This window comes from Ruegeria sp. CL6 (assembly GCF_056536465.1).
This window is the reverse complement of sequence record NZ_JBQFPR010000007.1, coordinates 57,672-115,342: the sequence shown is the minus strand read 5'-3', so window position 1 is coordinate 115,342 and position 57,671 is coordinate 57,672. Positions and strand designations below refer to the sequence as shown.

General features: G+C 54.6%; 48 protein-coding genes, 1 tRNA gene and 1 pseudogene (1 of these 50 only partly in view). 27 read left to right on the top strand and 23 right to left on the bottom strand.

Annotated features, from left to right (window positions below; genetic code table 11):
- Positions 1-35: 35 nt before the first annotated feature.
- From ACR0LH_RS17745 to pyk, 3 genes are all read right to left on the bottom strand, one after another.
- Positions 36-1,586 carry an alanine/glycine:cation symporter family protein gene (locus ACR0LH_RS17745; protein ID WP_170388115.1) on the bottom strand — a complete coding sequence of 517 codons (1,551 nt, stop codon included), beginning with the start codon at positions 1,584-1,586 and terminating at the stop codon, positions 36-38.
- 14 nt (positions 1,587-1,600) lie between these two features.
- Positions 1,601-2,038, bottom strand: coding sequence for a universal stress protein (locus ACR0LH_RS17740; protein WP_480721914.1), 438 nt, complete (start codon positions 2,036-2,038; stop codon positions 1,601-1,603).
- Positions 2,039-2,272: 234 nt separating this feature from the next.
- Complete coding sequence (pyk, locus tag ACR0LH_RS17735) at positions 2,273-3,718, bottom strand: pyruvate kinase (RefSeq protein WP_170418219.1); 1,446 nt, start codon at positions 3,716-3,718, stop codon at positions 2,273-2,275.
- Positions 3,719-3,849: 131 nt separating this feature from the next.
- Between pyk and ACR0LH_RS17730 the strand changes: the two genes are divergently transcribed.
- The 3 genes from ACR0LH_RS17730 to ACR0LH_RS17720 all read left to right on the top strand — a co-directional run bounded on the left by ACR0LH_RS17730 (position 3,850) and on the right by ACR0LH_RS17720 (position 5,274).
- Complete coding sequence (locus ACR0LH_RS17730; RefSeq protein WP_480721912.1) at positions 3,850-4,587, top strand: N-formylglutamate amidohydrolase; 738 nt, start codon at positions 3,850-3,852, stop codon at positions 4,585-4,587.
- Between the two features lie 59 nt (positions 4,588-4,646).
- A complete protein-coding gene (locus ACR0LH_RS17725; protein WP_170699147.1) occupies positions 4,647-4,886 on the top strand; it encodes a DUF6868 family protein in 240 nt (79 codons plus the stop codon).
- Between the two features lie 73 nt (positions 4,887-4,959).
- Positions 4,960-5,274, top strand: coding sequence for a DUF1244 domain-containing protein (locus tag ACR0LH_RS17720; RefSeq protein WP_170567844.1), 315 nt, complete (start codon positions 4,960-4,962; stop codon positions 5,272-5,274).
- A gap of 42 nt (positions 5,275-5,316) precedes the next feature.
- Here ACR0LH_RS17720 and ACR0LH_RS17715 read toward each other — a convergent pair whose 3' ends face one another.
- The 3 genes from ACR0LH_RS17715 to dgcN all read right to left on the bottom strand — a co-directional run bounded on the left by ACR0LH_RS17715 (position 5,317) and on the right by dgcN (position 8,220).
- Positions 5,317-6,177 (bottom strand): D-amino-acid transaminase, encoded by an 861-nt coding sequence (locus ACR0LH_RS17715; protein ID WP_170388103.1) that lies wholly within the window; start codon positions 6,175-6,177, stop codon positions 5,317-5,319.
- Between the two features lie 10 nt (positions 6,178-6,187).
- Positions 6,188-7,153, bottom strand: coding sequence for an N-acetyl-D-Glu racemase DgcA (gene dgcA, locus ACR0LH_RS17710; protein ID WP_480721911.1), 966 nt, complete (start codon positions 7,151-7,153; stop codon positions 6,188-6,190).
- A 65-nt stretch (positions 7,154-7,218) separates the two neighbouring features.
- The gene (gene dgcN, locus ACR0LH_RS17705; protein ID WP_170388100.1) at positions 7,219-8,220 is read right to left on the bottom strand and encodes an N-acetyltransferase DgcN; all 1,002 of its coding nucleotides are present in this window, start codon (positions 8,218-8,220) and stop codon (positions 7,219-7,221) included.
- 295 nt (positions 8,221-8,515) lie between these two features.
- Here dgcN and ACR0LH_RS17700 point away from each other — a divergent pair, with 295 nt between their 5' ends.
- Positions 8,516-9,478 (top strand): L-malyl-CoA/beta-methylmalyl-CoA lyase, encoded by a 963-nt coding sequence (locus tag ACR0LH_RS17700; protein WP_480721909.1) that lies wholly within the window; start codon positions 8,516-8,518, stop codon positions 9,476-9,478.
- Between the two features lie 281 nt (positions 9,479-9,759).
- On the top strand, positions 9,760-11,400 hold the full coding sequence (locus ACR0LH_RS17695) for a transposase (protein WP_480721908.1): 1,641 nt from the start codon (positions 9,760-9,762) through the stop codon (positions 11,398-11,400).
- 95 nt (positions 11,401-11,495) lie between these two features.
- On the opposite strand, the gene ACR0LH_RS17690 is transcribed toward ACR0LH_RS17695, so the two are convergent.
- The 5 genes from ACR0LH_RS17690 to ACR0LH_RS17670 all read right to left on the bottom strand — a co-directional run bounded on the left by ACR0LH_RS17690 (position 11,496) and on the right by ACR0LH_RS17670 (position 15,911).
- Positions 11,496-12,353, bottom strand: coding sequence for a DUF302 domain-containing protein (locus ACR0LH_RS17690; RefSeq protein WP_170650313.1), 858 nt, complete (start codon positions 12,351-12,353; stop codon positions 11,496-11,498).
- Between the two features lie 9 nt (positions 12,354-12,362).
- On the bottom strand, positions 12,363-12,746 hold the full coding sequence (locus ACR0LH_RS17685; protein ID WP_170650310.1) for a DUF4345 domain-containing protein: 384 nt from the start codon (positions 12,744-12,746) through the stop codon (positions 12,363-12,365).
- A gap of 135 nt (positions 12,747-12,881) precedes the next feature.
- Entirely contained in the window at positions 12,882-14,444 is a 1,563-nt protein-coding gene (locus tag ACR0LH_RS17680) for an arylsulfatase (protein WP_480721907.1), read from the bottom strand.
- A 318-nt stretch (positions 14,445-14,762) separates the two neighbouring features.
- A complete protein-coding gene (locus ACR0LH_RS17675; RefSeq protein ID WP_170567852.1) occupies positions 14,763-15,341 on the bottom strand; it encodes a PA14 domain-containing protein in 579 nt (192 codons plus the stop codon).
- Positions 15,342-15,458: 117 nt separating this feature from the next.
- The gene (locus ACR0LH_RS17670; RefSeq protein ID WP_170418241.1) at positions 15,459-15,911 is read right to left on the bottom strand and encodes an Lrp/AsnC family transcriptional regulator; all 453 of its coding nucleotides are present in this window, start codon (positions 15,909-15,911) and stop codon (positions 15,459-15,461) included.
- 73 nt (positions 15,912-15,984) lie between these two features.
- Between ACR0LH_RS17670 and ACR0LH_RS17665 the strand changes: the two genes are divergently transcribed.
- Together ACR0LH_RS17665 and ACR0LH_RS17660 are read left to right on the top strand one after the other, a co-directional pair.
- The gene (locus ACR0LH_RS17665) at positions 15,985-16,581 is read left to right on the top strand and encodes a LysE family translocator (protein ID WP_170418243.1); all 597 of its coding nucleotides are present in this window, start codon (positions 15,985-15,987) and stop codon (positions 16,579-16,581) included.
- Positions 16,582-16,693: 112 nt separating this feature from the next.
- Positions 16,694-17,656: an acetyl-CoA carboxylase carboxyltransferase subunit alpha gene (locus ACR0LH_RS17660; protein WP_480721906.1), complete on the top strand. Its 963-nt coding sequence runs from the start codon at positions 16,694-16,696 to the stop codon at positions 17,654-17,656.
- Between the two features lie 5 nt (positions 17,657-17,661).
- On the opposite strand, the gene ACR0LH_RS17655 is transcribed toward ACR0LH_RS17660, so the two are convergent.
- The 3 genes from ACR0LH_RS17655 to ACR0LH_RS17645 form a co-directional block, all read right to left on the bottom strand.
- Positions 17,662-18,789, bottom strand: a complete 1,128-nt coding sequence (locus ACR0LH_RS17655; protein ID WP_480721905.1) for a lytic murein transglycosylase — start codon at positions 18,787-18,789, stop codon at positions 17,662-17,664.
- 111 nt (positions 18,790-18,900) lie between these two features.
- A complete protein-coding gene (locus ACR0LH_RS17650; protein WP_480721903.1) occupies positions 18,901-19,548 on the bottom strand; it encodes a GntR family transcriptional regulator in 648 nt (215 codons plus the stop codon).
- A gap of 30 nt (positions 19,549-19,578) precedes the next feature.
- Positions 19,579-20,274, bottom strand: coding sequence for a M48 family metallopeptidase (locus ACR0LH_RS17645; protein ID WP_480721902.1), 696 nt, complete (start codon positions 20,272-20,274; stop codon positions 19,579-19,581).
- Positions 20,275-20,374: 100 nt separating this feature from the next.
- Here ACR0LH_RS17645 and ACR0LH_RS17640 point away from each other — a divergent pair, with 100 nt between their 5' ends.
- From ACR0LH_RS17640 to ACR0LH_RS17610, 7 genes are all read left to right on the top strand, one after another.
- Positions 20,375-20,701 (top strand): TIGR02300 family protein, encoded by a 327-nt coding sequence (locus ACR0LH_RS17640; protein WP_170418257.1) that lies wholly within the window; start codon positions 20,375-20,377, stop codon positions 20,699-20,701.
- 143 nt (positions 20,702-20,844) lie between these two features.
- A tRNA-Ala gene (locus tag ACR0LH_RS17635) sits at positions 20,845-20,920 on the top strand.
- Between the two features lie 152 nt (positions 20,921-21,072).
- Positions 21,073-22,290 (top strand): integrase arm-type DNA-binding domain-containing protein, encoded by a 1,218-nt coding sequence (locus tag ACR0LH_RS17630; protein WP_170554781.1) that lies wholly within the window; start codon positions 21,073-21,075, stop codon positions 22,288-22,290.
- Entirely contained in the window at positions 22,287-22,802 is a 516-nt protein-coding gene (locus ACR0LH_RS17625; protein ID WP_170486021.1) for a hypothetical protein, read from the top strand. Before ACR0LH_RS17630 ends, ACR0LH_RS17625 begins: the two co-directional genes overlap by 4 nt.
- An 84-nt stretch (positions 22,803-22,886) precedes the next feature.
- Positions 22,887-23,252: a hypothetical protein gene (locus ACR0LH_RS17620; protein WP_170486022.1), complete on the top strand. Its 366-nt coding sequence runs from the start codon at positions 22,887-22,889 to the stop codon at positions 23,250-23,252.
- Positions 23,249-23,518 (top strand): hypothetical protein, encoded by a 270-nt coding sequence (locus ACR0LH_RS17615; protein ID WP_170554784.1) that lies wholly within the window; start codon positions 23,249-23,251, stop codon positions 23,516-23,518. Before ACR0LH_RS17620 ends, ACR0LH_RS17615 begins: the two co-directional genes overlap by 4 nt.
- A gap of 44 nt (positions 23,519-23,562) precedes the next feature.
- Positions 23,563-26,205, top strand: coding sequence for a phage/plasmid primase, P4 family (locus ACR0LH_RS17610; RefSeq protein ID WP_170757117.1), 2,643 nt, complete (start codon positions 23,563-23,565; stop codon positions 26,203-26,205).
- Between the two features lie 193 nt (positions 26,206-26,398).
- On the opposite strand, the gene ACR0LH_RS17605 is transcribed toward ACR0LH_RS17610, so the two are convergent.
- Positions 26,399-26,779, bottom strand: coding sequence for a hypothetical protein (locus ACR0LH_RS17605; protein ID WP_170554788.1), 381 nt, complete (start codon positions 26,777-26,779; stop codon positions 26,399-26,401).
- Between the two features lie 1,870 nt (positions 26,780-28,649).
- Between ACR0LH_RS17605 and ACR0LH_RS17600 the strand changes: the two genes are divergently transcribed.
- Positions 28,650-29,177 carry a hypothetical protein gene (locus ACR0LH_RS17600; RefSeq protein ID WP_170555646.1) on the top strand — a complete coding sequence of 176 codons (528 nt, stop codon included), beginning with the start codon at positions 28,650-28,652 and terminating at the stop codon, positions 29,175-29,177.
- A 530-nt stretch (positions 29,178-29,707) separates the two neighbouring features.
- On the opposite strand, the gene ACR0LH_RS17595 is transcribed toward ACR0LH_RS17600, so the two are convergent.
- The 3 genes from ACR0LH_RS17595 to ACR0LH_RS17585 are packed head-to-tail and all read right to left on the bottom strand — an operon-like array spanning position 29,708 to position 34,928.
- Positions 29,708-30,964 (bottom strand): response regulator, encoded by a 1,257-nt coding sequence (locus ACR0LH_RS17595; protein ID WP_170559182.1) that lies wholly within the window; start codon positions 30,962-30,964, stop codon positions 29,708-29,710.
- Positions 30,961-31,329 carry a response regulator gene (locus tag ACR0LH_RS17590; RefSeq protein WP_480721901.1) on the bottom strand — a complete coding sequence of 123 codons (369 nt, stop codon included), beginning with the start codon at positions 31,327-31,329 and terminating at the stop codon, positions 30,961-30,963. The genes ACR0LH_RS17595 and ACR0LH_RS17590 overlap by 4 nt, the downstream gene beginning before the upstream one ends.
- A 14-nt stretch (positions 31,330-31,343) precedes the next feature.
- On the bottom strand, positions 31,344-34,928 hold the full coding sequence (locus ACR0LH_RS17585) for a PAS-domain containing protein (protein ID WP_170385087.1): 3,585 nt from the start codon (positions 34,926-34,928) through the stop codon (positions 31,344-31,346).
- A 487-nt stretch (positions 34,929-35,415) separates the two neighbouring features.
- Here ACR0LH_RS17585 and ACR0LH_RS17580 point away from each other — a divergent pair, with 487 nt between their 5' ends.
- Positions 35,416-35,751: a YegP family protein gene (locus ACR0LH_RS17580; protein WP_170385070.1), complete on the top strand. Its 336-nt coding sequence runs from the start codon at positions 35,416-35,418 to the stop codon at positions 35,749-35,751.
- Between the two features lie 676 nt (positions 35,752-36,427).
- Here the strand turns inward: ACR0LH_RS17580 and ACR0LH_RS17575 are convergent.
- Entirely contained in the window at positions 36,428-36,685 is a 258-nt protein-coding gene (locus tag ACR0LH_RS17575; RefSeq protein WP_170385067.1) for a hypothetical protein, read from the bottom strand.
- Between the two features lie 300 nt (positions 36,686-36,985).
- On the opposite strand from ACR0LH_RS17575, the gene ACR0LH_RS17570 reads away from it, so the two are divergent.
- The gene (locus tag ACR0LH_RS17570; RefSeq protein WP_170385064.1) at positions 36,986-37,279 is read left to right on the top strand and encodes a hypothetical protein; all 294 of its coding nucleotides are present in this window, start codon (positions 36,986-36,988) and stop codon (positions 37,277-37,279) included.
- Positions 37,280-38,660: 1,381 nt separating this feature from the next.
- Positions 38,661-39,503: a cytochrome c family protein gene (locus ACR0LH_RS17565; RefSeq protein ID WP_170382254.1), complete on the top strand. Its 843-nt coding sequence runs from the start codon at positions 38,661-38,663 to the stop codon at positions 39,501-39,503.
- Positions 39,504-39,716: 213 nt separating this feature from the next.
- Here ACR0LH_RS17565 and ACR0LH_RS17560 read toward each other — a convergent pair whose 3' ends face one another.
- Positions 39,717-40,214 carry a lactoylglutathione lyase family protein gene (locus ACR0LH_RS17560; RefSeq protein ID WP_170383240.1) on the bottom strand — a complete coding sequence of 166 codons (498 nt, stop codon included), beginning with the start codon at positions 40,212-40,214 and terminating at the stop codon, positions 39,717-39,719.
- A 777-nt stretch (positions 40,215-40,991) separates the two neighbouring features.
- Between ACR0LH_RS17560 and ACR0LH_RS17555 the strand changes: the two are divergent.
- Both ACR0LH_RS17555 and ACR0LH_RS17550 read left to right on the top strand, forming a co-directional pair.
- Positions 40,992-41,312 (top strand): annotated as a pseudogene (locus tag ACR0LH_RS17555) (glutathione peroxidase); the annotation flags it as partial.
- 138 nt (positions 41,313-41,450) lie between these two features.
- A complete protein-coding gene (locus tag ACR0LH_RS17550; RefSeq protein WP_480721898.1) occupies positions 41,451-42,350 on the top strand; it encodes a hypothetical protein in 900 nt (299 codons plus the stop codon).
- A 132-nt stretch (positions 42,351-42,482) separates the two neighbouring features.
- Here ACR0LH_RS17550 and ACR0LH_RS17545 read toward each other — a convergent pair whose 3' ends face one another.
- From ACR0LH_RS17545 to ACR0LH_RS17535, 3 genes are all read right to left on the bottom strand, one after another.
- Positions 42,483-44,219, bottom strand: coding sequence for a PGN_0703 family putative restriction endonuclease (locus ACR0LH_RS17545; protein ID WP_170382256.1), 1,737 nt, complete (start codon positions 44,217-44,219; stop codon positions 42,483-42,485).
- Between the two features lie 226 nt (positions 44,220-44,445).
- On the bottom strand, positions 44,446-45,078 hold the full coding sequence (locus tag ACR0LH_RS17540) for a tyrosine-type recombinase/integrase (protein WP_480721994.1): 633 nt from the start codon (positions 45,076-45,078) through the stop codon (positions 44,446-44,448).
- Between the two features lie 316 nt (positions 45,079-45,394).
- Positions 45,395-47,125, bottom strand: coding sequence for a sulfatase-like hydrolase/transferase (locus ACR0LH_RS17535; protein ID WP_480721897.1), 1,731 nt, complete (start codon positions 47,123-47,125; stop codon positions 45,395-45,397).
- Positions 47,126-47,554: 429 nt separating this feature from the next.
- Between ACR0LH_RS17535 and ACR0LH_RS17530 the strand changes: the two genes are divergently transcribed.
- The 7 genes from ACR0LH_RS17530 to ACR0LH_RS17500 form a co-directional block, all read left to right on the top strand.
- Positions 47,555-48,871 carry a tetratricopeptide repeat protein gene (locus ACR0LH_RS17530; RefSeq protein WP_480721895.1) on the top strand — a complete coding sequence of 439 codons (1,317 nt, stop codon included), beginning with the start codon at positions 47,555-47,557 and terminating at the stop codon, positions 48,869-48,871.
- A 288-nt stretch (positions 48,872-49,159) separates the two neighbouring features.
- Entirely contained in the window at positions 49,160-50,104 is a 945-nt protein-coding gene (locus ACR0LH_RS17525) for an aldo/keto reductase (protein ID WP_480721894.1), read from the top strand.
- A gap of 510 nt (positions 50,105-50,614) precedes the next feature.
- Positions 50,615-51,100 (top strand): transglutaminase-like cysteine peptidase, encoded by a 486-nt coding sequence (locus tag ACR0LH_RS17520; protein WP_170560174.1) that lies wholly within the window; start codon positions 50,615-50,617, stop codon positions 51,098-51,100.
- 949 nt (positions 51,101-52,049) lie between these two features.
- A complete protein-coding gene (locus tag ACR0LH_RS17515) occupies positions 52,050-53,468 on the top strand; it encodes an ABC transporter family protein (protein ID WP_170699619.1) in 1,419 nt (472 codons plus the stop codon).
- Positions 53,468-55,405 (top strand): ATP-binding cassette domain-containing protein, encoded by a 1,938-nt coding sequence (locus ACR0LH_RS17510; RefSeq protein WP_170382241.1) that lies wholly within the window; start codon positions 53,468-53,470, stop codon positions 55,403-55,405. The genes ACR0LH_RS17515 and ACR0LH_RS17510 overlap by 1 nt, the downstream gene beginning before the upstream one ends.
- On the top strand, positions 55,398-56,699 hold the full coding sequence (locus ACR0LH_RS17505; RefSeq protein ID WP_170382239.1) for an HlyD family type I secretion periplasmic adaptor subunit: 1,302 nt from the start codon (positions 55,398-55,400) through the stop codon (positions 56,697-56,699). The genes ACR0LH_RS17510 and ACR0LH_RS17505 overlap by 8 nt, the downstream gene beginning before the upstream one ends.
- An 11-nt stretch (positions 56,700-56,710) precedes the next feature.
- A protein-coding gene (locus ACR0LH_RS17500) for a VCBS domain-containing protein (RefSeq protein ID WP_480721892.1) crosses the window boundary here: on the top strand, positions 56,711-57,671 show its 5' portion. 5,909 nt of this gene lie beyond the right edge of the window; 961 of the gene's 6,870 nt are visible here — the first part of the coding sequence; the start codon lies at positions 56,711-56,713; its stop codon lies off the right edge, out of view.

Below are 57,671 nucleotides of genomic sequence, written 5' to 3'. Positions count from 1 at the left end.
CACCGGGGCGACATGCGCCGCCCCGGTGATGTGGTTTAGTGGCCGAACTTGCGGATCTCGCCGCTTTTCAGTCGGGCTGCGTAGCTGGCGAGTTCCTCACGCACCACTTTCATCAGGAAGTAGAGCGCAAAGACGTTCACAACCGCCATCGCAAAGATCGCCGCATCCGAGAAGTCGATGACCGGGCCAAGGTTGGCCGCCGCACCGATCACCACGAAGACGCAGAAGATGATCTTGAAGATCAGCTCTTTGGTGTGGCCTTCGCCAAACAGGTAGGTCCAGGCTTTCAGGCCGTAGTAGGACCAGCTGATCATGGTCGAGAAGGCAAACAGAACCACCGCGATGGCAAGCACATAGGGGAACCACCCAAAGGCGCTGGCAAAGGCTGCCGAGGTCAGGCTGACGCCCGAGTTTCCATCGACCGTGGCAATGGCATTGCCCGCTTCGTTCAGCATGTAGTTGCCGGTTGCCGGATCAACGATCAACTGCTGCGTGATGATGATCACCAGCGCGGTCATGGTACAGATCACGACGGTGTCGATGAACGGCTCGAGCAGGGAAACAAAGCCCTCGGTGATCGGCTCTTTCGTCCGCACCGCCGAGTGCGCAATCGCCGCAGAACCAACGCCCGCTTCGTTCGAGAACGCCGCACGACGGAAGCCCTGAATCAGCGCGCCGACCATGCCGCCAGCAACGCCAAGGCCAGTAAAGGCACCCGCGAAGATCTGGCCAAAGGCCCAACCGATCTGATCTGCGTGCATGAGGATAATGACCAGCGCGGCCAATACATACATGACACCCATGAACGGAACGACTTTTTCCGTGACACGCGCGATGGACTTCAGGCCACCAACGATCACGGCGAACACGATGCCCGCAAAAACCAGACCGGTGATCCAGCCCGGATAGTCGCCAACGATGCCCGCGATCTGCTGATGCGCTTGGTTCGCCTGGAACATGTTGCCACCGCCCAGCGCGCCAAGGATACAGAAGATCGAGAACAGAACCGCAAGGATTTTGCCTCCGGGCAGACCCAGTTCGGCAAAGCCTTTGGACATATAGTACATCGGACCACCCGAGACCGTGCCGTCCTCGTACTCATTGCGGTATTTGACGCCCAGCGTACATTCGGTGAATTTCGACGCCATACCCAGAAGGCCCGCGACGATCATCCAGAATGTGGCACCCGGCCCACCGATCCCGACAGCCACTGCCACACCAGCGATGTTACCAAGGCCAACCGTCCCGGACAGGGCCGTGGCCAGCGCCTGAAAGTGGCTGACCTCACCGGCGTCGTTGGGATCGGAATAGTCGCCTTTGACCAAGCTGATCGAATGGCCAAAGAACCGAAGTTGCACAAAGGCAAAATACAGCGTGAAAACCGTAGCCGCGACAACCAGCCATCCCACGATCCAGGGGAACCCAGTGCCCGGGAAGGGCGCGAAGATAAAGCTGACAAACGGCCCGGTGAAATCGGCGAAAGCCTGGTTGATTTTGTCGTCCAGTCCCACCGCCTCTTGCGCCAGAGCGGGGCTTGCTAAGAAGGTGGCGGCCGAGGCCAGACCCAAGTGTTTCGGCATGTTCATAATCGTCGCCCCTCTCAATTCACTACTGTGACAGGCACATCGGCATGCATCACAAGGTTTTGCGTCGAACTGCCAAACAGCCGCTTTTTGAAGCCATCTGCCGACGCGCGGCCTACGATGATCTGCGTCCCGCCGTTTTCGACCGTAATCGCGTTGAGAGTCTCGGCCACGTCGCCATGACGCACGATACCATGCGCCGAAAACCCGGCAGCGGACAGAGCTTCCACAGCTGGCTTGACGATCCGCGACGTCGCCAATTCGACCTCTTCTTCGCGCCGCTTGTGTCGCAACGCGTTTTCTTCAGGTGTTTGAAAAGTGAAAGGGGACCATTCGATAACATAAACCACTAGCAATTCACACGTTCCGATCCGTTCGGCCAAATCCTTGGCGAAGGCGATCGCGCGCGCTCCAGTTTCTGTCCCGTCCAGTCCAATGACAATTTTGGTTGTCATGACGTTCCTCCGATTTTGTTGATTATACCGAGGCCCGTGCCCCCGGCCGGGCAGCCGGAACCTGGAACTTAATGAGTAGACCGCCCATGCAGATCAGTATCCAAGAAAAACACCGAAAAATAGAGGGGAATCTTTAGGATTCGCCCTCTATTTGGATACTGTATTGTTTTATATGTACTTTTTGTGCTTATTTTTTAAGCTATCACCACTGTCCGAGAGTTGAAGCACTACAGCTCAACCCGGGTCGGTGTTGTAAATCAACCGCTCGTCGCAGGGCGCGATGCGCAGGATGTTGGTCGTACCCGGCACGTTGAAGGGCACACCCGCCGTGACAACGATCTGGTCGGCTTCGGCGGCAAATCCACCGGCGCGGGCGGCGCGGGCTGCATTCACCACTGCGCCTTTGAACCGTTCAAGCTCGGGCGTCATCACGCAATGGCATCCCCAGGTCAGGCACAGGCGGCGGGCCGTGCCGGTGGCCGGTGTCAACGCGATGATCGGAACACCCGGACGCTCGCGCGCTGTCAGCAGGGCAGTTGTTCCGCTTTGCGTAAAGCAGCAGATCGCCTTGATTTCGGTTTTTTCAGCGATCTCACGCGCGGCGGCAACGATGCCATCTGCCACAGACGTGCCTTTGGCCGACCGTGACGACGCGATGATTTGAGAATAGGTCGGGTCTGCTTCGACCTCGATGGCGACCTTGTTCATCGTCTGCACTGCCTCGATCGGGTAAGATCCCGCGGCGGATTCAGCGCTGAGCATGATGGCGTCCGTGCCTTCGTAAATGGCGGTGGCCACATCCGAGACCTCGGCGCGGGTCGGCATGGGGCTTTCGATCATGCTCTCCAACATCTGCGTCGCCACAATCACCGGCTTGGCTGCACCACGGCATTTCCGAACAAGGCGTTTCTGGATAGGCGGAACAGCGGACACGGGCAGCTCCACGCCCAGATCACCTCGCGCGACCATGATCCCGTCGGACGCATCAAGGATGTCGTCAAATGCCTCAACCGCTGCCGGTTTTTCGATCTTGGACAGGATCGACGCGCGGCCATCGGCCAATGCGCGGGCCTCAAACACATCCTTGGCGCGCTGCACAAAGCTCAGCGCCAGCCAATCGACACCCAACTGACAGACAAATTCCAGATCGTCGCGATCCTTGGCGGACAGAGCTGCCAGCGGCAGCACAACGTCCGGCACGTTTACACCCTTGCGGTTGGAAATCGTGCCGCCCACCTCAACTGTGCAGTTGGCGTAGTCCTGGCCACAGTCCTGAACGATCAGGCGGATTTTGCCATCATTGACCAACAGTCGCGCGCCTGGTTCCAACGCCGCGAAAATCTCGGGGTGAGGCAGGCAAACACGGTTGACGTCCCCGGCTTCGGAATCGAGATCCAGTCGGAAAGACGCGCCCTCGACCAGTTCTTCGGCATCATTGGCAAAGACACCCACACGCAGTTTCGGCCCCTGAAGATCGGCAAGGATTGCAATCGGGCTGTCGAGGTCTTTTTCCACCTGCCGGATAATACGGTGGCGTTCGCGAATTTCGTCGTGGCTGCCGTGGCTCATGTTCAGGCGGAACACATCTGCCCCGGCCTCGTGCAAGGCGCGGATGGTGTCATAGTCATTGGACGCCGGTCCCAGCGTCGCCACGATTTTTACATTTCTCAGGCGTCGCATTGGTCTTGCTCTCCTCAGGTATTCTCTGGTTTCGCGAATTTGTTACCGCAAACATTGCTTAGGCTGCTTATTGCGCAATTCCCTTTTGGAAGCAACTGTCCTACACCTGCGGCAAACTAGATGACAGGCTTATGACGTATTCTCCGTTTTTTATCCACGGCGCGGATCGCCCGTCCCGCTGGCTGATCACATGCGACCATGCAACCAACACCGTGCCGCCCGAAATCAACGGTGGAGACCTCGGCCTGCCGCGCGAGGATATGGAGCGTCACATCGCATATGACGTGGGCGCTTATGAGGTTTCCAAGCATCTGGGTGAAATTCTGAACGCGCCCGTCATTGCTGCCAATTTCTCACGCCTCGTGATCGACCCCAACCGGGGGGAAGATGACCCGACCCTACTGATGAAGCTGTATGACGGCTCGATCATCCCCGGCAACCGCCACGCAGACGCCGCCGAACGCGAACGCCGCCTGAACATGTGCTATCGCCCTTATCACAATGCGCTAGCTGAATTGGCCGCCCTGCCCCACGCGGTGATCGTATCGATGCACTCGTTCACCCGGCAACTTCGCGGCCGCGACCCGCGCCCGTGGCATGTGGGTGTCCTGCACACACCGGACAAACGCTTTGCGCGCCCGTTGGTCAACCGACTGGAAGCAGAAGGCGACCTGTGCGTTGGTGTCAATGAACCCTATACCGGAGTGCTGCCCGGTGACGCGATTGACAAACATTGCACGGCATTTGGCCGCCCCAATGCGTTGATCGAGCTGCGCAACGATCTGATTGCCGATCATGCCGGGCAACGCGCATGGGCCGAGCGGTTGGCGGTCATTCTAGAGGATGCTCTGAAGGGCAGCGACCTTTAAGCGCATGACATTGTGAGGTTCGCCGCCAACCCATATATATTGCGGGAAAGGGGGCGACTATGACACAGGAATTTATAACCTCCGTTTTTGGCTGGATGGCCGTTCTCAACATCGGGGTTTTGCTGTTCACGACAGCAATGGTTTTGCTGTTGCAGGACTGGATCGCGGGCATCCACGGCAGGATGTTCCAGATGGAACGCCCAGACGTGAAACGGGCCTATTTCAGGTATCTCGCCAACTACAAAATTCTGACGTTGATCTTCTGCATCGTACCGTGGCTGGCGTTGAAACTGGCCTGATAGGCCGATTGTTGAAACATCGCCACCGGACCGCTAGGTCAGATACAACGATACTGTCACCCGGAGTCAGACCATGGACAAGCAAACCGAAATCGAACTTCAGGCCGCCGCGTTCCGTCGGCTGCAAAAGCACCTGATGGAAGACCGCACCGACGTACAGAACATCGACATGATGAATCTGGCCGGGTTCTGCCGCAACTGCCTGTCGCGCTGGTATCAGGAAGCGGCCAATGAAAAAGGCATCGAGATGGGCAAGGACGAAGCCCGTCAGATTTTCTACGGCATGACAATGGACGACTGGAAAGCCAATTATCAGACCGAAGCCAGCCCCGAGAAACAGGCCGCCTTCGAGGTCGCGTTTGAAGAAAACGTCGGCAAGAAAGGCTGACGCATCAAAAGAAAGGCCCGCCAATTCAGCGGGCCTTTTTGCTCAGATCGCCGCTTTGCGGCTTTCATCCAAATAGATCTCGCGCAGACGCTTGGCGATCGGACCCGGTGTTCCCTCGCCCAGCGCGACCCCGTCGATCTCAACCACCGGCATCACGAAAGCACTGGCCGAGGTGGTGAAAGCCTCATCCGCCTCTTTCGCCTCATCGATGGTGAACAGACGTTCCTCGACTTCCATCTGGGCCTCAGCCGCCATGCGCAGGACGGCTTTGCGGGTGATGCCGTGCAGGATGTCATTGGACAACGGGCGGGTGACGATCTTACCGTCTTTCACGAAATAGGCGTTGTTGCTGGTGCCTTCGGTGACATAGCCATCCTCGACCATCCACGCGTCATCGCAACCGGCGGCCTTTGCCATCATCTTGCCCAAGGACGGATACAGCAACTGCACGGTCTTGATGTCGCGACGTCCCCAGCGGATATCGTCGATCGAGATGATCTTGGCCCCCTTCTGCGCCGCGGGACTGTCGGCCAGACCCGGCTTGTTCTGGGTGAACAGGACGAGCGTCGGCTTGGTGTCAGCCGCAGGGAACACAAAATCCCGGTCTCCATCGCTGCCGCGTGTGACCTGCAAATAGATCAAGCCCTCAACGATCCCGTTCAGTTCGACCAGCTTGCGGTGAATTTCCAAAAGCTCATCCTTGCTGCAGGGCTCGGCCATCTGCAGCTCGTCCAGCGAGCGTTTCAGGCGCACCGCGTGGCCTTCAAAGTCGATCAGCTTGCCGTCCAGAACGCTGGTCACTTCGTAAACAGCGTCGGCCATCAGGAATCCACGATCAAAGATCGAGACTTTGGCCTCGGTCTCGGGCAGGTATTCTCCGTTCACGTAAACGGTGCGGGTCATGTTGTTCTCCTCAGCCCCAGAGCGCGCTTGAAGGCGGATGCACTCCGGCGTCATCAAAAATCAGCGGGTTGGTGCGGTCTTCGGCCAGAAGAAGCGGGCCGTCAAGGTCCGTTACCATCGCACCCTGCGCCAATAAGGTCGCAGGAGCCATCGCAAGCGAGCTGCCGACCATGCAGCCGACCATCACTTGATACCCCTCGGCCAGCGCCTGCTTTCGCAGTTCCAGCGCCTCGGTCAGGCCGCCGGTTTTGTCGAGCTTGATGTTGACCACGTCATATTTACCCTTCAGCGCAGGAAGGCTGGCGCGGTCATGACAGGATTCGTCGGCGCAGACTGGAACCGGACGCTCCATCCCGATCAATGCCTCGTCGTCTCCGGCGGGCAGAGGCTGTTCGACCAGAGCCACCCCCAGGCGCACCAGATGTGGCGCAAGATCGGCGTAGACGGCGGCTGACCAGCCCTCATTCGCGTCGACGATGATCTTGGCATTCGGCGCACCTGCGCGGACGGCCTCAAGCCGAGGCATGTCGTCCGGTGTGCCCAGCTTGATCTTCAGCAGCGGGCGATGCGCATTCTGCGCCGCCTGCGCCTGCATTGCCTCGGGTGTATCCAGCGAAAGGGTATATGCCGTGATCTCCGGCCCCGGAACCGGCAAGCCAGCCAAGTCCCAGGCCCGTTTACCTGCGCGTTTGCACTCCAGATCCCAAAGCGCACAGTCCACGGCATTACGCGCAGCCCCCGCGGGCAGCAGGTCCATCAGCGACTGACGTGTGAATTCTGCGGGCAGGCCAGCGATCTCAGCCTCGACCGAATCGAGCGTCTCGTCGTAGCGCGCGTAAGGAACACATTCCCCACAACCCTGATGCGCCCCATCCGAAATCCGAACTGTCAGAACCTTCGCCTCGGTCCGCGACCCGCGCGAAATGGTGAACACCTGCGCCAGCCGAAACACATCACGAGAGACTTCTACCTGCACGCGCCTACCCTTTCAGTTTAGTGTCGAAAAGGCCGGCAACGAACGCCACCGGCCCAGCGCTTAGATCACAGCGCGGCCAGCGCATCCACCAGTTTACCCGCACCAAACCGGTACGGATCGGTGGCGGGCAGACCCATCTCGGCCTCAACCTCGGCGATATAGGCCAAGGCGTCCTCTTCACTCAGGTTCTGAGTGTTGATCGACACCCCGACAACCTGACAGGCCGGGTTCGCAATCCGTGCCATCGGAAGCGCGGCGTCGCGCAATTCTTGCAGCGTGGGCAGAGAATATTCCGGCAGGCCGCGCATATGAGTCCGGGTGGGTTCGTGGCACAGGATCAGCGCATCCGGCTGGCCGCCATGGATCAGCGCCATGGTCACGCCAGAATAGGACACATGATAAAGCGAGCCCTGCCCTTCGATGTGATCCCAGTGATCCGCGTCATTCTCGGGCGTCAGGTATTCAACCGCACCCGCCATGAAGTCGGCGACGACCGCGTCCAATGGAACGCCCTGCCCGGTGATCAGAATACCCGTCTGACCGGTGGCGCGGAAGGTGGACTTCAACCCGCGCTTGCGCATCTCGGCGTCCATCGACATGGCAGTATACATCTTGCCCGCCGAACAATCGGTGCCCACGGCCAGACACCGCTTGCCCGCGCGTTTTCGGCCATTGGCGATCGGATAGCCAACGGTCGGCACCCGCACATCATGCAAAGTGCAGCCATGGGTCTGAGCTGCGGCCACCAGATCACCTTCATCGCGCAGCAGGTTGTGTAGGCCGGACGCCAGATCATAGCCCATCTCCAACGCTTCGATCAGCACCTTTTTCCACGCCGCGCTGATCACACCGCCCCGGTTGGCTACACCGATAACCAAGGTCTTTGCTCCGGCGGCTTTGGCTTCGGCAAGTGTCATGTCCGTCATGCCCAAATCGGCCTTGCAGCCGTCCATGCGGTACTGACCCACGGCGTTTTCCGGCCGCCAGTCGCGGATTCCGATGGCAACCTTGGCCGCCAACTGGTCGGGCGCATCGCCCAAAAACAATAGATACGGTGTCTCGATCATTGCGGTGCACTCCTTTGATTCCGACGCAGATTATTGAACCACTCAAACGAGTGTTTCGCGTTTTCCTGCAGCGACGCAGGGTCGAGAGGGAGAATCTTGCGCAGTTTTGATCAAAGGCGCAAAAACATCCCAAGTTTTCAAAGCGATTAAACTTTAACCGCCAGCGACGCAGCGTATTGCGGCGAATGCTGCGATTGCATTGCCGCATCTGCACAAAGACGCTTGCGAAGCAACGCGCAATTTAATACCCCAAGAGGCAAGAAAATCGTAATTTCCTTTCTCGCACGAGGTCCAGATGAGCTTTCGCATCCAACCCGCCGCCCCCGCGCGCCCGAACCGTTGCCAACTGTTCGGGCCGGGATCAAATACCAAACTGTTCCCGAAAATGGCTGCCTCTGCAGCGGATGTGATCAATCTGGACCTTGAGGACTCGGTCGCACCCACCGACAAGGACGTGGCCCGCGCCAATGTGATCGAGGCACTGAACACCATCGACTGGGGCAGCAAATACATGTCCGTCCGCATCAACGGGTTGGACACGCCTTATTGGTACCGCGACGTGGTTGATCTGCTGGAACAGGCTGGCGACCGTCTGGACCAGATCATGATCCCCAAAGTCGGTTGTGCGGCAGATGTCTACGCCGTGGACGCGCTGGTCACGGCGATCGAGCGCGCCAAGGGCCGCACCAAGCCGATCAGCTTTGAGGTCATCATCGAATCCGCCGCAGGCATCGCCCGTGTCGAGGAAATCGCCGCCTCCTCGCCCCGCATGCAGGCCATGAGCCTTGGTGCTGCGGACTTTGCGGCCTCGATGGGGATGCAGACCACCGGCATCGGCGGCACGCAGGAAAACTACTACATGCTGCGTGAGGGCGAAAAGCACTGGTCCGATCCGTGGCACTGGGCGCAGGCCGCCATTGTCGCTGCCTGCCGCACCCATGGGGTGCTGCCGGTTGACGGGCCGTTCGGCGACTTCTCGGATGACGAAGGATATATCGCGCAGGCCAAACGCTCGGCCACGCTGGGCATGGTCGGCAAATGGGCGATCCATCCCAAGCAGATCGCGCTGGCCAATCAGGTCTTCACCCCGTCAGACGAAGCCGTATCCGAGGCACGCGAAATCCTTGCCGCGATGGAACAGGCAAAGGCCAATGGCGAAGGCGCAACGGTCTACAAGGGGCGTCTGGTGGACATCGCGTCGATCAAACAGGCCGAGGTGATCGTGGCACAGGCTGAATTGATCGCCGCAAACGGTTGAGACTGAAAAGGCGCCCTTCGGGCAAGCCACTATAGGTAAATGTTGACGAGCTATCGACCAGCAGCTAGGCTACTGGTCGTTTTCGTTTAGAAATAAGAGCTTGTGACGTGCCGGAACCCACGAAGGCTTCGCAGAAATCTGCGAACAAAATGAGAACTCGTCTTCCTCGCCTGCCTGGAGGTTTCTCAGTCAATTTTTGCCGCAATCCACTTTGTGACCTTTACGGCGTATTACCTGACCCACGAGATGGGCGCGGCCGACCAGCTACTCTTGGTTCGAACATGGCGCGGGGCAAGGTCTCCGGTTCTGGAGATGAACGCACCTATGTTTGCCCAAGTTGCGGACGGTCTAGCATCCTCAAGTCCAACAAGGCTTTGGCGGAAGAATACGCAAGGCTCTCCCGCCTGAATAGAAGAACAAAACGTGAAAGTTGTCCGAGTGTTGCATGTATCAATCATGGAGCGACCGTTGGGCTCATGCCGAGCCAGTATCGAAAGTTCGGTAAAACGGCCAAAGGAGATCCAAGATATCAGTGCAAAGCCTGTAAGAAGACCTTCTCGATTGGTCGCTCAACGAGGCGACATAAGCGTAGCGACCTAAATGGTAAAGTCTTTAGATCGCTGGTTAATGGCGTGACGCTTTCAGCTATCTCACGGTTACTGGATACATCACTTCCGGAAGTCTATTCGAAGATCGACTTCATCCACGAGCAATGCCAAGCGTTTGCAGCAGATCGGGAAAAGCGACTGCCCGAAGTATTTGAAGGGGATAGTCCTCACTTCGCCACGGACACACAAATCCTTCAGGTGAACTGGCCCGACAGAGGTATTCGTAAACTTGTAGAAGTGCGCCACATGTGCACCGTCCACAGCGACAGCAAGTATGTCATTGCGTCTACAACAGATGTTGATCCTGACGTTCACCCGCTTGCCGTCGAAAAGGCGATGGAAATTATCGGAGACAAAGAAAAACCTCGTTCTATGCGGGAGAACGCTCGGATTTGGTTTGCCAGTGAGTACATCGAGTACATTTGCAAACGACACGAGGCGACCAACCCAAAATCAAGTCGGTGGCACCGTAACAAAAAGCCAAGAGAACTTGATGACGATATCAGGCTCCTTGAGATGGCCGCCAGGGTTCGACAAGACGCGGCCGAGTTTGCACATATCATGCTGCTCAAGAAGAAGATCGGTCGGAAGTATCGACTGCTGAACTTTTCAGTTGACCGCGATACGGGTGTCTCTTCAGCCTTTTTGGCTGTGTTCAAAAATGAAGTGCAGAAGAGAGTGGTGCGGATTGCAGACGTCACCATGGCAAAGAACGAAAGCCATCCGCGACGCCTGGGGTTTGTGGCTGATGGTAACAAGGAATTAGAGCGCGTGGAGTATTTGCTGCGTCAGGCAGGGTACTTGCCTGGAGACGGTGATCAGGCTGTCCCCAGACCACAGGACGGCGCCATGGAGTACCTTTTGGAAGCTTCCTTTGGCAATATGGCACTCTCCGATATCAGGGCACTCCTAATGGATCATACCGGTCAGTCTGAAACGGCCGGCATTCACTATCCGTTCCACTTCATCAACGAGCCGCATAAGCGGGTGATTTTCCGCACTGACCCAACACGATTAGATTTTGCCCAGATGGCCCAGTTCGCAGTTCGGGCGGGAACACATCCGGTGGACATGTATCACGCTCGGGCACGGACCAAGGTCATGGGATTTGAGCGTGGCTTGTCAACCTCGGGCCGCAAAAGCCTGTGGTACTACAAGCAGTACTACAATCCGGTCATGGTCATGAAGCTGGTGGATATCCTGAGGTTTGCCCATAACTACACCGACCTCATGGTAAAAGAACACAAGAGCCCAGCTATGAAGCTCGGTATTGCGAAGGGCTTTGTGTATGATCGGGATCTCTTCAGTTTTTGAATTCGGCAAGCAAAAAAACGCCGTTCGTTTTGCGTTAACCTAAGGTTGTTCTGCGGGGACAAAGCTGCCTTAGACCCCGCATTTGACGAAAGCGCCTAAATCGCGTTTCTGAATGTTTCTGTCAATCGCTCGTTAAGCATGTGATGCGGTTTAGCACTTTTGCCATAGTGAAGCTCAGCCAATGCTGCGATGTCATTGAACAGAATGACGGACCCATCGTTGCCATCCGAGATAACAAGCAATTTTTGACAGAAGGCATCTAACCCGATGGCGGGAAAGTCTGCCATCGCTACGCCTCCTGGTGCAGGGCCACCAAACAAAAGCAGCACGGCTTCATCAATTTCCACACCAAGCTCTGCGGCTTCCATACCGAAATTGACTTCTCCGAACCAAATTGTATCGCTCTGCGATTTTACGGTCTCGGTCAGGCTAGCAACCGCCTCTGATACGTTCAGCTTTGAATGAAGCTCAATAATTCCAAAGTTCGAACTCAGGTTGGCGACAGGGGCTGGTTGAGCGGGGACTTCATCCAAAATTCTTGCTTGAAGATCCGCAAAGGCCCCCAAAGCGTTTGAATCTTCTAACCCATGTCGCACCTTCAGAAATTCGGCATCGGTAAAGGAGACTTGTGCTTCCCCGCCTGCATCGTACGACAGCACTCGGAAAGGTAAATCCAAACCTGCCCGAAGATTTTCTGAGAGTATCGCAGAGTTGACCGCCGGGTCCGAGTAAATCAGCACTCGGGAAGCGGGCATCTCCACGCCTTCAGCCAATGCGAGACGAGAATGATCAATAGAAGCAATTTCGTTCAAGCTGGCTGTTTTAACCGCCCCTGCCACAAGCGCAAAATTTGAATCGACCTCTTGCTGCACGGTTTGAGTCTGAGCAGCTTCAGCATTCACCACAAAAATGAACAGGGCAGAGAAAACAGTTGAGATTGATCGTCTAAGCATGGCTTCAGCTCATCCCGCGTCCGATTTTCTAAAAAGCAAGAGAGCTGCCATGGCACCAAATGCAAGTTCGGCCAAAAGGTAGAGCACCAGAACAGTATTGGGCATGCCGTCTACAAGAATGCTCAAGATGCGGCCCGCCGCTAACCCAACCATGAACAGGAACAGGACCCACAGCGCTGTGTTTTGCAGTTCCGGTCTGTTGGCTGCGATGAGCCAAAATGCTGCATTTGCGAGGTAAAGGCCCATTATCGCCCGAAAAACATGTGTTTGGCTGGTCCCCTCAACGGGAAAGCCAAGCAGGAATGAAATAGACGCACTTGGTACGACGCCATAAGACAGAGCAATTGGAACAAGACCAAAAGCAGCAAGCAGAAGCAGTAGTCTGGCGGTCATCTTAATTCCTCACAAAAGAAATGGCCTTACCAATCGGCCCGCGTGCATTGAAACCTGATAGATGGACCACCCGACCCTAAAGGCCGGATATCCATTGTCATATTGAGGTTTGCGAAAGTGTTCTCGCAGTGATCTCTACTGGGAGAGGCCGCCCTCGGTCGAAGTCTGTTCCTCGACATGTGCTTGATTTGAAACAGAAGCGCCACGCGATGGATAGGCCTCAAACGTCGCAAGATGTTCGCGTACCAAGTTGAATGCCGGGCCGAATGCCCACATTTTTTGCCCCATCCAACGAACATACATGCCGCTTTCATGAGCCGCTTTCTCATAAGGATCGCGACGCAGGTTGATCAGCAGTGGGGCAGTGCGTTCTTCCTTAGCCCCAGCCCATCCATGGTTTTGCACAACGAAATGCGCCTTCCAGTCCCTATACCGAACTGCTTGCAGATCTGTGCCCTCATAGTAGATGATTTCGTCACGGTTACTCTCATCCGTTTCGCCAACAAGGTAAGGAAGTTGGTTGTAACCATCCAAGTGCACATTGAAGCCTTGGTAACCCTCCAGCAACTCGGCGGGAAGATCATCTGGCCCGCCGGCTGCTGCAACAATCGTAGGCATCCAATCCATGCCACTGAAAATTCCGTTCAGAACTTGGCCCTCAGGAATTTTTCCGGGCCAACGAATGATTGCCGGAACTCGGAAACCACCTTCCCAAGTGGTTCCCTTTTCCCCATAGAAAGGCGTCGTTCCCCCATCCGGCCAAGTTATGGTTTCCGGCCCATTGTCAGCAGTGAAGACTACGATTGTGTTGTCTGATACGCCAAGCTCATCAAGGTGGTTGAGTACCTTGCCGACATTGTCATCTAGCTCTTTCATAACGACATCTTGCAAACCGCGCCCGTCGCCTAACATCGCCTCATACTCCGGGCTGAGATGGGTCCACACATGAGCTCTGGCTGGGGCCATCCACACAAAGAACGGTGTATCCGCTTCGACTGCCCTTGAGATAAAGTCCTTGGTGTGAGCTGTTACTTCGTCATCAAGCGTTTTCTGACGTTCAGGCGGAGCCGGACCATCATCGACAATGCGCTGTTTGCCAACTTTACCAAACCGTGGGTCCACGGTCTCGTCGTCTACGTCTGTCGCAAACGAATGTATGATGTTGCGCGGCCCGTATTGCGCGTCGAATTCCGGGTCATCTGGCCAATCAGGGTCATCGCGGTACTCCATCGCGTTTAGGTGATACAGCCACCCCCAATACTCATCAAAGCCTTTAATGGTTGGGAGGAACTTGTTCAGGTCGCCCAGATGGTTTTTTCCAAACTGGCCCGTGGTATAACCCAGTTCTTTTAAGAACATTGGCAGGGTTGGGTCTTCAGGGTGCAGACCGATGGGACCGCCAGGAAGCCCGACCGTATGCATCCCTGTTCGGATCGGCATTTGGCCGGTAATGAATGCAGATCTACCGGCTGTACAACTCGGCTCGGCGTAATAGTCGGTCAACCTGGCGCCGTCGGCTGCCAACTGATCCAAGTTTGGGGTTTCGATGCTCTTTACTCCACCGTGATACGCACCAAGGCTGGCCCAGCCAACATCATCCGCCATGATGACGAGAATGTTGGGCCGTTCATTGGCATCGGCGAAAGCTGCACTGGCCGTTAGGCCTATCGCAGCAATAAAGTTATATGCAAATTTCATATGGCAGCCCCTTCAGAACGGTAATCTATCTCTGGAAATGAGAGTAGATCTTCCGAAATCTGCGTGTCAATATTTTACCCACCCATGCTAACGCATTAATAATACTCGAAATTTTAGGCGCAATGCGTCAGAAAAAACCGCAATCAACCAAAGTCTATCTTATGGCTCAAAGCGGTCATTTGCTGTACCAAAATCGAACATCCGATAATTGGCGCCAATTTTCGAACTTCTCAATCTGAATACATATGGAAGGAGGCTGAATTCTCAGCCTCCTTCAACATTTACCTATAGGGCCTTGCCCTTCGGGGCGCCTTTTTCTTAACGGCCAAATACGTCGTTTGGCGTCCAGGTGAACCGTTCACCTTTCTTGCCCCATTTCATCATCAGGCAAGACGTTCCGTATTTCTGAAAATACTTGATCTTCAGGGGGTACCATCCCGCCTGCGGGACTTCGACCTCGGTCCTCTGGTTCGCATCGCACCCCTGACGACCGTTGAAGTATCCGATCTGTTGCCCACCGACCCAAGCGTCGATCCCATCATTGGACCAAGTCTCAAGCTCGTAGACACCGGGTGAATTGAACTTGATGTAACCGGTGATCTCAGCCGCGACGTTGAACGCTTCGTTGAATGTCATCACCGGATCGCCTTCGGTCGTATCGCGGTAGTCCAATCCACGCAGCGGCTGACCCGGTTTGGCCTTTTTCAGCAGAAAATCAACCTTGGACAGGTTCTGGATCTTACGCGGAGGGTTACCCTCCCATGCGTATTTTACATTCAAACCGGCTTTTGGGCTGGGCTGAGGGCTGGCAGGTTGCAGCTTGAGCGGCGCTGACATGGCCGCACCTGCAATCATCGCGAAGACTGCGACAAGCGCCCCTGTTCTGAAGAGTTTCATAATCTCCTCCCTGAGAGTCATCCTGCGGGGGCTCGATCCCCATATGATTAGGTCATTAACTGACACTAGGGTGTGAATTTTGCCCCCGCAAGACGGTTAAACATCACAATCGCGGCGCTAGGCACGCATATCTTTGGGAGAATCCATGACAACATAAGACGTAATCGAAGTGACATGCGGCAGTGTTCCCAGCACATCTGTATGGAAGGTCTTATAGGCCGGAAGGTCCGCGCATTCGACGCGCAGCAGGTATTCTATGGTGCCGGTGATGTTGTGACACTCGACCACTTCGGGGGCACGCTGAAGGGCACGCTCAAACCCTTCCTGTGCGGCCTTGGTGTGTTCGCCCAGACCCACGCCGATATAGGCCACGAACCCCACGCCAACCGCCGCCGGGTTCAAGACCGCGCGGTATCCGGCGATCACGCCTGAACGCTCCAGTTCTTGCACGCGGCGCAGGCAGGCGGATGGGGAAAGCCCAACACGTTCGGCCAGATCCAGATTGCTGATCCGTCCGTCGCGCGAAAGCTCGTGCAATATTTGCTGATTTATTCGATCAATCTTGGTCATTTATTGCAGAAGTATGACAGCCACGCACAAAAACGCAATTTCATTTGTCCTGTGCACAGCAATTATGCCGTTCATGACATACGAGATTCTTCTAGCCCTGATCACATTTGCCTTTGTTTCGTCCATTACACCCGGACCAAACAACCTGATGCTGATGGCGTCCGGCGCGAATTTTGGCTTTCGCCGGACGGTCCCGCACATGTTGGGGATCGGACTGGGCTTTACGGTGATGGTTCTGTTGGTCGGGGCTGGTTTGGTGCAGGTCTTTGATCGGTTTCCTATCAGCTATACGATCCTGAAAACGGCCTCGGTCCTTTATCTGCTGTTTCTCGCCTGGAAAATCGCACATGCAGCGCCGGCAAAGGCAGGAGCGACCTCGGGCACGCCAATGACCTTTCTTCAGGCGGCAGCGTTTCAATGGGTCAACCCCAAAGCATGGGTCATGGCCTTGACAGCCACAACCGCCTACACGCCCGAGCAGACTCTGAACGCCATCGTCATCGTTGCGCTTGTGTTTGGTGCCGTGAACCTGCCCTCGGTCAGTACGTGGACGGTTCTGGGGCAACAGATGGCGCGCGTGTTGACCAATCCCAAACGCTTGTCCGCGTTCAACTGGTCTATGGCGATATTGCTGGTGGCCTCGCTGTACCCCGTTCTCTGGCCAGCATAACCGGCTTCTTGGCGAAGAAATCTGACTGCACCAAACGCCGATCGCATTGCCCGAGTTGCATCCGGCGCGACGTCAGGTCATATAGCAGGGAAATTCTGCGTTGAGAGGCGTCATGACCCAGTATCTGGATTTTGAAAAACCCCTGGCCGAGATTGAAGGCAAGGCCGAGGAACTGCGTGCTTTGGCCCGCGCCAACGAAGAAATGGACGTGGCCGAAGAAGCCGCCGCACTTGACGCCAAGGCCGCCAAGCTGCTGGACGAGCTTTACGCGGACCTGACCCCGTGGCGCAAATGTCAAGTGGCCCGGCACCCTGAACGCCCGCATTGTCAGGACTATGTCAAGGAACTGTTCACCGAATTCACGCCGCTGGCGGGGGACAGAAACTTTGCCGACGACCTGGCCGTGATCGGTGGGCTTGCACGTTTCAATGACCAGCCCGTCATGGTGATCGGGCACGAAAAAGGCTCGGACACCAAGTCGCGGATCGAACGGAACTTCGGCATGGCCCGGCCCGAAGGATACCGCAAAGCCGTCCGCCTGATGGAAATGGCGGGGCGGTTTGGGCTGCCGGTCATCACGCTCATCGACACCGCTGGTGCTTATCCCGGCAAGGGGGCTGAAGAACGCGGCCAGTCCGAGGCGATCGCCCGCTCAACCGAGATGTGCCTGAAAATCGGCGTGCCCTTGGTTTCGGTCATCATTGGCGAAGGCGGCTCGGGCGGCGCGGTGGCATTTGCCACGGCAAACCGCGTGGCGATGCTGGAGCATTCTGTGTACTCGGTCATCTCGCCCGAGGGCTGCGCGTCGATTCTGTGGAAAGACTCGGAAAAGATGCGCGAAGCGGCTGAGGCTCTGCGTCTAACCGCGCAAGACCTCTACAAACTGGGCGTCTGCGACAGTATCATTACTGAACCCAAAGGCGGCGCACATCGCGATCGCGCGGCTGCGGTTGACTCGGTTCGCGCCGCGATTGCCGCTATGCTGAACGAGCTTGAAGGCAAAGACGCGGCGGCCCTGATCCGCGACCGCCGTCAGAAATTCCTGGATATCGGTTCAAAAGGGCTGGCCGCGTAACGCGCCTAGCCCCCCAACTGCCGCAATAGCGCCACCGAAGGCTCGCCCGTCACCGGCAGACCCTTGGCGCTTTGATAGGCGCTGATGGCGGATTTCGTGTTGTTGCCGATCACACCGTCTGCGCCCTGCGTATCATACCCGGCCGCAGTCAGTCGGCGTTGCAGTTCCTTGCGATCCTCCAGCGTCAGGCCGGTGGCATCCGGTCCGAATGAGGCCTGGAACGGTGCGCCACCCGCGATCCGGTCGGACAAATGTCCGACGCCAATCGCATAGCTGTCCGAGTTGTTGTACCGCTTGATCACCTGAAAATTTCGGAACACGGCAATACGCGGCCCCGGCGTTTGCGGCTGCAGAACCGCGACCGGCGTGCCCGAGACCGTTCCGACCTCACCACCCCAAGGCTGTCCGCGCACCCAACCTGCGCGGGCCAGATATGCCGCGGTTGAAGCCAGCGAATCCGTCGGATCGTCGGACCAGATATCGCGGCGACCATCGCCGGTGAAGTCCACCGCATAGGCAAGGTACGACGTCGGAATGAACTGCGTGTGGCCCATTGCCCCCGCCCAACTTCCGGTCATCTTGTCGGGGGTCGTGTCGCCCTCCTGAATGATCTTCAGGGCCGCGATCAGTTGCTTTTCAAAAAATGCCCCCCGCCGCCCGTCATAAGCCAGCGTCGAGACCGCCGAAACCACGGGCACATCACCTCGGCGGGCACCATAGCGGCTTTCAAGCCCCCAGACCGCAACGATGACCTCTTTGTCGACACCGTATTGCGCCTCGATCTTGGACAAGGTGCCGGCATGGCGCACCATCATCTGCTGGCCCGTCTCGATCCGCTCGTCCGAGGCAGCGATGGCCAAATAGTCTTCAAGCGAACGTTTGAATTCAACCTGATTGCGATCACGCTCGATCACGTCCGGCAAATACCCGGCACCCTGAAAGGCACGATTGATCGTTGACTGCGAAATACCCTGCGCGGCAGCGCGACCTTTGAAACCGGCAACCCAGGCATCCCAACCCGAGTTTGGAACGGCGCGCATACGCGACGCAGGCGCGGTGGTCCGCGTCCCGGCGGAACACGCAGTCAGAAGGGCGGACCCGAGGCCGACAGAAAATACTCGACGATTGATCATGGCTGAAATCTGCTCTTGTTGTGATTTGGTCCAGAGTACAACAGAGCGTCGCCCCAAACCAGAACGACGAATCCAGTCCGAGCAGACTCAAGACGTTCGGCAACAAGTCGCCTAGCTGACCAGCATCCTCAGACCCTGCGTTACATCCGAGCGCACAGCCAAACGCAAACCGGGTTCGTCCCCGGCCTTGAGTGCAGCAATGATCAGCTTGTGATAATGCGGCGGCTCGGTCCGGCGCAGACGGCCATACAACGCACGCATGGTCGGCCCCAATTGCAGCCAAACGGTTTCGGCAATGGCCAGCATCGCAGGTGCCTGCGCCCTCAGGTAAAGGGTTCGGTGAAACTCAAGATTGGTCCGAATATAGCCGACGGCGTCGCGCTTGGTGACCATTTCAGCCACGTTCATGTTGATGCTTTGAAGCCGGTCGATCAAAGCCATATGTGCCCGGGGCAAAGCACGGCTTGCCAGCTCAACCTCAAGCAAGGCGCGCAGGGCCGCCAGCTCCTCGATCCGGTCGTTTGTCAGCTCGGGCGTCGAGACGCGGCCGGACGTGGATAAGAACAATGCCCCTTCAGCCGCCAGACGTCGCACAGCCTCGCGCGCCGGAGTCATCGAAACACCAAATTCCTTGCCGATACCGCGCAGGGTCAGTGCCTGCCCCGGGGAAATTTCGCCATGCATGATACGAGCCCGCAAAGCCCGGTAGACCCGGTCATGCGTGGCCGTTTGTGATTCAGAAGGACGAGCGTTTAACATGCCCCCATGTGATCACAAAATGACCTGTGGTCAACTCATGGCGGCGTCGAATCTGTACTGATGAAGCTGTGCCCCGTTGTCGCGCAGCCACCGCCTTTGGTCCTTGTAATCTCCGAAAATGCGTTCGACCTGCGCCCAGAACGCGGCTGAGTGGTTCATTTCCGCCAGATGCGCCACCTCATGCGCAGCCACGTAATGCAGGATGTCGGACGGGGCCAGAATCAGCCGCCATGAAAACATCAAGCCACCGGTCGAACTGCACGACCCCCAGCGAGACCGCGTATCCCGGATCGTCAGGCTGGAATACGGACGCCCCAGAATGGCCGCGTAGTCATCGCACGCCCCGGTAAGGCGATCCCGCGCCAGTTCCTTGAGAAATCTGGCCAGCCGTCGTGCCTCAGCGCCCTTGGGGACAGCGATCTCATCGTTGCCCAACTGCACACGACGCCCACTGGCAGGAACGATTCGCCGAGCGACGCCCTCAACCGGGATGCTCTGGCCGAACTGAACAACCGCCGGGTCGGGCCTGTCTTCTAGGTGCTGACGAATCCAGTCTTCTTTCATACGCGCAAAGTTCAGCGCCTCGGCCTCTGGCACGCCTTGCGGGTATGTCAGTGTAACGCGCCCATCCAACTGGGAAATTCGCAGGCTGATCCGTCGCGCCCGCGCTGATTTGCGCAACGTCAGCGGCACCGGAGGCGTCCCGGGCAGTGCGTGATCTCCCATATGCCTGTTTCTCCTGCTCAAAGGCTTTGACAGTGCCAGCTGCATGTGGCACGTGACCTGAATCGTTGATACGACTCACCTGATATCAAGGGGATTTGACATGCCCAAGGAAGAATGGGGCGTAAAGCGCGTTTGCCCGACAACCGGCAAGCGGTTTTATGACCTGAACAAGGACCCGATCGTTAGCCCCTACACCGGCGAGATCGTGGAGCTTGAAACCGGCAAAAGCCGGATGATCGCCGCGGATGCAGAAGATGCAGCATCGGCCAAAGCGCGTGAGAACGCGTCAAGTGAAGATCTGGTTCTGGATGATGACGACAATGTCGACGTCGAACTGGATGACGACCTGCTGGACGATGACGATGACGGCAATGATAACGTCTCTTTGGACGACATCACTGACATGTCGTCCGAGGACGAAAACTAATATTGGTCAGAGGCGGCCCCGCGCCGCCTCGAACCACCCCGGTCTTTGGCCGGAAAGTTTTTGACGGATTTGCCTGTTTTTGGACTTGCGCTAACCGCCGCTGTCTCATAAACGTCCGTCCACTGCTTCGGCAGTACCTGCATGGGGCCTTAGCTCAGTTGGGAGAGCGCTTGCATGGCATGCAAGAGGTCAGGGGTTCGACTCCCCTAGGCTCCACCATCTTTATCCTCACTTCGAATTCACTCGCAGTCATACGGCTTTGAAAGTAAGGCCTTTGACGTGCCAGTCTTTCTCACCCCCAAGGAAACTTGGGCTCTGCCAGAAGTCCCATTGTGGGGGTCTGTGTGGGGTTCGCCAGTGAGAACGTATGCATGATGACCAAACTAACGGACAGACAAATCAAAGCTGCGAAGCCGGGCGATAAGAAGATCAAGCTGGCAGATGGCGGTGGCCTCGCTCTAATCGTTCACCCGAAAGGCAGCAAGACGTGGGTCTGGCGTTACAGGGTCGATGGCAAGCAGCGTGAGATGACCTTGGGCTCCTATCCCTCTGTCGGCCTCAAGGACGCGCGACAGCGCGTCGAGGTGCAGAGAAACCTGCTAGACACCAATATCACCCCCGACGTGGCGGAGATGCGCGCAGGGGTACAGGCTCGGTCAGGTCTGACGGACACCACATTCGCCGGTGTCGCACGCGCATGGCTGGCAGAGGAGCGTCCACACTGGGCAGAGAAGACTTATGTCCGCGCCCGCAACCGGATCGAAAAGGATGCCATCCCTCTGTTGGGGACTGTAGTGGTCGCGGATATCACGGCAGTCGATATCAAGGCCGTTGCGCTCAAGATCGCGGATCGTGGATCGCATGAGACTGCACGCCGGGTCATTCGCATCCTGCGGCAGGTTCTAGGCTATGCTGAGGCCGAAGGCTTGATCTCTGTCGTGCCGGGAGCAAACGTGATCGACAGGTTCAAGCCCCAGCCGAAGAAGCACCACCCAGCCATCGTTGAGCCAGAACGTCTGGCGCTGTTTCTGCAGGCGCTGGACGCTTGGCCGCATCAAACTTTGGGTAAACCTCTGGTGCAGATTATCGCACATACAGGTCAGAGGGCCGGTGAGGTGCGCAAAATGCGATGGGCGGACATCAACATGGGCGAGCGGGTCTGGAACAACCCTATCACCAAGACAGGTATCACGCTTGCCATACCCCTGACGGATCCGGTGATCAAAATCCTCAACGAGATGTACAAGCTCAATGGCCACCGCGAGTATGTATTCGCCAGCGAGAACGGACCTGTTTCTGAACCGGCCACAATGAACATGATCCGCAGGATCGGGTTTGATGGAGAGACCGACGCACATGGCCTGCGGGCTACGCTGCGCACATTGGTGACCGAGCATCTCGGGTTCGACGAGAAACTGGCAGAGGCACAGTTATCCCACGCATCGAAGGAACAGCATGGCCGCGCATATGACCGCACATCGTTTCTCGCCCAGCGCCGCGTTATGATGGAAGCTTATTCGCAGTTTCTGGTTCAGCTTCAGGAGGGCGGTGCTATCGTGGTGCCGTTGATTGCGGGGGCAAAGGTGTGAGTGACACGGTAACAAAAGATTTCGACTGGTTGCGTGGACGTTTAAACGAGCGCGTGAAATCTGGCGAATGGTCCCACGTTCTTGACTTGCATGACATTCTGGATGTTTTGCGCGAGCAGGAAGGAATAGTGTCATCAGCGCTGGACAAGCACCTGACAGATCTCACAACTGCAATGCACAAAGCGAATGCTGGCAATGCCGCGAAAGACCCGAGGGAAATCCTTTTTCAAGGCGGCGCTGCGGGTGGCGTCATGTACCTGATCAATCAGCAAGGCTATAACGTGGAAAACGCGCGAACTCTGATTGCAAATGTAATGCAGATTGGTCGTGACGATGTAGTCAAGTGGCATAAAGCCACGCTGAAAGCTCCAGATATCAGTGATCAGAACTACCGCCTCAATCTGAACTTTGCCGCGCAGGAAATGATCCGGAAACTCACTGAAAGAGTGTCTCGAATGCACAACCAAATGACGGTTGAAGAGGTCATTCTTGAGGTGTTCTCACCCACCTGATCAGGGGGGTAAATTAGAACGTTTGTTTTTACCCCCCTGCTTTCATTATCTGAATTGCCAGTATCTTTTTGTAGGAGGCTGGCAATGTCAGATCACATCGAAGTCCCCGTTCCACACCGTCTCTATGATGAGCGGTATCTGGCGGCGCTGTTCGGTCTCAGCGAGGACGAGTTCTATCTGTTGGACCACTGGCGCGAGTACCATCTCGGCCCGAAATTCATGAACCTTCCCACGGGACAAATCCGGTATCTCGGCAGCGACATCACCAATTGGATAGAAGCTGGTGGCGATCACGATCCCCGTGACATCATTCGTAGCTACGAAGGCCTTGAAGCCAAGAAGGCAGAGAAGCTGGGCCAGGAAATGATGGAGAAAGGTTTTTTCAAGCGGTCACGGGCTGCGATTGAAAAAGCCAATGGCGAAGAACCTCAGACGGAGGCGTATGCATGAGTGTCGCCCGTATGCCTATCCACCCCGACAGCTTCCCGAAAACAGGGAACGTCACACTGAAACAGCTTTCCACCCACAGCGGTGCGTTGGGCATGTTCCCCGGATCGCCAAGCAAGTGGTTGCGTATGGTGGACAGCGGCGATGCGCCGGAACCCATCCAGATTGGTCGCCAGCATTTTTGGCGCGCTGAACATGTCCGCGCAATTGCGGCGGGTATCGACTGGCGGCTTGTGAAGATCGACACGCCCGATCTGGCAGCGGAATAGGAATAGAGAAACCCCGCCGCACGGAGAGCGCAACGGGGCCAGTGATGATTGTTGCTCTCCCAAGACCAAAGAAAGGAACAAAGCATGCAGGCAAAATCTGCAGCATACCGGACCGAAACACAGCGGTGGCGGGCATGAGGGGACCAATGAAAAATTTGACCGAGCGTCTCCGCATCGTCGAGGAATCACACGCGGACAAAATTCTCGCCGCCATTGGTGCCAAACCACAAACTGGAAAAAAGCATCAGCGCTGCCCGTTTCCTGACCATGAAGATAAGAACCCTTCATTTCGCTACGATGCAGACGCTAATCGTATTTTTTGCACGTGCCTGCCCGAAACAGGGGTTTCGCTGACCGATGCGCTAATGAAGGTACGAGGCCTTGCCGACTTCAACGCTGCTGTACGCGAGATTGAAGCCATAACTGGCGAAAGGGTTCTTGAAGGACGGCGGAAGCAGAAGCAATCGGAACCGGGAGAACAGGCGGCCTCGGAGAACCGTGAAGAAACTGATGAACAAGCCGAGCAGCGAGAAGCGGAGGAAAGAGCACGCTCCGACGCGGCATCTGATGAAAAGGCTGCTAAGATCGCATGGGTGCAGAAGCAGGTTGCGAAGACACGTCCTTTAGCCGGCTCACCCGGCGAAGAATACTTGCGCAACATCCGTGGATTGGTTGGGATCGATCTTGAACACGACGCTTTGCGATATGCTCCAGATTTCCAATGCAAACCGGGTGGTAAGAAAAGCCCGGCTCTAGTTGCGGTGGTTACGGACAACGATGGAAATATTGTTGGCATGCAGGGCACAATCCTGAACCCCAATGGGCAACCGATACGCGACGAGAACGGCAAGAAGACCAAACTGAGCGCAGGCTACATCGGGGATGGTTCAGTTCGGATCAAAAACAAACTGGGTACAGGCACAATTGCGATCGCCGAAGGTATCGAAACCGGATTGACCCGATTGTTTGCTGGGCCAGCAGAGATCAGGGTGTGCCTCGGGTCTATCCGCCCCGAAACGATAGGAGCAAACGCCGGTCGGATTGAGATCATTGCCGACAGCGACAAAGCGCAGGACTGCCGCCAGATCGCGCGTGAATTGGCGGCAGAAAACCCAGATGCACGGGTCCATGTCGTCACGGTACCGTCAAACCTTGGTGAAAAGGCCGATTTGAACGATCTGCTCCAGGATATGGGACGTCGGGCTGTTGCCGCCGCCGTGGATGATGCCGACCGCATCCACGCGCGGCAGCGCAGGTCCAACGTTGAGCAGCTGGTCCGCGGTAGCGACGAAGAGATTGCCGATCGTGTGCTGGAAAACCTAGAAGATCTCTTTGGTCGCATTGTCATCACTGAGGGCACAGTTTGGATTTACGATGGCAAGCTTTGGACTGCTCTCAACGACAATCGGCTTACGCGTGCCATCGCGCGCTTTGACGGTGCCACTTACCCTACGCCGTCCAACGGCATTGGCGAGGTCAAGATCACGTCAAGTAAGGCGCAGAGTGTCAAGTCGCTTCTCATGTCCAAACGCGATGACGATGGGTTTTTTGAAGGTGCGCCTGTTGGGATCACCTGTGAAAGCGGGTTCGTTTTGTTCGAACAAGACGTTGCAACAGGTGAATATGTCCCACGGCTCGAACCACATGCCCGCAAACACCGGGCCCGGCATGCCGTACGTGGTGTATGGCCAGTGCAGGATGCTGAGAAGCGGCTTTTGGGAAGCGACGTGATGAAGCTGCTCACGGGTTTGTTCTCAGCTAAAACGACTTTGAGGCGGCTGCAGCACGAGGCTCCAAACCTTGAGTTCGACTTGGACATGGCTGAACAAGACAAAAGCGCGCGGATTGAGCTGATCCTGCAGACAGCCGCCGCAGCGGCACTTGGTATCGGCACGCAAATGAAACACCCGCAGGCCCTTATTTGGATTGGGCCGGGCGGCGCAGGAAAAAGTACCACGCGCAAGGTCATCTCATCATTGATCTCAGCGGATGCGCTTCAGTCGGTGCCGCCAGCCAAGATGGGACAAGACTACTTCGTCTCAGTTTTGCGCGGGTGTGCGCTGAACGTTGCGGAGGAGACGTCGGATCGTGATCTTTCAGGCGACGCGCTAAAAAAGGTCATCACCGGGGACATCTGTCATGCCCGGCTGCCATACGGCATACCGTTCTATTTCACTCCCACGGCGCAGCATGTGTTCATCTGCAATGAGCTGCCCGCATTTAGCGGGGGGATCGACAGCGGCGTTGAGCGCCGCTTCAAGGTTCTGGTCTTCGACAAAGCGTATTCTGAAGAGCAGGCCGACGAGGGATTGGCAGATCGCATAATCGAACACGAGGCGGATCTTCTACTACATCTTGTCGTGGTTGCGGCTGGGGAACTTTTGACCACGCGGCGCATGGCGGATCCCATGACATCACGCATAGCCAAGGAGGCGTGGATGAGGGATGCGGACCGGGTTCGTGCGTGGGCGGCAGAGAGACTATCCATCAAGGCAAACAACGTCGTCACTGTTGCTGATCTGTATTCGAATTTCCGTCTGTGGTGTGCCGAAGAAGGTGTATCGGACAGCCGAATTCCTGCGCGCAACAGCTTCGCTCGACGCTTGCGTCATGTAGAGCCCCGTCTCGTTCCAGGACCCAATAGCAAAGGCGCTCGGTTCGAAAATGCTATCCTCAAGACGGCCTGATTTAAAGTGGGACAGCTTGTAACGAGGCCAAACGAACTAGGCCGGCCATATCGTTGTGGGTGGACATGCAATAAAACCTCCCAACTTCCCTGTCGGGCGTTTGGTTGGGAGGTTGGGATGTTTTGTGTCTCGTCCGTCTGTATATTTTCTGTTGTTCACATCAAGCATAATGCTGCTTTTTAACGCCCGACGTTCATTGCAGCGCCGCGGTGCGACCCCGCGAGGACCTCCGTGTTTCGTCCAGCGCCTGACGCATTGCCGCCAAACCAGCCCGCTCGACATACTGGTCCATCGGGTCGAGTTCATCCCAAGTGCGAGATGCGGCAGCAGGCCAGAACTGCGGATGACTGTGCCGCATTTGGCTGAGCCGCCATTCATGGTGGCAGAGTTGCGGTGTCATAGCTTCAGGATCGCTCAGGAAGCGCGCAGCGACACCACAGCAGGCCTGCCACTGCCGGTCATGCACAATCGGGAGTTCCTCGCCGCTCGTTGCTGTTTGGGCTTCACAGTAGGCCATAGCGATCAGGACGATGTGCCTTGCTGCGGCAGCTTCAAGTTGGATATCTTGCTCCATGTGATTTCTCCTATTCATCATTTTGATGCGCATCCCGTTGGCTGTTGCCACCGGCGACCACCCCAGGGCGGGGTTGGTGATCACGATTTTCGTGACGCTCTGGATGCTGTTGGTTTCGCCCTGCCTTAGGCTCATCAGTGGATCGGCGCTAGACCCAGACCATTCGCACCGGTCGCAAGCATGTCTCGGGCGGTCCATACCCCGGCGGTCTTCCGCGACTTACGGGCAAAGCTCGGTAGACGAGCGTCATCATGTTTGGGGGAATTGCGGGCTGTCCGCCCACGATTGGTATGTAATCGCTAAGTCTGTCAGCTTCAAGGAGCGGGCGGCGTAGCGCGGACAAAACAAAAAGCGGCTACGTCTTTTAGAAAGAACAACGTCTGCTTCGCGCTCAAAATCAGCCGCTCATGCCAAGTACAGCGAATGACTGTTCTGAGCCCAATACTGTCTTACGCGTCATGTCTAAAGCTGGATTACGAAAAGAAACTGCACCCCGCACTGAGGCGAGGTGCAGCCACTCACGAGACGATTCCGGATGGGACTGCGGAATCATGATCCCGGATTGGACCTCGGAATCTTAAGGTATACGGCCGATTTAGGAGATCGGATCAGATTGCCCGTACTGCGGTTCAGGGCTGCGAACCAAAGTACGGGCATTGTCCGGTTGATAATTAACCAGACGTACCAATTACGGCTTAAGGTCTTTAGTGGATGAGAAACGTATTAAGGGAGCGTGCTGTTCATCCATCGTCGGCGTCGTTAAAGATACCTACCGCAACCGTCTCAAGATTGTGGGGACTAAAAATATCTTCCTCGACCCAAGCCTTGGCGCTCGCTGGGATCGCAAGTGCAGCCGCTAACGCGAATGGTATTATTCTAAGCATAACCCGTGCCCTCACTATACTTGACCGTCATATAAGCCTGATGAGTTCAAGCGGCGTGCGAGTTGATGCCAATTTTTCAGACAATTGGCAGCTTTACGGCGCAAATCCTTAAACCCGTGCCACCAGCTGGATAGAGGGGACAAAATTGGCAGCACGGGCCGTTCCGCAAGTGATGTAATAGAAATACGTAAAAGCGGACAGCACAGACGTGCGGCGGACTGTCACTACCAAAACTAAGCCCCGTGCCGCCCGGGGATGGACGATAAACAGACAATAGACGGACGCGGGGCGGTAGTCAGAGGAGCTCAACCTACCAAAACATTCCCTAGTCTAGGAACGTCACGCTTTTATGACAGTTTAACGACATTCTATTCACTCTTGGAGCTGGCCCATCCGTGTCTGGAGCTACAAATTCGTGCATTGCCGGACATATTCTGAAAGACGCAGACCGTGTATTCAGAGGCGTCAATCGGCCTCGCGAGGTTTCAGACACCGCTTGAAGGGTTCTCGATGGAACATAGCACCAGCTATCCAACCAATGCTGTCGGACATCTGTTTCGAGCCCGAATTGACTTTGAGTTCCGACGTTTTCTGCTGACGAAACGTCCAAAAGTATACATCTAAAAAAAATACCAGATTCTTATGCTTCGGGAGCTTGGGAGAAAAAACGAATGGCGACTCTTTGGTATTGTCTGTGTAGAAAAACAAGTTGGGTCCACCAGGGTGATCAAACATGGGCATGGTTGGCCCGATTTGACTGGTTTGGGCAGAATGCGTTCCTCTGAAGCAAAAATGCGGATGGCTGCAAAGTCCGTAAGGTGGTCACTGGCGATATTTCGGCAAATGAGCGATTTGAGTCCATAGCAATTGCTCTTCCGATACTCGCTTAATGATGGCAGCGGAAAACTGTTGTCGCAAAAGTTGGCCCCGGTTATTTTCCTAAGGCGTTATTGCAAATCACATTCAATTTTTTGGGAGGATCAACCATGACGAATATCATAAAAACTCTGATGACAAGCACTGCAATTTTTCTCGGTACCGCATGCGTGGCTCTTGCCGATGATGGGGTTTTGCCGAAGGACAACGCGGAATTTGAAAAATGGGGCGAAGAGTCCGGCTGGACAATTTATGTAGACAAGAGCCGAAATGCCTGTCTGATCGAGCGCGTTGACGAGAATGAAAACGTGGTGCAGATGGGCCTGACCGCGGATAAAGAGTTCGGCTATGTCGGTGTTTTCACTAAGGCCGACTTAGAGTTCAAGGACAACAAAGTACATCTGCGTCTAGATGACAAAGCTTATGTTGGCGACGCCACTGCAGCACCTTCGAACCTCGCGCGCGACTACAAGGGTGGCTATTTGCTGGCTAACAACCCCGACTTTGTTGAAGATATTCAGAAGCGTTACGTTATGACAGTGATGCCTGAGGATGCCAACACATTCGACGTAAGCCTTGATGGAACTCTAAAAGCTATCGACAAAGCCCGTGAATGCAACGCTGCCGTCGCCGGCTAATCGATTGTAACCTTGGTTAAGGCCCCTCGCTTTGCGGGGGGCCTTCTTTAATGGGTCGAAAGAGAAACAGTGCCGTGTTTCGCACCAAAGGACAAAAAACCGCTGAGCCTATGTCTGCTTTGTCCCGCAACTCTGCCGTTCAGAAGATTTCAGCGAATGTCCGCTGCCGTTGAATGCAGACCTTCAGGCGAAATTTCTCGGAATGGCCGCCAACAATGACCGCTATCCGTTTTTAAGCCGTCATCTGACAAAAACTCTCAGATGACTGCCTTGAGCCCAAAGTGGTCGTTAATTAGAATTGTGCGTGAAGCTCCGCAGCGAAAGACTGTTAAGAGCGCGAAGTGGACATGCGCTGTTTAGTAAGCTGTGTGGTATTGCTCGTCTATGAAACGTCGCATAATCGCAGTTCTTGACGCCGATATAGGCAACCCTTTTGTTATTGTTGGGTCGGGGTCGACCGGCTTGCGGCGAGTGTTGGGCAGCCTTATCATGGTTGTTTAGCGGCAATGACGTTGGGACAGGTCTGGCGATCAACCCACTGCTTCAATTTCTGCGCCAGTTTCGCCGGCCAGCAATCGACCAAGGTGAAACAAGATCAAGGGGTCGTCTTCGCACTCGGCCAAAAGCGCCGCAAAGGATTGGCGCGCTTTGGGGTCCCTCGCCTCTAGCAGCTCATACGCCGCCTTGTAACCTCTCACTTGATCGCTGTCGACAAGCGCCTCAGACAAGGGTTCATAGCAGGTCACCGCTTGCGCTTTGCCTTTCAGCAAGAGTCTTCCAATTGGGCGGCCAGAGAAGTTGTCGATGCCCTTGGCAACACTTTCCGAAGTGCAGATGCGCGTCCCTATCGTCTTGTTGGCCTGTTCCAGCCTTGCCGCAGTGTTCACAGCATCGCCATACGCTGTATAGTCGAAATAGCTCTTGCCGCCGAAATTGCCAATGATCGCACCGCCGCTGTTCACACCTATGCGCGTGTCTCCCAACGCGATGCCGCGATCCAGTAGTTTCTTCTGAAAACCTTGCGCAAATTCGTCGAGCGCCAAGGCGCAGGCCACCGCGTGCGCGGCATGTTCCGGGTCGTCAACTGGCGCACCGAATATCACTTGGATGGCGTCGCCTATGATCTTCATGACTGTTCCGCCATGCGAAAAGATTGTTCGGGTCATGCCATCTAGGTATTCGTTGAGAATTTCGACGATCAGGTCGGAATCCGAGCTTTCTACCAGCTGAGTGAAATCGGCCAGATCAGTAAATAAAAAGGTTGCTACGCGGCGCTCGCCCTTGGCCTCTATTGCCTCTGGATCACGCGACAACGTCTCAACCACCGTAGGAGAGAAATACCGTGACAGCGTCAATCTCGCTTGCTCGGCTTTATCACGGGCCGTGCGCAATTGGCGGAGCAACTCAAGGTGTTCCAGCGTCTTGGCAATGGTCCGGTCGAGATCTTCGAACTCGATCGGTTTGGTCACGAAATCGAAAGCCCCGCGGTTCATAGCCGCGCGAATATTGTTCATGTCGCCGTAGGCCGAAACCATAACAGTTTGCAGATCAGTTTCCATCTCGCTCAACCGCTCAAGCAAAGTGAGACCATCCATCCTGGGCATGTTTATGTCCGAAAGGACGATATCTATTTTAGGGTTCTCTTCGAGAACTTCGAGGGCGTGTTTGCCGTCATGAGCAAACAACAGATCGAGTTCCCCTTCGCGTACGCGACGCCGAAACTTTTGCGAAATCAACGCTTCAAGGTCGGGCTCGTCATCGACAACAAGAATGCGTGTTGGCGTCACGTTGCATCTCCGACAAATCGTGAGAGCCGCTCTTTCAGTTCAACAAAATCGACGGGCTTGGTCAGGAACTGTTCCGCTCCCAGTTCCCGGACTTTCGCCTCGGTCGCTGCATCACCATAGGCGGTGATCATCATAACCGGTAATTCAGGCCAGCGAGCGCGCAGTTCCTGCAACAGCTCGATTCCTGACATGCCGGGCATGTTGATGTCCGAAAGCACCAACATTACTTCTTCTTTCGAATGACTTATTGCGTCCAAGGCGGACTCGCCAGACCCGGCAAACCCAAAACTGTAGACTCCTTTTCGTATCTCCCGCCGAAAATTTTGTCGAATCAGGTCCTGTGCGTCGGGTTCGTCATCTACCATCAGAATTTGTCCTGTCATGCTAGGTCCCCCTGAGAATGGACCGGGACCGAAACGACAAAAATTGTGTGATCCCCTGGCTTACTGTCCACAGTCAAAGTTCCACCATGCTGCTTGACGATGGTATCATAGCTCAACGAAAGGCCGAGCCCTGTGCCTTCACCCGCGGGTTTTGTGGTGTAAAATGGTAGAAAAATTTTCTCCCTCATTTCTTCTGGAATGCCCGTACCATTATCGCGAATAGTGACGTTGACGCGGTCACCATTGGCTCGCGTCGATAGCCAGATCGTCGGTGAAAAGTCACTTTCTTCCGCGTCTTTACGTTTGTTGGCCGCATACATGCCGTTGCTGATGAGGTTAAGAAAAACACGCATCAAATCCTGCGGATAGCAATCGATTTGGCCAACGTCGGGATCAATGTCGGCTCGTATTTCGACATTGAAACTGGAATCCTCCGCCCGAGCACCGTGATAGGCAAGGTTCAGCGCTTCTTCTGCGATTGGGTTTAGTGCAACACGTTGCAACTCGCTTGGCCCCTCACGGGAATGCAGAAGCATGTTTTTAACGATGCTGTCAGCACGTTGACCGTGTTGGTTTATCTTGCCTAAGTTGCCGCGTACTGTCTGCCATAGGTCCTTAGCTTCCTCGCGATCCTCTTCCTCCAGAGCCGCGATCGGGTCTTCTAATATCTCGTGCAACTCTTCCAACAACTCGCCAGACAATTTGGCAAAGTTGTTGACGAAATTCAGCGGGTTCTTGATCTCGTGGGCAATGCCGGCAGTAAGTTGGCCTAGGCTGGCCATCTTCTCGGACTGGATGAGCCGTTCTTGGGCTTGCCTCAGATCGTTGAGGGCTTGTTCAGCCGCATCACGCGCGTTGGAAATCTCTGCTTCACGCCGTTTTAGTTCGGTGATATCGAAATAGGTCAGCATGCGACCGCCATCCGGCAGGTCCACACATTGGAAACTCAACGTCATGCCATCAGCCCGACACAACTCGCCCGGTGGCATGTTTCCTGCCCGTATTGCCTCGACCCGCATGGACAGCCAGTCATCCCAGTCCTTCGGCGCAACATCATAGACTCCTGTGCCCTTGTTGTACTCTATCAGTTCCTGCATTGTTGGGCGCTGGTCGATGAATTTCTGATCGATGTTCCAAATTCGCGCAAATGCCCGATTTATTATACGCGCACGTAAATCAGGTCCCATGAACAGAATTCCATAGTCGACGTGATCGATGACCGCGTTAAATTCTGCCAGTGCCGCTTTCAGTGCTTCGTCAGCGAGTTTGCGGTCCGTAATGTCAGTGTAAGTTGCAACTAGGCCGCCACCTTGGATAGGGTTGCCGATAATCTCAATCACCGTACCATCAGGACGAATACGCTCAAATTTGTGCGGTAAGAATTTTGCGGCCAGTTCCACCCGCTCGCGCACTTGGGTATCAATGTCGCCCGGCCCATATTCCCCTCGTTCAGCATTGAACCGAAATGCCTCTTCCATTGTGAATCCGGGGCGAAAGCGTTCGCGAGGAAACTCCATGAGGTCGAGGAATTTCGAATTCAACGCAATTGTGCGCAGCTCTTTATCCACCAGCGTAATCCCCTGGCCCATGTTCTCCATTGTTAACTCGAGGATCGCTGATTGTTGTTCGATCTCCAGCTGTTTGGTCTTCAGTTCGGTAATGTCGGTATAGATCGAGACGATGCCACCATCCGAAGTGCGGTGATCCGTAATCTGCAGCCAGTACCCGGCGACTAGCTGTTCGCGTGGTTCGCCCGAGGCTTTCTTGCGTTTTTCGGCAATTCTCTCAAGATACCCTTCTACTTCTCCTTCGGAAAGTGGAAATAGGCCGCGCTTGATGCCGGCACCGATGATCTCTTCGAATTTCACGCCGGGTACGACCTTGTCGGCGAGTTCGCTCATGTAGGTGCGGTAGCGCTCATTACATACAACCAGCCGATCCTCGGCATCCCACAATGCAAAACCAGACGAAATCGCTTCAATTGCGTCTTCAAACCGCTGCCGTGCGGCCTGCGCATCTGCCTCCCTGCGTTTGAATTCGGTTATGTCGTTGTAAACCATGATGCGGCCACCATCAGGCAGGCGACGTTCGTTGAGCATGATCCACACACCGTTGCCCAACTCTAGTTCCCAGTTCGCCTTTGGCTTCTCCCAAGCGACGCGGCGGGCAGCGATCCAACCGTCAACGCCGTCTGGATGTTCGGTAAACATCCCAAGCTCATAGCCGTTGCGGATCATGTCGAAGAATTCGCGGCCCTCATAAATTAGGTTGCTCAAATCGGCGCCGCCAGCGGCGTCGCTGAAGATCTGGACGTAGCGGTCGTTGAATAACTCGACGCGATTTTCAGGTCCCACCAAAAGCAAACCATCGGCGATCGTTTCAATTGCTCCGAGTAGCCGGCCTTCAATTCGGGCAATTCGTTCCCGTGCATCCCGGATTTCAGTTATGTCGCGCACGGCACCGACAAGCCGAACGACCCGGCCTTCGGCGTTTCGCACACCAACGCCTCGGTCGTGAACCCAACGGTAACCGCCATCACGCGCCCTCTGCCGGTAGTCACATTCAACGGCATCAGTTCCGCCCTTGAAATGGTTAACGATTGCCTTGACATAAGCGTCGTAATCATCCGGATGGATCTGCTCGGCCCATCGTGTCGAAGACGAATTGGCCTCGTCCAAACTGAGTAGATCGTTCAGGTCAGCAGAGACAAACAGAACATCATTGGTCACGTCCCAATCATAAATTCCATCGCTGGTAGCTTGAGTGACCAACTGGTATCTTTCCTCACTTGCGGCAAGGGCTGCATCCCGTTCAATCTTGGGTGTAATGTCCCGAATTGCGGCCACCATACGCGTCGCGCAGCCGTTAGTATCGCGAATCGAGGTGCCGTGATCCGATACCCAGCGCCACTTTCCGCTGGCTACTTTGAGTCGGTACTCACATTCCCATCGTTTCTTCTTGCCGGATATATGCGCCTCCAACGCTGACAAGTAAGAGGGCAAATCGTCGGGATGAATAATGTCTTGCCATACCCACGTTCTCTCTCCCTTAGGACCGGTCTCAAGCCCTAGGAAAGTCTCAAGTCGTGGGGACGCATAAAACTGGTCGTCGGTAATGTGCCAATCGTAGATTGCCTCTTCCGCAGCGTCTGAAACAAGCGCGTAGCGCTCCTCACTTTCTCGCAACGCTCTTTCTGCTTTTCGTTCGGCGGTGCGGTCCTGATAGGTGACCATCGTTCCTCCAGAGGCCGTTCTGCGATAGCTGATCGCTAGAATCTGCCCGTCCGCCATCTCATGCTCGAGCGCGCGCTCACCAGAGGCACCAATCTCATTCATTCGATCGGCCACTAGCCGATCAGTTTTGCCCGCGCCAAAATCTCCGCGTTCGGCGTTGAAATGCAGCAAATCTTCTAGACTAACACCACGGCGGCAGAGCTCTTGTGGGTAGCGTCGCATCTCGCGAAATGCGGGGTTGCAGTAAACCAGTCGGAGTGCGTCATCGAATATGCCGACACCAACATCCAGAAGCGCTATACCTTCTTCGTACCTGTCTGCTTGGCTTTTCTGGTCAGCGCCATTCATATCGCGTTCCCCCCCCTGGAGAAGAATGACTGAGTCAAGGAGTTGAGTCAAAAAATCAACCGTAGAAGCTTGGTTTTAGAGAACACGAGCTATTGTAGAAAGTTCTTGCAATTCAAAGGGTGACGTAGCTTGCCGCTCCAGAGCTTACCAAGCCGACCAACCCGTTCCACCAGCCTTTAGGTCACGTGCGTTAGTTACGGCTTCCCCGTAAGGTCCGCTTGGTCCGCATAGTGGTCGTTCGTGAAAATTCGGCGAACGTCTGCACCGAGCCCAAAAGAGACGTTCGATCGGTCTCGTTTCTCTCCCAGTAGTGAATGGCAGACCAAAACCCGGAGCGAGCAAGTTCAATAGTACACAAGAACAATTTTTGCCCGAAACCTCACGTTCGTTTTCTCCTTACCCAGACCGGTTGGAATAAGATTTTTCTTGCCATGTGAACGGCCGTTTCCGAAATTGACCTTCTAAAAGGTTTAGGGAGAAAGCTGTGATGGCTGGGAAATTTGAACTATTCACTGACAAGGCAGGAGAGTATCGTTTTCGACTGAAAGCAGGGAACGGCGAAATCATTCTTGCCAGCGAAGGTTATAAACAAAAAGCCAGCGCAGAAAATGGTATCAACTCTGTCAAGAAAAACGCCAACGACGATAGCCGCTACGAGCGCAAAGACACTTCTGCCGGAAAACCTATGTTCAACCTTAAAGCTTCGAACGGTCAGGTAATCGGAACAAGCGAGCAATACAGCAGCGCTTCAGCTAGGGACAAAGGTATTGAGTCTGTCAAAAAGAACGCGCCTCAGGCAAAGGTCGACGACCTAACAATCTGATAAGCGAGGCCCAAAAGAATTGCATCTGTATTGCTGGGAGAACTTGTCTTGAGGCGAAAAGAAGGCTTGTACTATACCAACGCCAGAGGCTGATTTGTCCGCATAGAGTACGTACGACCTCAAGCTACCATGAAACAAAGGCATGTTTGCAGGGCGATCCAGAGGCATTCCAGATTGATAGACTTGCCGGCATGAAAATCTTGAGAGGCCACCCTACATCTTTTCAATTGCCGTCACTATGCCCCGTTTGAGGCAAGGTAAGTGGACAACAAAAACAATTAAAGGCGGCTCAAAAGCCGCCAGTGTAATAAGAATAGAGGGGGTCAGGATTAACCCAACATTAACCAACTTCATAAAACATTACTAGAAATATGTTAATCGCCGCAGCATCTTTTGATTTCATACCAAAGTCTACATTCGTCAACGCCATTTACATCCAGCCAATTGTTGCCCCGATGTGGAGCAAAAGTGGAACAAATGTATGAGCAGATGGCCCCGCACAATACCTTTCGATTTACGGTACATACTGGAACGCCTGCGCGAATACCGCAGCGCACTGAGTTTTCAGGATGATTGGGGGCAATCTTCGAGTGGCCGAACGAGCACGGCGTCGAACCACCTGATAATGTGTTGCCGACCGGAACGGAACTACGCGGACCGGTCGGACACCTTTAGATCAGTTGGTCCCGGTTTCTTCAGCTTTGTGAAAAACCAAAAGCGTTACAAACAGTCCTCCGATCAACAGCATGTGACCGACTGCAGAAACACCAAATACAAAATAGCTGCCGACCATCAGTGAGAAGATTGCGCTCCACATCCATGCCAGCAGTTGCATCAGCATGTGGGCAGTTGGCAAAGAATACTTTTTCAACGGGTTTTTGGTTTCATCCATCACCGAAGCCCAGGATGATATTACGTCGAAACTTTTGGTCATGACTTATCTCCCTTCTTTAAGGGGTACGGGTCGAAATGCCCACCGGACCAAAAACAACTTCCCGGACGTTTGCGTCGGAGTGCTCAAATGAAAAAACACCGCATGGAGGCGGGATGGAGTAAATCCCGAAAACATCCCGAATGTGGTGTGCGACTTTTTTTAGAAGCAAGAATTACAATTTTGGATTCATCGCGAATGGTTTTTCAAGTTCTTTAAGTTTGTTCTCAAATGACGGCTCATTGATCCACTCAGTGATTAGCGGCGTATCTTCTACACACGTCACTGGGAGGAGAATTCAACATGACGAAGGTAGTTTACGCTGCAGTAGCTGTAGTGGTTGCAATGTCGGGTACAGCCGCGTTTGCTGGTGGCAATAGCGCCAATGCAAAAGCAATGACCGAAAACATCAAGACGTTCAACGGAAACACTGCTGCGGCACTGCGCCCCGGAAGTGGTACAGACTTTGAGCAGCTTCCGGGAAACACCGGTTGGGGCAACGCCGGCAGCTTTGCTACTGGGGCGGGTCTTGTCGGCGAAGGATTTACGTCCGGCGGACAAGTATCCAAATCGGGTAAGAGAAAGAACGATCGATAAATTGATAATGTGTTGCGCTGCTGGTAATAGCGGCGCAGCCTTGGCGATTTCGCCCGAGACACGGTGCTGTGTCGACTCCAAACCCCCACTAAACGTTCTTTGACAATGGAACCTGACATCTCAGGTCCGGTCGGTCACCGTTGAAGACTACGAATGTCGGAAAACGCCCCGTGTTTACCGGCTTTCGTTTTATTGCCACTCCAACCAGCGTTCTATGGATTTCTGGCAAAAAAGTACCCCGCAATGAGGTGGTGCTAACCAGTCCACGTAGGGTTTCAGTGGGCAGCTGAACCCATTATCGATACGCGTCATGTCTAAAGCTGGATTACGAAAAGAAACTGCACCCCGCACTGAGGCGAGGTGCAGTCACTCACGAGACGATTCCGGATGGGGCTGCGGAATCATGATTCCGGATTGGACCTCGGAATCTTAAAGTATACGGCCTATTTAGGAGATCGGATCAGATTGCCCGTACTGCGGTTCAGGGCTGCGAACCAAAGTACGGGCATTGTCCAGTTGATAATGAACCAGACGTACCAATTACGGCTTAAGGTCTTTAGTGGATGAGAAACGTATTAAGGGAGCGTGCTGTTCATCCATCGTCGGCGTCGTTAAAGATACTTACCGCAACCGTCTCAAGATTGTGGGGACTAAAAATATCTTCCTCGACCCAAGCCTTGGCGCTCGCTGGGATCGCAAGTGCAGCCGCTAACGCGAATGGTATTATTCTAAGCATAACCCGTGCCCTCACTATATTTGACCGTCATATAAGCCTGATGAGTTCAAGCGGCGTGCGAGTTGATGCCAATTTTTCAGACAGTTGGCAGCTTTCCGGCGCAAACCCTTAAACCCGTGCCACCAGCTGGATAGAGGGGACAAAATTGGCAGCACGGGCCGTTCCGCGAGTGATGTAATAGGAATACGTAAAAGCGGACAGCACAGACGTGCGGCGGACTGTCACTACCAAAACTAAGCCCCGCGCCGCCCGGGGATGGACGATAAACAGACAATAGACGGACGCGGGGCGGTAGTTAGAGGAGCTCAACCTACCAACACATTCCCTAGTCTAAGAACGTCACGCTTTTGTGACAGTTTAACGACAGTCTATTCACTCTTGGAGATGGCCCATCCATGTCTGGAGCTACAAATTTGTGCATTGCCGCGCAGCGGCGAACGACCAGTTTGTCCGCACAGCGGTCGTTCAGGCGATCACGTCGCGCGGCGCTGCGGCGAATGGGCTCGGAGCGGACTTGCCGCGATGCAGCGGGTCGCTCTCCTACCTGCATTCTGCCATTTTAGATGAAACGCTGAGTACTGCTCCCGCCCAAAACCTTTGGAAATTTCGCTTTCTATGCCATCCTTAGGGAAACGAGGGGGAAACATGAAAACCAATTTATTGGCAGGTATTGTCATTGTCTCCGGCGCAATGGCGTTTGCCGAACCATCTTTGGAGCGAGGCGAATACCTTGTTGAAGGACCTGCCGCCTGCGGCAACTGTCATACTCCACTTGGACCCGAAGGACCAATGATCGAATTGAACCAGGCCGGTCGCCTGGTGGAAAAAAATCCAGGCTTTACGGCAATTGCGCCCAATATCACCCCGGGTGGACGCGTGGCAGAATGGACAGACGAGGAATTTGCTCGGGCAATTCGGGAGGGGATTACCCCAGGTGGGTCGAGGGTAATAGGGCCCCCAATGCCAATAGCACTTTACAGTCGGCTGTCGGACGACGACGTTCTGTCGATTGTGATGTACATGCGCAGTTTGCCAGCGGTCGAGAATGATCCCGGCGAGAGCGTCTACAAAATACCGCTACCTCCCGCATATGGACCGCCCGTCACAAGCGTCGTGCACCCAGAAGAAGGTGTGACCGTAGAGTATGGAGAGTACCTTGCCGGTCCGGTGGCGCACTGCATTGAGTGTCACAGTCCAATGGGCCCCATGGGGCCGGATTGGGTCAATCAGCTTGGTGCAGGTGGTTTTGAGTTCCATGGTCCATGGGGAGTTTCAGTTTCATCCAACCTGACAACGCATGCAGAAGATGGAATTGCCGAGTGGACGGATGCGGAGCTGAAGCAAATGATCACAACTGGCGTCCGACCCAACGGAAACCCGATGCTGCCGCCCATGGGCTACGGGTACTACAGCCGTATGACGCCCGAGGACGTCGATGCAATAATTTATTACTTGCGCCAACTTCCCTCGTTGCCGGATCCGACTTAACGCATTTGCCATCCATTCGAAGTCAAAATTTTCAGGCAAACCGATGTCATAGATGCAAGTCCAAACGTCAACTTTATCCGCAAAGCGGTCGTTGAAGCGAATTGAAACTAGCGATCGCTCAGACCTCAAAGCAGTCGCTCAAAAACTTGAGAGGCGCTGCAACGCAGAGAACGGCTATTTGGAGCCAAAGCAGCCTTCAAATCGAATTGTTTCTCAATTGTAAGCACCGGACGAATACGTCAATTCATAGGAATGGCTGTATAGTTCGAACACAATACCGAATGGATCTTCAACATAGACCATCCGGTAAGGTTTATCGCCCGGATAATAGTAACGAATGGGCATCCGCTGCTTTCCCCCTGCCGCTACGATTTTTTCCACCAGACCTTCCACGTCGGGATCTTGGATGCAAAAGTGAAATGTCCCATTGCGCCGGTAGTCCATGTTGTTTTCAGGCGCATAATTCCCGTCGAACTCGAAAATCTCAATCCCAACGCGATCCGCAGTCGCCATGTGAGCTATGCGCAGTTTTTTCCATTCTGGTCCAAAGACATCCGTGCACATTACACCAATATCGCTATCATCCTCGAGAACGTCTGTCGGCGGCATGATGACGTAGAAGCCAAATACCTCAGAATAAAATTTTACGGCTTCATCAACGTCTGGCACAGAAAGCCCTATGTGAGAAAAGGATCGAGGTGTGTGCAACATTGTAGTTCCTTTCAACTGTTTTGGACCAAGGTTCAGTTTCAATAAAATGATCTGCAAGTAGAAGTCTGCCTAACAAAGGAAAAGTCAACTTGTGATTGCCGAATTCACAGCTGCTGCCAGCAAATTGATTGACCCTTCAGCGTTGATCCACGGGTAGATATCTGCGCGGTATTGAAAGCGACCACGTCAGCAATGCAGGCGTTGTTTAGCCTGCAGAAAACGTCTTCTTCTTTATTGCGTCTAAAGCCCGTCGTAGCGCGGAAGTTCAAAGTACAGAGGTTCAAATTACAGTATTGCGCTTCTCAAAGTGCCGAGTGCATTACTAGTTCTGGTATGATTTTCTGCGTCCCAGCGACGATCGATTTCAAATATATTCGGGTAAAGCCATTTTGACGTTGCCACTGAGGAACAAGATAATTTTTGAAAATGGGCCTGAATTGAGCTTTCGAACTTCCCCAATTTTCTATCTCTGAGTTGCGACCGCCGGCAGTTGCACGCGGCCCGCGCGCTATGTCCACAAAATGAAATCCGTCCGCATTGTTCTTCCGTATCCAACTATGAAAATGGAGGTGTGGAATGTTACGGATAATTGTGCTTTGCGGCTTGCTATTGCTAGGCGAACAAGTGCGCGCCCTTGAACTTGACGCGAAGTTTGACTCGATTGACGGGGGAACCTTGTCTTTGTCAGATTGGAACGGTCAACCGGTTCTAGTTGTCAATACGGCATCCCAATGCGCGTTCACCCGTCAATACCGGGGGCGTTAAGACCTTTATGATCGGTATCGCAACCGCGGATTGGTTGTTGTCGCGGTCCCTTCGGATGACTTCAAGCAAGAACTGGCCACCAACGACGAAGTGCGCGATTTCTGCGAACTGCAATACGGAATAGATTTGCCGATGAGCGTGATAACACACGTGACCGGCCCTGACGCTCACCCTTTCTTCCGGTCCTTGAAAGAGGAGGAAGGATTCGTGCCAAGGTGGAATTTCAACAAGGTCTTGATCGGTCCCGATGGCACAGTCGTAGAAACCTACAGGTCGACCGTTGATCCGCTTTCGGCGTCCATTACGAACAAGATCGAGGAACTCCTGCCATGAAAAACCGCTCCAGCCGGATCACTCTACCCATTCATCACAATACGCAAGCACCCAGATGATTGTGCGGGTATAGGACTTGAACCGCTCGTCCAGCAATGGCATCCCAAAAGGAAACCAGTCTCACGTGGAAAATGTCAGATGAAAAATCTTCTTCTAACGTGCTGCTTTGGATTTGTTTTTCTTGGGTTCACCGCGTTTCCGTCGGCTGCCCAGCCTCGGTTAGGATGGGCGTATCAGGTTGATGGGCTTGCCGCGTTTCAAGGGGATGCGGATTTGAGTGGCGGTGGGAAGTTCTCTGCAAGTCGAGCGTTTCTACGTGCTACCGCACTTTACAATCTAGAAGGCGGAAGCAGCGTTGGGCTTTCCACCAGCTTTGGCAAGCTGGATTATAATTTCAGCCAATCTAACAACCAGCCTTGGGAAAACATCCAGGACCTTCGCGTAGCTGTTCCTGTCCGGTTTCGTGTGGGGGATACAACAACGGTTTTTGTTTCGCCACAGATCAGGTGGGACTACCAAAGCGGGGCCTCCTCATCTGACGGTAGAACCTACGGTGTTTTTGCAGGTATTGCATGGCAACTGAACGAGCGCCTAACGATAGGTCCGGCCTTTGGCGCGTTTTCTGAATTTGACGAAAGCGGTACTGATTTTTTTCCGGCTCTGCTTATCGACTGGGACATAAATGACCGCTGGAATTTGAACACTGGCTCTGGTGTCGGAGCAACGCAAGGCCCCGGGTTGTCGCTGAGCTACGCTCTAAATGAGGTTATCGACCTTTCGTTGACCGCACGCTCAGAGAGAATTCGTTTCAGGTTAGATGGGGATGGCCTCGCCCCGGATGGGGTGGGTGAAGATAAGAGTATCCCTGTAGTTCTTTCTCTTGGGTACAATCCGAATCCTGGGGTTTCAATGAGCGTGTTTGCGGGCGCAGAATTTGATGGCCGCCTGACTTTAGATGATGCGAACGGAGTAGAAATCAGTCGGCAAAGGTATGACACTGCACCATTGGTTGGGCTGGCGTTTAGGGTCAGGTTCTGATCACGGCATCGAGCCAGTTTGCCATATGTGTGGGGAGGTTTTCTCGCGTCTGAGTTGAACCACTGCTTTGTCCGCAAAGAGGTCAGTTAGACGGAACATAGCGAATGGCTGCTCTGAGCCCAAAATGCTCAGTCAGTTTTCCAAGCTTGGGCGTATGCCGTGCTTTCTTTCTAGGTTGGAGACCAACCAAACTAGGTCCTCCGAACAAGTGCACACCCGTACAATTTCCTGCCAAGTCACACGTCGGATAAGGCCCGGGACACGACAAGCTGCGAAAGCTAACCTAAGTTGATCGTCAGCTTCTCCGCCTGGGCGGTAGACCGGATTTCGAGCATCGTACACAAAAACTGCATGTCCGTTGGAAGGATGCACGCTGCCTTCACCGTCAACAATTGCAGCAAGCACGTTGCGAACAATCTGATAGGTCGGCAACAGCGGGCACGGGGACAGGTCTTCCAGGGTGTCCCAGTCAAAAACACTTGGAATGTGGTCCCAATAGGTAATTCCGGTCTCGGAGAGCGCGCACCTTGCCTGCCGACCTTGTTGCCGCGTGTAACTACCATTGCAAATTGGCGTCTCAGTCTTAGAGGCGCGAACGCGGGAACACATTCCAAACTCAGGCTCGCAGAACTTGCATTCGACCGCTACGCGATAATCTTCCATTTCCAAACAAACGTCCAATTGAGTGGAACGTGGTTCATTCATGGTACGGACATCCACCTCCATAGACATCTTGGCCAGTGTGGTTTGCGCACCAAATGCAGGTCTTCCACATTCCGCGCGTACCTGCGCAAGTAAATCCAAACAATCAGCGGCTTTGAATGCACCGAACACGCTTTGCGCCAATGCTTGAGAACTTTTGAAAGATCCAAAGTGCTTATGTCGGTTCTGAGGTGCGATTTCTGCTTTTATCTGTGCAGCCCGTTTCTCTTCTTCAGGAAGCATGAGGTTTAGATCGGGCTTTTTTGCTGATGCTACAGGCGGTCTTCTCGTTCCTTCGCGACCGTCAAGATCGTCTCGCGACAATTTCTTTGCGTGTTCCCACCACACCTTGTGGAGCAACTCTTCATGTTGGCGGACGTCGTATACCTTTCCATGCGAAGCAACGTTTGCACTCTTGGGCAAAAACGACGGGTATTCCAGTTGACCCAGTGGTTTTAGTCTGGGCGCGATCGTCTGTTCACCATATTGAACTACGGCATTGGGGATTGAGGCAAAATTTATACCGAGACCCAATGATTGCGATAAACCCTGCGCTTTTTCTTCCAAAGCCAGCGTTAAGTCTGCGTTGTCATGTAACCAACTTGACCACCAATCGGTTTCTCCAAGTATCACAATCTCCGGACGCTCCAGCAGCATCTCTCGACCGAACTTGTTGCGACATTCATCGGCGATACGGCCTAGATTGGCCTCAATGATTGCGGCATATCGCAACCCCTCGAGTAACGCGACTGGTGGTGGGTCACTGGGCCCTCCGGCATGCCCGATTACCTTAAGCTCAACCACAACCGGTCTTCCGTGCTCGGTGATACCGAACATGTCAATTTTTCCGATTTCACGATCCGCGCGGCTGGCTTTCAAAGGAACTTGATAGTCGATTAGCTCAAACTGGACGACGTTCGGTAGCAGCCAGTTTTGCTGAGCGTTGACCATCGCAATCGCAAAGTGTTCTTCCCGTCGGTTCGTTTTTCCTGTCGTGCTCGGGTATCCGCTTCGACACCCTAGATACTCCCGGCTAGGTGGCCGCGCCGGAGCTTGTGCCTTCAGTTTAAGATATGCTTCAGCGTAGGGAACGATGTCGATCTGCGCGACATCCTTGGCCAGTGAAGACTTTGGCCAGCGGCGGGAAAACAACAGATCAGTATCCATAAGCCGACTATAGCGACGCTTCGCTCATTGTCAGGCCCTTCAATAATCAAATGAGCTTTCCAAGTTCACCATGGTTTTGCGCATCATGGCCAAAGTCGGCTTTGTCCGCATGGCGGTCATTTAACGCAAATAATCCAAAGTCTGGTATCCGAAGGAGCGGCCGTTCGCGCCTAAACTTCGGAACCCGTTTTGAGATGACGAACGGCTGCTGCCGTCCGTCAAACCGTCAGATGTCGATCTTCTCCGAGATGCTCAACGCGTCGTCGAGTTCGACCCCAAGGTACCTGACCGTACTGTCAACCTTGGTGTGTCCAAGCAGGAGCTGGACGGCCCGAAGGTTGCCAGTCTTCCGATAGATCAGCGCAGCTTTTGTCCGCCGAAGAGAATGCGTTCCGTACCCACAAGGATCCAGTCCGATGACCGCCACCCAGCTGTGCACGAGACGTGCGCATTGCCGAGTCGAAATGTGCGAAGAACTGTGGAACCTGCTTGGAAAGAGGAACTCGCGACCAAGCATGGCGGGCGATCTGACCCACTCAAAAATCGATCTTCGCGTGTTCTCGGACACTTCGAACTGAACTGGCCTGCCTGTCTTGCTCTGGACGATCGATACGCGGTCTCGAACTGCTCCGGCAACGACCAGATCCGCCACTTTCATGCGAACAAGATCACAACCGCGAAGTTTGCTGTCGATAGCAAGATTGAACAGCACAAGGTTGCGCGGGTTCTCGGCGAGTTCGAGCCGCGCACGAATTGCCCAAACCTGTCTTGGCAGGAGTGGACGTTTCTGACCAATTAGTCGGTTCTTGTTCCACGGCGGTTGAGACGGTCTGATTATTGGAAGCTGAATACTGGACATGGTGAAGTCTCCATCCAGCCCTCCCACGCCAGGCATCGGCACCCTGCCAACCAGCGCACTTTACTGTCTTTGCCATCACAGAAACCGATCGCGCGCATTTCAAACTGCAGTTTAAAATACTCAATGGCCACTTCTGATAAAGTCGGACGTCCGATGAATACGAGCCTATGACCGCTTTGCGGATGAAGCTGACACTGGCGGCGGAGCGAATACAAACGCACCGGTAGATGAATTGCGCAAAAGTCAGCCTTGTTTTTCCGAAAGACAAGGTGATGTACTTCCGCCACCTTCACAGCGGCGGAAGTACAAAATGAAACTACTGCAGTCCCCAATACTGCTCAAGGTATTCGCTGTTTTGACGGGCGCGTCGTAACGCGCCTTCCACATCGAATGGCACCTCATCCGGTGAGAACCGCGGTTGGGCGTGTTCCAGTGTTTTGGCACGCGCGTTTTCAATGCCTGTAAACGGGAACCCGAAAGCCTCTTCGTTGTTGGGGTATTCCTCCATCCACATTTCGTGTCGCGCTTTCATGACGTCGAACATTCCTTTTGTCGGGAACATAGGGAGCATCTTCGGTTGGACTTCTCGCGGATCGTTGTACAGGTCATAGTAAGACGCTTTTGCCAATCCAGGCTGGTTCCCAATCCAATGGCGTTTAAAACGCCCCTTGACGGATGCAGCGTAAACTTCGCCGGTATAGATATGTACCCAATCGCGCCGACTGTGCGTGTCTCCATTCAGGAATAGCGACGTCTGATCTACACCATCGATGACGCGGTCCGTTGGAACGTTATCGAGAGCATCTCCAAGACGAGCAAATGTCGTGAAGAGATCCGTCTCATGGATTATATCGCCCACAATTTGACCGGCTTCAATTACGCCGGGCCACCAAGCCATGGCTGGTACCCTGATCCCGCCTTCGAGAAAGTCACCTTTTCCGCCACGATACAAGGTCTCAACCATACCCGGAGGACCATTGTGTACCATGGGTCCGTTGTCCGCCATCAGAATAACCAGCGTGTTCTCGGCAATCCCTTTGGCCTCAAGATGATCCATCAAGCGCCCGATGAATGGATCGAAACGCGCCAGCCCCTCCTGCAAAAAACCGCCCGACAGAGTTTGTCTTTCTGGGTAGGGAACGAAGGCAATCAATTGAGGCCAATGCGCGATGTAGAATGGCTTGCCCTCTTCCACGCTCTTGTCGATGAAGGCGATATGACGGTCTTTGTTTAGCTCCATTTCGCGGAACCAACCTTCCAAATCGCCCGAGGTCACAAGTTCGCGTACCGGTCCGTCTTTTTCCCCTGCCAGGATCGCAGGGTGGTCCGTAGTACGCCATCCCTTGTCGATGTCATATGGATCTTCGGGATAAATTTCCGGATTTGTAGTTGTCGGGGACACGCCACCGGCGATCTCGGCTTCGGGACCGTATATGATCGGAAACTGGTTATAGGGCGACCAAACAGCTTCATCAAAGCCTTGGCGATTGAGGTAGCTTTCTTCAACGTCCCCGATATGTGCTTTGCCGAAGAATGCCGTGTTGTATCCCGCCGGCCCTAGAACTTCGGCCATAGTGACTTCGTTGGCCGCCAGTCCGCCATATTCATATGGGAAACCGACCTCGGTCAATCCGTTACGGATCGGTTGCCTTCCTGTGATCACCGCCGCACGGCTTTGCGTGCAAGAAGGTTCCGTATACATCCTCAGGAAATTTGCACCTTCTGCGGCCAATTGGTTGATGTTTGGCGTTTCCAGACCGCGTAGTTTCTGCAACGATGGAAACCCAACATCGCCAACCGGCGTATCATCCCACATGATGTGAATGATGTTTGGCGGTGTTCCAAATTTTTCACGTAGAGCAGCCAGTTTTTGATCTATCTCGCCGTCCTCAGCAACCCAGACATCACCCAGTTGAGCCTTGAGAATGTAGTAATCGGCGTCATGCACGATGTCGGTTTCAGCATATGCTGGGGCCAACCAAGCGCCGGTGCACGCCAATCCAATGGCCGCAGAGTAGCGTAACATACGCTTTGAATGTGGTTTCATTTACGAGTCCTTTTGTTTGGTCGATTTGCTTGGCGCATGGAATGAAGCGTCAAGTGCGGGGTCGGTATTTTTCGAGCGCTTGTCTGATGTCTTCCTGCAGTTCCTTGATTGCCGCTGACATGTCTGAAACAACAGCGGTCCGCGCACCTTCAACTCGGGCCAATTCACATGAAAGGTCCTGTTTGATTTGCCGATAATCGGCGACCGTGTCCCTGAAAGCGGGATCGTTAGTCAGCAGGTCAGTAAGAGCCCGCTGGTATTTCGGAAAAAGAACCTTGAGTTGTTCGGGGCAGTCCATTGTTCCTCGGCCATAGCTCTGTATTGCCGTCCGAGTAGCCAATTTGCCTCATTGATAGTAAGTGTCTTACCGTGAGACTCGTATGGCGAAGTAAGTCTGACACCTTCTCAAGCATCTGATATGGCAGTAAAATGAAACCCGATACAATGCCAACGAAAGATGAAAGAAATGAAGCTCTTGCCAAAGTTGTTGCAAGCAACGCAATGCGAAACTCCGACCGCGCCATACAATTTTTACGATACGTGGTTGAAGAGAGCATCGCCGGACGAGCGAAGGGCATAAGAGGCAAAACGATTGCAGCCGATGTCTTTGGTCGGGATCCGGCTGAAACCGATAGCGACAACGTTGTGCGCGTCGAAGCGCGAAGGGTCAGACGAAAGTTAGATGACTACTATCGCGAAGAAGGTCTAGATGATCCGATACGAATACATCTGGATGCTGGCGGCTACATACCGCGATTTGAACAACGGGCTGCGACAGAAACGCCAACAACAACCGTAAAAAATTCGTTTGGCACCAGTCTAAAATTGGCAGCGGTCGTGGGAGCTTTGGCAGTTGTCGCTTTGGCAATGCTTTTGACCTTGTCCGACATAAGTCTAACAAGACCACCACATGCTGCTATGGACAGTGAAAATAGCTTCAACGAGCGCAAGGCTCTTCGAGAGAAATCGCTCGCATCTCTGGAAGCTGCCAACCTTGATCTTCAAGGTCGCGACTTGCGGTTCCCTGTTTTGGATCCCGGTCGGCAAAAACTGGCGTTATCACTCTTCAACGAAGCTATTGAATTGGATCCAACTTATTTCGGAAGTTTCGCTAGTGCCGCACATACCCTTGGTACACTCGCTCTGCTTACACCTGAAAATGCCGAAAAGGAAAACCTGCTCAATTCGGCGCAAGCCATGGCTGATCGCGCTGTAGAGCTTGCCCCACAGGAGGGCTGGACACAGGCAGGGCAAGCATGGGTCAGCTTCGCACGGAGGGACTTTGACGACGCGATCCGTCTCGCCGAGCTCGCCGTTGAGCTGGACCGGAACAACGGGAATGTTCTCGACACCTATGGCTTCATAATGTTTGTTTCCGGCCGGTTTGCAGACAGCGCGGCGGCAACGGCTCCAGAACGATCTTTCGACGAAGCTGGCCAGCGTCTGGGACGAAAGAACATTTTTGGAGTGGCGTCTTTTCACCTTGGGAACTATCAGGATGCAATCAGTTCTTTCCAAAAAGCCATCGAACAAGGCGACCCTGTGAGCGCACCAACGTTGGTCTTTTTTGCCGCCTCATACGCGCGTCTCGGTAACATTGAAAAAGCTCAAGAACATTTTTTCGAACTGAGCCAGACATATCCCAACTTCCGCCCTGAAATAGTGTTCCCAACATTTTATCGAAACCCATCCGACGCCGACGATGTCCTCGAAGCACTTGAGATTGCGGGCTGGCGTCAGGGGTGAGTGCGCACCAGCTTTTAAAGCGGCAGGCCGAGCTTTTGCCAGTCAACACATTTTGTACAATTCGATGCAATTGCAACTTCGGCTTTAGGCTCGAAACAGCCATTCGCTGCGCAGTGCATCAGTGAACGTAGTGCGGACAAAGCTGCCATTTAGCGGAAAAGCTTCATAATTGGACTGCATGAACGAGTGCAGCGCCTCCCACGAATGACTCCGACAGCAAGACTGACTTGTTTCTAAGAATTTGATCGCGCAACATTTGCAAATTCCAGAACCTATTGGGAGGATGGCATGGCGGAGTTGCGCGAGATTGGTCAGACTGGGATACGGGTCCCTCGGATCGGGTTTGGGTCTACAGGATTGGGCAGTATTCCGGAAATTTATGGTTATGAAGTCGACGAAAACCGAGCGATTGGTACCATTAAGGCAATTCTTTCGCAGCCAAATGCATTCTTGGACACGTCGCGTTGCTATGCCATGGGCCGAAGTGAAGAGCGCATCGGGAAAGTCATTCGTGAGCTTGGCGGGTGGCCGGGTGGACGAGTGCTTTCCACCAAGATCGACAGAAATCTGGAAACCGGCGCTTTCGATGCATCCCAAGCACGAAAATCATTTGAGGAAAGCCTTAGAGCTCTCGGTGTCGACAGCGTTGATATTCTCCACATCCATGATGTTGAATACGCCAGCGACTTATCGGAGGTCAAAGGAAGCGGTGGCGCGATTGAAGAGTTGTTTCGTATCAAGGACGAAGGTTTGGCAAAGGCTGTTGGAATCGCTGCGGGACGTGTCGACTTAATGACGCCAATTTTGGAGGCTTGGGATTTTGACGTAGTCCTGACACACAACAGGCACACGCTGGTAAATAACAATGCGGCACCTCTGATTGAATTCGCAAAATCACGAGGCTGTTCGATATTGAACGCAGCACCTTTTTCAGGAGGTGTATTGGCCCGAGGCAGTGCGATCCACCGCTTCTACGTTTATCGACCAGCAGATGATGAAATACTTGCGCCAATACGTGCAGTCGAAGAGATATGCGGTCATTACGATGTTCCAGTCGGTGCTGCAGCCTTGCAATACTCGTTAAAAGACGAAGATATCACTTTGACGATTTGCGGAGTTACGTGGCCTCAGCATGTTCAACAGGCAATGGAATGGGCAGAGTGGTCCATCCCTGAAGGCGTTTGGGAGGAACTCGCTGAGCTCGACAAAACTTCGAGCGACCCAGAAGCATAGAGTCGATTTGAAGATAGAATACTATTCTTCCAATTGTCCGCTTTGGGCTCCGAGTAGTCATTCGCTGCACTCGGCCTGAACGACTGCTATGCGGACAAAGCTGCCATTCAGTCGAACTACACTAGGTGATGCAAACTGCCCACAAGCGGCCAATTGCCAACCCTTCCGATGCCGCAGTGCGTGAACTTAGACGGGAGAGCATTAATCCATCAGGTGGGCAGGTTAAGCAGCCGTTCATTTCAGGCGATGCAACTGTGCCCAGCTATCTTGGCGGTTTCCTTCAGATAAGTTCTGTGGTGCAGTCTGCTTTTGTCTTGGGATTCGATCACCAAACGCTTTCAAGATCGAAGTTTCCGATGATCAAGATTTGATTTTGCGCTTTCGCCGGACATAAACTGGTTTGGATATTTTGAGGAAGAATCGTCAAAAATGACTATGCGGTTAGATTTTTTGGCTGGTCTTTGTGGTGTTCTTTGTACCCTTTCGACTACATCTATTGCGGACACAATCATGCACTTGGGTCGAGAATGGCCGGCGCCAAAAGGGTTTGAAAGTGTTTGCTCGAGCTATCCGCCAATTTGTCAAAAATCACCGAACCCTCATCAGATTACCGATGCTGAATGGAAGAAGATAAAAAAAGTAAATCAAAGCATTAACCAAAAAACTCCAGAGGTGTCTGACAAGAGCCAGTATCACGTTCTTGAAAAGTGGGCACTGCCCTCGCACTTAGGCGGAGATTGCGAAGACATCGCGATGCTCAAGAAGGTAGAGCTTCAGAAATTGGGCATCTCTCCGGATCACTTACTTCTCGCTACCGTGTTGGATCTTCACCGCGAAGGGCATGCGGTACTAGTCGTTAGGACATCCAAAGGAGATTATGTGTTGGACAACCTGACCAACCGGGTGCTTCCTTGGAACAAAACCCACTACGCATTTATCGAGGCACAAGACCCCAACGAACCAGCGCGATGGGATATTGTCCTGCAGGATCGATGACCCTTAGTCTGGGTAACCGCAATGTTATCGGCTCAAAGCACTCGTATTGAATATCAGACTTCAGTGAGAAAACTGAAAAGAAAGACATGATCCGGTTTATTGCAGCCAGCACCATATTCGTTGGCCCTTTACGTCAATTTTTGCAATTGCTTTGATCTGATCCGAGTGGGTCAAGAAGGGGCCGGAAACTTCCACATAGAGTTAGTTTCGAGGCGCAAACATCCGATTTTCGGCACCATCTCTGTGGGAGAAGAGTTTAACTTGAGAACTGGCCGCATGTGGGGGTTTTAGCCGAAATCTGGCATGGGTGCTGAGGGACTTGGGAGCCGGTATAAGCAATGAAGGGAAGGCCCCAGTACCTTCTCCTGTTCAAAATAATCAAATAGAGAAAGAGGCTTCGGAATACATAGAGAACGTATGGCTCTCGAGGCCGATCGGACGTTCCAACAATAGTCTGACTTTCGGTTCGCATTGGGGTCGATCAAGTTGTTATCTACACTTGGTATCAGCACTATTCGACACGCAAAATGACCCAATGCAGTAGTTAGAACCTGACTTTAAGAACCAGCCGAACTAATAGCGCAGTTTCAAAATTCTGCAGATTGATTTCTGTTTTGTTCGCATCGACTAGCGTCACTTTGCCGTCGACTTCTGCACCTGCAAGTCAGACCCCGGCCCCACCGCAGTCTTCTTCTGGCGTTCCTGCAGAAAAAGCTCGTAAGAAAAAGCGACCGAGCATTGGACTGGTATCTTCGCCCAGCCGCGTTCTCCGGTTGATTCCTTTTTTTCTCAAGATACGTTTAGGTAAATCTTTTTTTGAGATCTGATCAAAAAGCCAATGAGTACCAACACGGCATATCAAAGTAAGCGAACCAATCGCGCTCCCGCTATGAAGTCAAACTCGCGGGTTTTTGTGTGCCTTGTCTCTTTGGGAATCAACGCACTTGCGTTGGCGCTTCCTTTGGCTCTCCTGCAGGTCTACGACCGGATTTTGCCGAATCAGGCAGCCGGATCTGCAATCGTCATTTTCTCGGCAGTTGTTGTCGCGTTGGTGTTTTCGGGAATGCTTCGATATGTAAGGTCCGGCGTGTTTGCTCGGTGGTCGGCACTGGAAGAACACAGGCTTTGGTCTCATACCGCTCGACAACTTCTTAAAGGCCATCACAGCCGGGAGGATGCTCTTTTGCTTGCTTCCGCCCCCGCCAAGGCGCGTGATGAGAGTGTCGGTCAAACAATGCTGGCCCGATACGATGCGCCTTTCTCGATCGTTTTCCTCGCTCTGGTCGCCTATCTCGGCGGAATCGTTGTCGCCGCGCCCTTGTTGGTCGCTGCCGTTTCGGTGATCGCGTTCCTTGTGGTTGCGCCGCGGAATCGATCTGCCCTGCAGCAGGAACTGCTGTCGGGCGCAAAGTACGAGGCCAGTGTCACGGCGCTCGCTAACACTTCCTCAAACACGACGACGCTGATCAGCCTCGGCTCGACATTTGCCCGTTTGACTCACGATCGCTCTGTCCAGTTGAAAGCAAACAGAACGACACAGAACATCAGCAGTTTTCAATTTGACCTCTTGCAGAGTGGCGCGTTGATCTCGACGGTCGGCGTTGTCTGGTTGGGCGCCGTAGAGGTGCTCGCAGGGCAGATGACAACCGGCGGGCTTGCCGCCTGCACGTTGCTTGGCTCTCGGGCGGCATCACAGCTTATAGGTGTTGCGGCGACGGGCCTGCGTGCCCAGCCCGCCGCTGTCGCGGCGGAGCAGTCGAAGGCGATCCTTGAAAACAGTGGAGAGAGCGAGCGTCAGCCGTCGCACCGTACGACCGAATACCTGAACTCGACTGGCGGTGGCATCTGGGTGCTCGAAGCTTCACCGCATCAAACGGTGTCTGAAAAGCTGGAAGCCATAGTCGACCACTTGCCCTGCGACCTGTCGGACTCGGAGACAGTTCGGATCGTATCTGCTCGGCCACGGCTGTTGGCTGGTAGGCTCATGGATTGCCTGTCCCGCTTGGACAAGGATCTAGAGCCAGAAGCACTGTCCCTGTCGCGCGAGATCGGACTGGACAACGTCGTTTGTCGACTTCCCCATGGCTACGACACGGTGCTCGCATCTTCCGGCCGGCCACTTTCGGATGGCGGCACCAAGCGCGCCGCGATTGTACAGGCATTCGCGGGCAGCCCCGGGCTGGTCATTATCGAGTCACCCGAAGCGCTGCTCGATGTCGATACGGTGAGGAACCTGTCGGAGTTCCTGCTGTCCCGCGCAATTGATTTCAAGATACTCTTACAGACATCGTCTGAAGAGCTTCTCGCCGGTCTTGAAGATGCCAAGCGCCTCGAAAACCCGAAAAACTGGATCGAGGGGGTCGAGTAATGTCAGCAGCCGCCAACTTCCTCCAAACCGTTCTCAAATATCTAGACGGGCGCCACTCCGATCAGGCGGTAGAGGCGGCATTCGGAGGTTTCTCGTCATCGCTGTCCGATATGGCGCGAGCAGGTAACCTAATTGGGCTTCACGCTTCAATTCACAAGCGCGTTCCGGCATCCTGGAGCGACGGACACGACGGCGCGCTGATTGCAACAGACGGCACCAACTGGTTTGGCGTCGTAAGACGTGATGGTGATCTCGCTTCGTTCCGAGAGGGCGACAAAGCTGTTCAAAATCTATCACTTGAGGGGCCGCTTCTGTATCTGCGTGTGCTCCCCGAAGCCGAAGCCGCCAAGGTCACCTATTCCAATATCTTGTCTCGCGCGCGTGATGCCTTTGTGCATGTCTCGTGGCAATCTCTGGTCATTAACCTATGCGCTCTTGCGGTGCCCTTCTTCACCATGACGGTGTATGATCGGGTACTGGGAGGCGGCGCCGTCGACTCGCTTCCGGCCTTGTTATCGGGTGCAGTGATTGTTTTGATCACGATGCTGGCAATGCGCCGCGTCAGGTCCGGTTTTGCTGCCGCAGAATACGCCTCGCTTTCTGGACAAATTTCGACATTGCTGGCCGGCAAGGCGCTCCGCTCGCCTGTATCGAACGCGGCCGGCAACTCGGGCAGTGCGATTGTCATGAAGGTCCGACAAGGTGAACGCGCCGCTGACCTGTTCGCCTCCCCGAATATCACGGCGATTTATGATGCACCGTTTATCCTGTTGACCTTTGCCGCTTTGGTGATTGTTGGCGGAGGCATGGCGATCATTCCCGCGATCTACCTCCTGATGTTTTTTGGTTTCGGTTTGTTGATGAACGCTGGAACCGGCAGTAGGGACCCGTTTGCCGCCCGCCAATCCATGAGGCGCACGCAGATGATTGGGGAATTGGTCGACGCCAACGGCGCTATTCAACGCGCCGGGTTGGGCGAGAAATGGCTTCAGCGGTTCGATGCAGCCTTGCGCTCAAGTGCGCGCGACACGCACCGTTCGATGACAAAGATTGGCTCCCAGTCTGCAATCGCGACCACGCTTGGATCCGGCACCGCGCTCGTAACACTGGTCGTAGGAATCGATCTCGCGCTGAAGGGCCATTTGTCACCAGGAACACTGATCGGAACAATGTTGCTGACTTGGCGCATCACCGGTCCAGCGCAATCGCTGTTCCTTGCGATCCCGCGACTTAAAGCAATCCGCAACGGCTGGAACTCTCTTGAGACACAACTCCGCGCGCCAACGATAGGCCAAGAGGCTCATCTCCAAATCGCGCTTGAACCTGAGGCGCCCGCTGTGGCCGCTCAGGGGTTGTTCTACCGCTACGAAGCCGGTCAGCCACCTGCCGTGACCGGCGTAACATTCGATGTGCCCGCCGGCAGCGTCGTCGTTGTGATGGGACCGAACGGGTCGGGCAAATCGACCTTGTTGCAGCTCGTGGCAGGGCATTTCAGCCCGCAATCCGGAAACCTGACACTAAACGGGCGTCAGATGTCCCAATATGATCCCGACGAGATCGACGCACGATGCGCCTACGTCGGTGGTGACAAGCGCTTTTGGCTGGATCAAAGTGGAACGGAGCCCGGCGCTGGGTTTTCCGCGGAAGCCAAGATAGAACGTATAGCGTGGTCCGCAATTGTCGGACATGACAGCAGTTTCTTCGTTCTCGATGATCCGCTTGCCGCGAGTGGTAAGGACGCTGTGACCGAGATCGCGAAGTTCATCGACGAAACGCGCGGCAAGGCTACGATCTTCCTTGCAACCCACGACACGGAACTCGCGGCGCATGCCGATATCGCTATCGTTCTGGACGCCGGCAACGTCGTCTATTGCGGGCCCGTTCAGACAGAAAAGCCAGAAGCAGAAGCTTCGACGGAGGAGAAGAGCGATGGGTGAAAATCGCGGAGATCAACCTTTCGACCTTTACGATACGTCGACCTTCGTCTGGATGCGTCGTGCGGCGATTGTCGTTTTGCTCGGTCTGACCGCACTGGTGATCTGGATGGTCTACACGCCGGTGGACGAGATCTCCAAGGCGCGCGGGGAAATCGAACCCATCGCGCAGGTGAAGCGGGTTGAAAGCCGGCACGGAGGTCAACTGGCCGAGCTGCGGGTGACGCGAGGTCAGATGGTGGAAGCGAACGAGATCGTGGCGCTTCTGGATCAGGCGGAGGCACAATCGGCACTCCGGGCGGCTGAAGCGCGTATTGCGGGATTGTCGCTTGAAATCGAGCGGCTTCTCGCGCTTGCAGAGGGGCGGGAACCGAATTTCTCGGCCCATGCCGAAGATTTCAATGACCTCGTGGAACGCGAAACGGCTGCACTTGCGGCAACTCGTGCCTTCATTCGCGCCGAACGCTCAGTGATCCAGTCGCAGATCGAAGAAAAGCGCGCCGAGATTGCAGCCATCGATGAAGAACGCCCCCAACTCATTCAACAGATCGCAGTCACCGAGGAGGAGCGTGCCGTTCAACAGGACCTGCGGGATCGGGGACTGAGCGGACGCGCAAAGCTCGCGGAACTGCGCGAGCAAGAAGCGCAGTATCGATTCGAACTTGCCCAGCTCGCCGGTCGGCGAACCATTGCCGAGGCCGAGATTACCGAGCTGCAGGCGTCTCTGACACAGGTCGAACTGGATGAGTATGCCAAGGCCCGTAGCCGGATTGCCGAAGCGGATTCCCAGCGGCGTGCACTGCAGGCCGAAGCGGCCGGCCTTCAGAGCCGTGTCGCGGAGACAGAGATTCGGTCGCCCGTTTCCGGGGTAGTCCAGTCGATCCCCGACGACACGATCGGCGATGTCATCGATCCCGGCGGAATGGTCGTCACAATTGTCCCCGCCGATGGCGGCTATCGTTTCAGCGGTCGCTTGTCGCCGCGCGATGTCGGCTTCGTTTCAGTCGGGCAACCCGTTCGATTGAAAATTGACAGCTTCGATTACAGTCGCTTCGGCGCGTTGCCCGGCAAGGTCGAGGAAGTTTCGCCAACAACATCAGTCGATGAGCGAGGAACAGCATTTTACGAAGTCCTTGTGCAGCTGGACAGCGACCATTTCCGCGATGCAGAGGACGGACTTACATTGATCGCCGGAATGACCGGCGAGGCCGATATCAAGACCGGTGCCAAGACCGTGTTTCAGTATGTCTGGAAACCCATCTACACCAATCTCGACCTGGCATTGACTGAGAGGTGAGGAGAGACGCGATGTCCGATCAGAGCCCGAGCAAATCCCAACCCTCCCGCTCGACCGCGGATCCCAGAGACGAGTTGTCCGAAGAGGTTTTTGCCTGGGTTGTGACCGACACGAGCGATCTTCCGGATGTACAGGACGAAGGCGCCCATGCGGCGCCGGATGGCGTAGAGCAAGGTGGCGGCGGTTCCGGCAACCGGCAGTTGATGGTCTCCGCGCCGGCCCTGGCACGCCATATGGGCGCCGACCTTTCCGAGTTGCATTCCGAGCCGGGTCGTCCGGGGGCGGAGTCCGGCTCCGACTGGTTGGCCTCGTCCGGCCTGGCCCCGTTGCCCCCAACTCATATCCAGAAATCTGGTGCAGGACATCCCGACTTCACTCATGCTTTGCCGGGAATTGGCACAGGTCAAAATGTCGGACATGTGATCATTCCCTCCGTTTCAACTGGCGGTTCAATCGGCGGTGGCGGTAACGCTTCGGGACAGACGCCAAGCCACATCGTGACGGGTGGTCAGCCCAGTGGGCCTGCCATCGCCGGGTTGATCCCCGGTGGTAAGGAAGGCCACCCTGTGCCGGTCCTGATCTCGGTGGTGAACGGCAACAACACGCAGGGTGGCTCCACCGTGACCATCGGTGGGTTGCCCCCCGGAACGATCATGAACCAAGGGCACGCAGGTCCGGGTGGGACGTGGATCCTTGGTCCCGGCACCGACCTTAAGAACCTGACCATGACTCCGCCGACCGACTGGTTCGGATCAGGGCACCTAACCGCAACGGTCGTTGATCCAAACGGTCACTCCGCACAGGTTCAGCTGCCTTTCAATGTGTTGCCACAACCCGACGCAGCCAGGATCTCGGGAACGGATACCGGAACGACGTCCGAGGATCGTGTTCTGACGGTGTCCGGCGCGCTGACGATCGTCGATCCGGATCCGGGCGAAGCACATTTTCAACCCACATCTTTGACTGGAAGCT

Excerpts from the sequence above, each read along its gene's own strand:
- ACR0LH_RS17685 (WP_170650310.1), bottom strand. The coding sequence starts at position 12,746 with ATGACCGCCAGACTACTGCTTCTGCTTGCTGCTTTTGGTCTTGTTCCA.
- ACR0LH_RS17545 (WP_170382256.1), bottom strand. The coding sequence starts at position 44,219 with ATGGATACTGATCTGTTGTTTTCCCGCCGCTGGCCAAAGTCTTCACTG.
- ACR0LH_RS17525 (WP_480721894.1), top strand. The coding sequence starts at position 49,160 with ATGGCGGAGTTGCGCGAGATTGGTCAGACTGGGATACGGGTCCCTCGG.
- ACR0LH_RS17745 (WP_170388115.1), bottom strand. The coding sequence starts at position 1,586 with ATGAACATGCCGAAACACTTGGGTCTGGCCTCGGCCGCCACCTTCTTA.
- ACR0LH_RS17730 (WP_480721912.1), top strand. The coding sequence starts at position 3,850 with ATGACGTATTCTCCGTTTTTTATCCACGGCGCGGATCGCCCGTCCCGC.
- ACR0LH_RS17620 (WP_170486022.1), top strand. The coding sequence starts at position 22,887 with ATGTCAGATCACATCGAAGTCCCCGTTCCACACCGTCTCTATGATGAG.
- ACR0LH_RS17505 (WP_170382239.1), top strand. The coding sequence starts at position 55,398 with ATGGGTGAAAATCGCGGAGATCAACCTTTCGACCTTTACGATACGTCG.
- ACR0LH_RS17660 (WP_480721906.1), top strand. The coding sequence starts at position 16,694 with ATGACCCAGTATCTGGATTTTGAAAAACCCCTGGCCGAGATTGAAGGC.
- dgcN (WP_170388100.1), bottom strand. The coding sequence starts at position 8,220 with ATGATCGAGACACCGTATCTATTGTTTTTGGGCGATGCGCCCGACCAG.
- ACR0LH_RS17715 (WP_170388103.1), bottom strand. The coding sequence starts at position 6,177 with ATGACCCGCACCGTTTACGTGAACGGAGAATACCTGCCCGAGACCGAG.
- ACR0LH_RS17530 (WP_480721895.1), top strand. The coding sequence starts at position 47,555 with ATGAAACCCGATACAATGCCAACGAAAGATGAAAGAAATGAAGCTCTT.
- ACR0LH_RS17725 (WP_170699147.1), top strand. The coding sequence starts at position 4,647 with ATGACACAGGAATTTATAACCTCCGTTTTTGGCTGGATGGCCGTTCTC.
- ACR0LH_RS17670 (WP_170418241.1), bottom strand. The coding sequence starts at position 15,911 with ATGACCAAGATTGATCGAATAAATCAGCAAATATTGCACGAGCTTTCG.
- ACR0LH_RS17720 (WP_170567844.1), top strand. The coding sequence starts at position 4,960 with ATGGACAAGCAAACCGAAATCGAACTTCAGGCCGCCGCGTTCCGTCGG.
- ACR0LH_RS17540 (WP_480721994.1), bottom strand. The coding sequence starts at position 45,078 with ATGTCCAGTATTCAGCTTCCAATAATCAGACCGTCTCAACCGCCGTGG.
- ACR0LH_RS17630 (WP_170554781.1), top strand. The coding sequence starts at position 21,073 with ATGATGACCAAACTAACGGACAGACAAATCAAAGCTGCGAAGCCGGGC.
- ACR0LH_RS17580 (WP_170385070.1), top strand. The coding sequence starts at position 35,416 with ATGGCTGGGAAATTTGAACTATTCACTGACAAGGCAGGAGAGTATCGT.
- ACR0LH_RS17565 (WP_170382254.1), top strand. The coding sequence starts at position 38,661 with ATGAAAACCAATTTATTGGCAGGTATTGTCATTGTCTCCGGCGCAATG.
- ACR0LH_RS17575 (WP_170385067.1), bottom strand. The coding sequence starts at position 36,685 with ATGACCAAAAGTTTCGACGTAATATCATCCTGGGCTTCGGTGATGGAT.
- ACR0LH_RS17645 (WP_480721902.1), bottom strand. The coding sequence starts at position 20,274 with ATGGGAGATCACGCACTGCCCGGGACGCCTCCGGTGCCGCTGACGTTG.
- ACR0LH_RS17700 (WP_480721909.1), top strand. The coding sequence starts at position 8,516 with ATGAGCTTTCGCATCCAACCCGCCGCCCCCGCGCGCCCGAACCGTTGC.
- ACR0LH_RS17690 (WP_170650313.1), bottom strand. The coding sequence starts at position 12,353 with ATGCTTAGACGATCAATCTCAACTGTTTTCTCTGCCCTGTTCATTTTT.
- ACR0LH_RS17675 (WP_170567852.1), bottom strand. The coding sequence starts at position 15,341 with ATGAAACTCTTCAGAACAGGGGCGCTTGTCGCAGTCTTCGCGATGATT.
- ACR0LH_RS17615 (WP_170554784.1), top strand. The coding sequence starts at position 23,249 with ATGAGTGTCGCCCGTATGCCTATCCACCCCGACAGCTTCCCGAAAACA.
- ACR0LH_RS17695 (WP_480721908.1), top strand. The coding sequence starts at position 9,760 with ATGGCGCGGGGCAAGGTCTCCGGTTCTGGAGATGAACGCACCTATGTT.
- ACR0LH_RS17600 (WP_170555646.1), top strand. The coding sequence starts at position 28,650 with ATGACGAATATCATAAAAACTCTGATGACAAGCACTGCAATTTTTCTC.
- ACR0LH_RS17520 (WP_170560174.1), top strand. The coding sequence starts at position 50,615 with ATGCACTTGGGTCGAGAATGGCCGGCGCCAAAAGGGTTTGAAAGTGTT.
- pyk (WP_170418219.1), bottom strand. The coding sequence starts at position 3,718 with ATGCGACGCCTGAGAAATGTAAAAATCGTGGCGACGCTGGGACCGGCG.
- ACR0LH_RS17665 (WP_170418243.1), top strand. The coding sequence starts at position 15,985 with ATGACATACGAGATTCTTCTAGCCCTGATCACATTTGCCTTTGTTTCG.
- ACR0LH_RS17680 (WP_480721907.1), bottom strand. The coding sequence starts at position 14,444 with ATGAAATTTGCATATAACTTTATTGCTGCGATAGGCCTAACGGCCAGT.
- ACR0LH_RS17570 (WP_170385064.1), top strand. The coding sequence starts at position 36,986 with ATGACGAAGGTAGTTTACGCTGCAGTAGCTGTAGTGGTTGCAATGTCG.
- ACR0LH_RS17590 (WP_480721901.1), bottom strand. The coding sequence starts at position 31,329 with ATGGTAGATGACGAACCCGACGCACAGGACCTGATTCGACAAAATTTT.
- ACR0LH_RS17655 (WP_480721905.1), bottom strand. The coding sequence starts at position 18,789 with ATGATCAATCGTCGAGTATTTTCTGTCGGCCTCGGGTCCGCCCTTCTG.
- ACR0LH_RS17610 (WP_170757117.1), top strand. The coding sequence starts at position 23,563 with ATGATTGTTGCTCTCCCAAGACCAAAGAAAGGAACAAAGCATGCAGGC.
- ACR0LH_RS17740 (WP_480721914.1), bottom strand. The coding sequence starts at position 2,038 with ATGACAACCAAAATTGTCATTGGACTGGACGGGACAGAAACTGGAGCG.
- ACR0LH_RS17640 (WP_170418257.1), top strand. The coding sequence starts at position 20,375 with ATGCCCAAGGAAGAATGGGGCGTAAAGCGCGTTTGCCCGACAACCGGC.
- ACR0LH_RS17510 (WP_170382241.1), top strand. The coding sequence starts at position 53,468 with ATGTCAGCAGCCGCCAACTTCCTCCAAACCGTTCTCAAATATCTAGAC.
- ACR0LH_RS17585 (WP_170385087.1), bottom strand. The coding sequence starts at position 34,928 with ATGAATGGCGCTGACCAGAAAAGCCAAGCAGACAGGTACGAAGAAGGT.
- ACR0LH_RS17605 (WP_170554788.1), bottom strand. The coding sequence starts at position 26,779 with ATGGAGCAAGATATCCAACTTGAAGCTGCCGCAGCAAGGCACATCGTC.
- ACR0LH_RS17650 (WP_480721903.1), bottom strand. The coding sequence starts at position 19,548 with ATGTTAAACGCTCGTCCTTCTGAATCACAAACGGCCACGCATGACCGG.
- ACR0LH_RS17550 (WP_480721898.1), top strand. The coding sequence starts at position 41,451 with ATGAAAAATCTTCTTCTAACGTGCTGCTTTGGATTTGTTTTTCTTGGG.
- ACR0LH_RS17535 (WP_480721897.1), bottom strand. The coding sequence starts at position 47,125 with ATGAAACCACATTCAAAGCGTATGTTACGCTACTCTGCGGCCATTGGA.
- ACR0LH_RS17560 (WP_170383240.1), bottom strand. The coding sequence starts at position 40,214 with ATGTTGCACACACCTCGATCCTTTTCTCACATAGGGCTTTCTGTGCCA.